Source organism: Drancourtella sp. An57, from assembly GCF_002161525.1.
Taxonomy (GTDB): domain Bacteria; phylum Bacillota; class Clostridia; order Lachnospirales; family Lachnospiraceae; genus Sellimonas; species Sellimonas catena.
The window spans coordinates 1-57,671 of sequence record NZ_NFHY01000019.1 but is presented as its reverse complement, the minus strand read 5'-3'; the positions used below and the strand labels follow the sequence as shown (position 1 = coordinate 57,671).

General features: G+C 43.6%; 57 protein-coding genes (1 of these 57 running past the window's edge). 37 read left to right on the top strand and 20 right to left on the bottom strand.

All coding sequences use genetic code 11. From position 1 onward, the window contains the following. The 28 genes from B5G11_RS13945 to B5G11_RS13810 form a co-directional block, all read left to right on the top strand. Positions 1 to 332, top strand: the final stretch of a protein-coding gene (locus B5G11_RS13945; protein ID WP_087254875.1) for an OadG family transporter subunit. 430 nt of this gene lie to the left of the window's left edge; 332 of the gene's 762 nt are visible here — the last part of the coding sequence; its start codon lies beyond the left edge, outside the window; its stop codon occupies positions 330 to 332. A gap of 12 nt (positions 333 to 344) precedes the next feature. Further along, positions 345 to 713, top strand: coding sequence for a biotin/lipoyl-containing protein (locus B5G11_RS13940; RefSeq protein WP_087167287.1), 369 nt, complete (start codon positions 345 to 347; stop codon positions 711 to 713). 27 nt (positions 714 to 740) lie between these two features. Next, positions 741 to 1,892, top strand: coding sequence for a sodium ion-translocating decarboxylase subunit beta (locus B5G11_RS13935; protein ID WP_087254871.1), 1,152 nt, complete (start codon positions 741 to 743; stop codon positions 1,890 to 1,892). A 19-nt stretch (positions 1,893 to 1,911) separates the two neighbouring features. Continuing rightward, a complete protein-coding gene (locus tag B5G11_RS13930; protein WP_087167285.1) occupies positions 1,912 to 3,324 on the top strand; it encodes an oxaloacetate decarboxylase subunit alpha in 1,413 nt (470 codons plus the stop codon). A 197-nt stretch (positions 3,325 to 3,521) separates the two neighbouring features. Beyond that, on the top strand, positions 3,522 to 4,475 hold the full coding sequence (locus B5G11_RS13925; RefSeq protein ID WP_087254868.1) for a MurR/RpiR family transcriptional regulator: 954 nt from the start codon (positions 3,522 to 3,524) through the stop codon (positions 4,473 to 4,475). After that, a complete protein-coding gene (locus tag B5G11_RS13920; protein ID WP_087254865.1) occupies positions 4,460 to 5,695 on the top strand; it encodes an NAD(P)/FAD-dependent oxidoreductase in 1,236 nt (411 codons plus the stop codon). The genes B5G11_RS13925 and B5G11_RS13920 overlap by 16 nt, the downstream gene beginning before the upstream one ends. A gap of 46 nt (positions 5,696 to 5,741) precedes the next feature. Next, positions 5,742 to 6,407 (top strand): (d)CMP kinase, encoded by a 666-nt coding sequence (gene cmk / locus B5G11_RS13915; RefSeq protein WP_087167282.1) that lies wholly within the window; start codon positions 5,742 to 5,744, stop codon positions 6,405 to 6,407. A 159-nt stretch (positions 6,408 to 6,566) separates the two neighbouring features. Beyond that, complete coding sequence (locus tag B5G11_RS13910; protein ID WP_087167281.1) at positions 6,567 to 7,301, top strand: CpsB/CapC family capsule biosynthesis tyrosine phosphatase; 735 nt, start codon at positions 6,567 to 6,569, stop codon at positions 7,299 to 7,301. 30 nt (positions 7,302 to 7,331) lie between these two features. Beyond that, complete coding sequence (locus tag B5G11_RS13905; RefSeq protein ID WP_087254862.1) at positions 7,332 to 8,108, top strand: Wzz/FepE/Etk N-terminal domain-containing protein; 777 nt, start codon at positions 7,332 to 7,334, stop codon at positions 8,106 to 8,108. 18 nt (positions 8,109 to 8,126) lie between these two features. Then, the gene (locus tag B5G11_RS13900; RefSeq protein ID WP_087254859.1) at positions 8,127 to 8,819 is read left to right on the top strand and encodes a polysaccharide biosynthesis tyrosine autokinase; all 693 of its coding nucleotides are present in this window, start codon (positions 8,127 to 8,129) and stop codon (positions 8,817 to 8,819) included. Positions 8,820 to 8,839: 20 nt separating this feature from the next. After that, entirely contained in the window at positions 8,840 to 9,586 is a 747-nt protein-coding gene (locus B5G11_RS13895; protein ID WP_087254857.1) for an immunoglobulin-like domain-containing protein, read from the top strand. 18 nt (positions 9,587 to 9,604) lie between these two features. Next, entirely contained in the window at positions 9,605 to 11,098 is a 1,494-nt protein-coding gene (locus B5G11_RS13890) for an LCP family protein (RefSeq protein ID WP_087254853.1), read from the top strand. A gap of 37 nt (positions 11,099 to 11,135) precedes the next feature. Continuing rightward, positions 11,136 to 13,028 carry a nucleoside-diphosphate sugar epimerase/dehydratase gene (locus B5G11_RS13885; protein ID WP_087254849.1) on the top strand — a complete coding sequence of 631 codons (1,893 nt, stop codon included), beginning with the start codon at positions 11,136 to 11,138 and terminating at the stop codon, positions 13,026 to 13,028. A gap of 265 nt (positions 13,029 to 13,293) precedes the next feature. Further along, positions 13,294 to 13,806 (top strand): antiterminator LoaP, encoded by a 513-nt coding sequence (loaP, locus tag B5G11_RS13880; protein ID WP_087254846.1) that lies wholly within the window; start codon positions 13,294 to 13,296, stop codon positions 13,804 to 13,806. Positions 13,807 to 13,871: 65 nt separating this feature from the next. Next, positions 13,872 to 15,131 (top strand): aminotransferase class I/II-fold pyridoxal phosphate-dependent enzyme, encoded by a 1,260-nt coding sequence (locus B5G11_RS13875; RefSeq protein ID WP_242959068.1) that lies wholly within the window; start codon positions 13,872 to 13,874, stop codon positions 15,129 to 15,131. A gap of 9 nt (positions 15,132 to 15,140) precedes the next feature. Then, the gene (locus B5G11_RS13870; protein ID WP_087254843.1) at positions 15,141 to 15,773 is read left to right on the top strand and encodes a sugar transferase; all 633 of its coding nucleotides are present in this window, start codon (positions 15,141 to 15,143) and stop codon (positions 15,771 to 15,773) included. Continuing rightward, positions 15,773 to 16,291 carry a GNAT family protein gene (locus B5G11_RS13865; protein ID WP_087254840.1) on the top strand — a complete coding sequence of 173 codons (519 nt, stop codon included), beginning with the start codon at positions 15,773 to 15,775 and terminating at the stop codon, positions 16,289 to 16,291. The genes B5G11_RS13870 and B5G11_RS13865 overlap by 1 nt, the downstream gene beginning before the upstream one ends. Next, positions 16,272 to 17,204, top strand: coding sequence for a pyridoxal-phosphate dependent enzyme (locus B5G11_RS13860; protein ID WP_087167272.1), 933 nt, complete (start codon positions 16,272 to 16,274; stop codon positions 17,202 to 17,204). Before B5G11_RS13865 ends, B5G11_RS13860 begins: the two co-directional genes overlap by 20 nt. Next, entirely contained in the window at positions 17,197 to 18,180 is a 984-nt protein-coding gene (locus B5G11_RS13855) for an ATP-grasp domain-containing protein (protein ID WP_087254837.1), read from the top strand. The genes B5G11_RS13860 and B5G11_RS13855 overlap by 8 nt, the downstream gene beginning before the upstream one ends. Before the next feature lie 355 nt (positions 18,181 to 18,535). Further along, positions 18,536 to 19,261 carry a sugar-transfer associated ATP-grasp domain-containing protein gene (locus B5G11_RS13850; RefSeq protein ID WP_204229629.1) on the top strand — a complete coding sequence of 242 codons (726 nt, stop codon included), beginning with the start codon at positions 18,536 to 18,538 and terminating at the stop codon, positions 19,259 to 19,261. A gap of 22 nt (positions 19,262 to 19,283) precedes the next feature. Then, entirely contained in the window at positions 19,284 to 20,387 is a 1,104-nt protein-coding gene (locus tag B5G11_RS13845) for an NAD/NADP octopine/nopaline dehydrogenase family protein (protein WP_087254831.1), read from the top strand. 4 nt (positions 20,388 to 20,391) lie between these two features. After that, positions 20,392 to 20,955 (top strand): acyltransferase, encoded by a 564-nt coding sequence (locus B5G11_RS13840; protein WP_087254828.1) that lies wholly within the window; start codon positions 20,392 to 20,394, stop codon positions 20,953 to 20,955. A 185-nt stretch (positions 20,956 to 21,140) separates the two neighbouring features. Then, positions 21,141 to 22,754: an IS21 family transposase gene (gene istA, locus B5G11_RS13835; protein WP_087254825.1), complete on the top strand. Its 1,614-nt coding sequence runs from the start codon at positions 21,141 to 21,143 to the stop codon at positions 22,752 to 22,754. After that, positions 22,744 to 23,481 (top strand): ATP-binding protein, encoded by a 738-nt coding sequence (locus B5G11_RS13830; RefSeq protein ID WP_087254822.1) that lies wholly within the window; start codon positions 22,744 to 22,746, stop codon positions 23,479 to 23,481. Before istA ends, B5G11_RS13830 begins: the two co-directional genes overlap by 11 nt. 179 nt (positions 23,482 to 23,660) lie before the next feature. After that, a complete protein-coding gene (locus tag B5G11_RS13825; protein ID WP_087254817.1) occupies positions 23,661 to 24,845 on the top strand; it encodes a sugar-transfer associated ATP-grasp domain-containing protein in 1,185 nt (394 codons plus the stop codon). A 22-nt stretch (positions 24,846 to 24,867) separates the two neighbouring features. Then, entirely contained in the window at positions 24,868 to 26,145 is a 1,278-nt protein-coding gene (locus B5G11_RS13820; RefSeq protein WP_087254814.1) for an O-antigen ligase family protein, read from the top strand. Beyond that, positions 26,138 to 27,340, top strand: coding sequence for a CapA family protein (locus B5G11_RS13815; protein WP_087254812.1), 1,203 nt, complete (start codon positions 26,138 to 26,140; stop codon positions 27,338 to 27,340). Before B5G11_RS13820 ends, B5G11_RS13815 begins: the two co-directional genes overlap by 8 nt. Positions 27,341 to 27,354: 14 nt before the next feature. Further along, positions 27,355 to 28,782: an oligosaccharide flippase family protein gene (locus tag B5G11_RS13810; RefSeq protein ID WP_087254810.1), complete on the top strand. Its 1,428-nt coding sequence runs from the start codon at positions 27,355 to 27,357 to the stop codon at positions 28,780 to 28,782. 137 nt (positions 28,783 to 28,919) lie between these two features. On the opposite strand, the gene B5G11_RS13805 is transcribed toward B5G11_RS13810, so the two are convergent. Genes B5G11_RS13805 through B5G11_RS13790 form a run of 4 tightly spaced genes read right to left on the bottom strand, consistent with a single transcriptional unit; the run spans position 28,920 to position 31,043 of the window. Further along, complete coding sequence (locus tag B5G11_RS13805; RefSeq protein ID WP_087254807.1) at positions 28,920 to 29,129, bottom strand: DUF3791 domain-containing protein; 210 nt, start codon at positions 29,127 to 29,129, stop codon at positions 28,920 to 28,922. After that, positions 29,126 to 29,599 carry a DUF3990 domain-containing protein gene (locus B5G11_RS13800; RefSeq protein WP_087169557.1) on the bottom strand — a complete coding sequence of 158 codons (474 nt, stop codon included), beginning with the start codon at positions 29,597 to 29,599 and terminating at the stop codon, positions 29,126 to 29,128. Before B5G11_RS13800 ends, B5G11_RS13805 begins: the two co-directional genes overlap by 4 nt. Next, positions 29,596 to 29,835 (bottom strand): DUF3791 domain-containing protein, encoded by a 240-nt coding sequence (locus B5G11_RS13795; protein ID WP_087254804.1) that lies wholly within the window; start codon positions 29,833 to 29,835, stop codon positions 29,596 to 29,598. The genes B5G11_RS13800 and B5G11_RS13795 overlap by 4 nt, the downstream gene beginning before the upstream one ends. A gap of 59 nt (positions 29,836 to 29,894) precedes the next feature. Then, entirely contained in the window at positions 29,895 to 31,043 is a 1,149-nt protein-coding gene (locus B5G11_RS13790) for an Rpn family recombination-promoting nuclease/putative transposase (RefSeq protein ID WP_087254801.1), read from the bottom strand. Between the two features lie 378 nt (positions 31,044 to 31,421). On the opposite strand from B5G11_RS13790, the gene B5G11_RS13785 reads away from it, so the two are divergent. From B5G11_RS13785 to B5G11_RS13775, 4 genes are all read left to right on the top strand, one after another. Then, positions 31,422 to 33,092 carry an SWIM zinc finger family protein gene (locus B5G11_RS13785; RefSeq protein WP_158099294.1) on the top strand — a complete coding sequence of 557 codons (1,671 nt, stop codon included), beginning with the start codon at positions 31,422 to 31,424 and terminating at the stop codon, positions 33,090 to 33,092. Positions 33,093 to 33,123: 31 nt separating this feature from the next. After that, complete coding sequence (locus B5G11_RS16905; RefSeq protein WP_255396460.1) at positions 33,124 to 33,255, top strand: hypothetical protein; 132 nt, start codon at positions 33,124 to 33,126, stop codon at positions 33,253 to 33,255. A 732-nt stretch (positions 33,256 to 33,987) separates the two neighbouring features. Beyond that, positions 33,988 to 34,734, top strand: coding sequence for a type IV toxin-antitoxin system AbiEi family antitoxin (locus tag B5G11_RS13780; protein ID WP_242959067.1), 747 nt, complete (start codon positions 33,988 to 33,990; stop codon positions 34,732 to 34,734). Continuing rightward, on the top strand, positions 34,721 to 35,662 hold the full coding sequence (locus B5G11_RS13775) for a nucleotidyl transferase AbiEii/AbiGii toxin family protein (protein WP_087254794.1): 942 nt from the start codon (positions 34,721 to 34,723) through the stop codon (positions 35,660 to 35,662). Before B5G11_RS13780 ends, B5G11_RS13775 begins: the two co-directional genes overlap by 14 nt. Positions 35,663 to 35,802: 140 nt before the next feature. Here B5G11_RS13775 and B5G11_RS13770 read toward each other — a convergent pair whose 3' ends face one another. After that, complete coding sequence (locus tag B5G11_RS13770; RefSeq protein ID WP_087254790.1) at positions 35,803 to 37,929, bottom strand: CocE/NonD family hydrolase; 2,127 nt, start codon at positions 37,927 to 37,929, stop codon at positions 35,803 to 35,805. Between the two features lie 263 nt (positions 37,930 to 38,192). Here B5G11_RS13770 and B5G11_RS13765 point away from each other — a divergent pair, with 263 nt between their 5' ends. Continuing rightward, the gene (locus B5G11_RS13765; RefSeq protein ID WP_087254787.1) at positions 38,193 to 38,780 is read left to right on the top strand and encodes a VanZ family protein; all 588 of its coding nucleotides are present in this window, start codon (positions 38,193 to 38,195) and stop codon (positions 38,778 to 38,780) included. A 22-nt stretch (positions 38,781 to 38,802) separates the two neighbouring features. Here B5G11_RS13765 and B5G11_RS13760 read toward each other — a convergent pair whose 3' ends face one another. From B5G11_RS13760 to B5G11_RS13735, 6 genes are all read right to left on the bottom strand, one after another. Then, a complete protein-coding gene (locus tag B5G11_RS13760) occupies positions 38,803 to 39,294 on the bottom strand; it encodes a QueT transporter family protein (RefSeq protein WP_087254784.1) in 492 nt (163 codons plus the stop codon). Between the two features lie 152 nt (positions 39,295 to 39,446). Continuing rightward, on the bottom strand, positions 39,447 to 40,055 hold the full coding sequence (gene rfbC / locus B5G11_RS13755; protein WP_087169548.1) for a dTDP-4-dehydrorhamnose 3,5-epimerase: 609 nt from the start codon (positions 40,053 to 40,055) through the stop codon (positions 39,447 to 39,449). Between the two features lie 33 nt (positions 40,056 to 40,088). Further along, the gene (gene rfbD, locus B5G11_RS13750) at positions 40,089 to 41,060 is read right to left on the bottom strand and encodes a dTDP-4-dehydrorhamnose reductase (protein WP_087169547.1); all 972 of its coding nucleotides are present in this window, start codon (positions 41,058 to 41,060) and stop codon (positions 40,089 to 40,091) included. 36 nt (positions 41,061 to 41,096) lie between these two features. Then, a complete protein-coding gene (rfbB, locus tag B5G11_RS13745) occupies positions 41,097 to 42,116 on the bottom strand; it encodes a dTDP-glucose 4,6-dehydratase (RefSeq protein WP_087254781.1) in 1,020 nt (339 codons plus the stop codon). Positions 42,117 to 42,140: 24 nt separating this feature from the next. After that, a complete protein-coding gene (gene rfbA / locus B5G11_RS13740) occupies positions 42,141 to 43,037 on the bottom strand; it encodes a glucose-1-phosphate thymidylyltransferase RfbA (protein WP_087254778.1) in 897 nt (298 codons plus the stop codon). A gap of 120 nt (positions 43,038 to 43,157) precedes the next feature. Continuing rightward, positions 43,158 to 44,342, bottom strand: a complete 1,185-nt coding sequence (locus B5G11_RS13735; protein WP_087254775.1) for a methyltransferase domain-containing protein — start codon at positions 44,340 to 44,342, stop codon at positions 43,158 to 43,160. A gap of 164 nt (positions 44,343 to 44,506) precedes the next feature. Between B5G11_RS13735 and B5G11_RS13730 the strand changes: the two genes are divergently transcribed. Genes B5G11_RS13730 through B5G11_RS13720 form a run of 3 tightly spaced genes read left to right on the top strand, consistent with a single transcriptional unit; the run spans position 44,507 to position 48,494 of the window. Then, positions 44,507 to 44,857: an Hpt domain-containing protein gene (locus tag B5G11_RS13730; RefSeq protein ID WP_158099293.1), complete on the top strand. Its 351-nt coding sequence runs from the start codon at positions 44,507 to 44,509 to the stop codon at positions 44,855 to 44,857. Positions 44,858 to 44,892: 35 nt separating this feature from the next. Further along, the gene (locus tag B5G11_RS13725; protein ID WP_087254769.1) at positions 44,893 to 45,996 is read left to right on the top strand and encodes an HD domain-containing phosphohydrolase; all 1,104 of its coding nucleotides are present in this window, start codon (positions 44,893 to 44,895) and stop codon (positions 45,994 to 45,996) included. Continuing rightward, positions 45,993 to 48,494 (top strand): ATP-binding protein, encoded by a 2,502-nt coding sequence (locus B5G11_RS13720; protein ID WP_087254766.1) that lies wholly within the window; start codon positions 45,993 to 45,995, stop codon positions 48,492 to 48,494. Before B5G11_RS13725 ends, B5G11_RS13720 begins: the two co-directional genes overlap by 4 nt. Positions 48,495 to 48,548: 54 nt before the next feature. Here B5G11_RS13720 and B5G11_RS13715 read toward each other — a convergent pair whose 3' ends face one another. The 9 genes from B5G11_RS13715 to B5G11_RS13675 all read right to left on the bottom strand — a co-directional run bounded on the left by B5G11_RS13715 (position 48,549) and on the right by B5G11_RS13675 (position 54,952). Then, complete coding sequence (locus tag B5G11_RS13715; RefSeq protein ID WP_087254763.1) at positions 48,549 to 49,604, bottom strand: PilT/PilU family type 4a pilus ATPase; 1,056 nt, start codon at positions 49,602 to 49,604, stop codon at positions 48,549 to 48,551. Between the two features lie 3 nt (positions 49,605 to 49,607). Beyond that, positions 49,608 to 50,105 (bottom strand): hypothetical protein, encoded by a 498-nt coding sequence (locus B5G11_RS13710; RefSeq protein ID WP_087254760.1) that lies wholly within the window; start codon positions 50,103 to 50,105, stop codon positions 49,608 to 49,610. Then, positions 50,095 to 50,550, bottom strand: coding sequence for a hypothetical protein (locus B5G11_RS13705; RefSeq protein ID WP_087254757.1), 456 nt, complete (start codon positions 50,548 to 50,550; stop codon positions 50,095 to 50,097). The genes B5G11_RS13710 and B5G11_RS13705 overlap by 11 nt, the downstream gene beginning before the upstream one ends. 18 nt (positions 50,551 to 50,568) lie before the next feature. After that, positions 50,569 to 51,075, bottom strand: coding sequence for a DUF4860 domain-containing protein (locus B5G11_RS13700; protein ID WP_158099292.1), 507 nt, complete (start codon positions 51,073 to 51,075; stop codon positions 50,569 to 50,571). After that, the gene (locus tag B5G11_RS13695; RefSeq protein ID WP_087254751.1) at positions 51,068 to 51,418 is read right to left on the bottom strand and encodes a hypothetical protein; all 351 of its coding nucleotides are present in this window, start codon (positions 51,416 to 51,418) and stop codon (positions 51,068 to 51,070) included. Before B5G11_RS13695 ends, B5G11_RS13700 begins: the two co-directional genes overlap by 8 nt. 19 nt (positions 51,419 to 51,437) lie before the next feature. After that, positions 51,438 to 52,475 (bottom strand): type II secretion system F family protein, encoded by a 1,038-nt coding sequence (locus B5G11_RS13690; RefSeq protein WP_087254748.1) that lies wholly within the window; start codon positions 52,473 to 52,475, stop codon positions 51,438 to 51,440. Positions 52,476 to 52,503: 28 nt separating this feature from the next. After that, complete coding sequence (locus B5G11_RS13685) at positions 52,504 to 53,451, bottom strand: transglutaminase-like domain-containing protein (protein ID WP_087254745.1); 948 nt, start codon at positions 53,449 to 53,451, stop codon at positions 52,504 to 52,506. Positions 53,452 to 53,466: 15 nt separating this feature from the next. Then, the gene (locus tag B5G11_RS13680; protein ID WP_087254742.1) at positions 53,467 to 54,042 is read right to left on the bottom strand and encodes an RNA polymerase sigma factor; all 576 of its coding nucleotides are present in this window, start codon (positions 54,040 to 54,042) and stop codon (positions 53,467 to 53,469) included. A 139-nt stretch (positions 54,043 to 54,181) separates the two neighbouring features. Further along, complete coding sequence (locus B5G11_RS13675; RefSeq protein ID WP_087254739.1) at positions 54,182 to 54,952, bottom strand: hypothetical protein; 771 nt, start codon at positions 54,950 to 54,952, stop codon at positions 54,182 to 54,184. Positions 54,953 to 55,534: 582 nt separating this feature from the next. Between B5G11_RS13675 and B5G11_RS13670 the strand changes: the two genes are divergently transcribed. Continuing rightward, a complete protein-coding gene (locus B5G11_RS13670; RefSeq protein WP_087254736.1) occupies positions 55,535 to 57,574 on the top strand; it encodes an Ig-like domain-containing protein in 2,040 nt (679 codons plus the stop codon). Positions 57,575 to 57,671: the final 97 nt, after the last annotated feature.

Below are 57,671 nucleotides of genomic sequence, written 5' to 3'. Positions count from 1 at the left end.
CCAAATATTCAACCGGGGAAATCCTTCAGAAGGCCGGTTTGAATACCGTCCTTGGAATGGGAACCGTGTTTGTCGTACTGATTTTCATTTCCTTTATCATTTCCCTGTTCGGCCTGATCGGGAAAACACAGCAGAAAAAGACAGAGCCGAAACAGACAGAAGCAGCACCTGCTGCTGTTGAAGAAGAGACTGTCCAGGAAGAGGATCTGACGGATGATCTGGAGCTGGTTGCAGTCATCAGTGCGGCAATCGCGGCAAGTGAGGGGACTTCTACAGACGGATTTGTAGTACGTTCCATTAAAAAAAGAAGAAAGAACAGTCAGTGGAAATAGGAGGAAGCAATCATGAAAAGTTATACAATTACAGTAAATGGAAACGTATATGACGTTACAGTAGAAGAGAAGAATGAAGCAGGAGCGGCATCTGCGCCGGCAGCGGCACCAAAGGCAGCACCGAAAGCACCAAAGGCACCGGCTCCGAAAAAAACGCAGGGTGCAGGCAGCATCCGTGTGGAAGCAGGGGCGGCCGGAAAAGTATTCAAAATCGAAGCTTCTGTAGGTCAGAAAGTCAAAAGAGGAGAGCCGGTTGTCATCATTGAGGCGATGAAGATGGAGATCCCTGTTGTTGCTCCGGAAGACGGAACAGTGGCAAGTATCGAACTTGCAGTAGGAGATGCATGTGAAGCGGGAACCTTGCTTGCAACATTAAATTAATGACAACTGACAATTGGAGGTTAGAACATGAGCTATATAGTTGAGACGTTAGGGCGTCTTGTAGAGCAGACGGCATTTCTGAACCTGACGGTTGGCAACCTGATCATGATTGCAGTTGCATGCTTGTTTCTGTATCTTGCGATCAACAGAGGGTTTGAACCGCTTCTTCTCGTTCCGATTGCTTTTGGGATGCTCCTTGTAAATATCTATCCGGACATTATGCTGTCTTTTGAAGATTCGGATAATGGAACCGGTGGACTTTTGTATTATTTCTATAAACTGGACGAGTGGTCTATTCTGCCGTCACTGATTTTCATGGGTGTCGGAGCAATGACAGACTTCCGCCCGCTGATTGCGAACCCGAAAAGCTTCCTTCTGGGAGCAGCTGCACAGTTTGGTATTTTTGCAGCATACCTCGGGGCAATGGCAATGGGATTTTCTGACAAAGCAGCGGCAGCAATCGCCATCATCGGCGGAGCGGACGGACCGACATCGATTTTCCTCTGCGGAAAGCTTCAGCAGACCGCACTTCTTGGACCGATTGCGGTAGCGGCTTATTCCTACATGGCACTGGTACCGATTATCCAGCCGCCGATCATGAAGCTTCTGACAACAGAAAAAGAACGTAAGATCAAGATGGAACAGCTCCGGCCGGTATCCAAGCTGGAAGCGATCCTCTTCCCGATCATCGTTACCATTGTTGTCTGCCTGATTCTTCCGACGACAGCACCGCTTGTCGGAATGCTGATGCTTGGAAACCTCTTCCGTGAATCCGGAGTGGTACGCCAGCTGACAGAAACCGCGTCCAACGCGTTGATGTATATCGTTGTCATCCTGCTTGGTACTTCCGTAGGAGCAACGACAAGCGCGGAAGCGTTTTTGAATCTGGATACGATCAAGATCGTCATCCTGGGACTGATCGCATTCGCGTTCGGTACCGCGGCGGGTGTTCTTCTTGGTAAAGTCATGTGCTATGTAACCGGAGGCAAGGTCAATCCGCTGATCGGGTCCGCAGGAGTATCTGCAGTGCCGATGGCAGCCAGAGTATCACAGAAAGTCGGTGCTGAGGCAGATCCGACAAACTTCCTTCTGATGCATGCAATGGGGCCAAACGTAGCCGGGGTTATCGGAACGGCAGTCGTGGCAGGAACATTTATGGCGATATTCGGAGTGAAATAAGTTCGAGGAGGAGATTGAAATGGCAGAGAAAAAACCAATTAAAATAACAGAGACGATTCTGCGTGATGCACATCAGTCCCTGATCGCAACAAGAATGACGACCGAGCAGATGATGCCGATCGTAGAAAAACTTGACAAAGTCGGATATCATTCCGTGGAATGCTGGGGAGGAGCAACCTTTGACGCTTCTTTACGTTTTCTGAAAGAAGATCCATGGGACAGGCTCCGTAAATTCCGTGACGGTTTTAAAAACACAAAGCTGCAGATGCTGTTCCGCGGACAGAACATCCTCGGATACCGTCCTTACGGCGATGATGTAGTAGAGTACTTTGTGCAAAAATCCGTTGCAAACGGAATTGATATCATCCGCATTTTCGACTGTCTGAACGACCTTCGGAATCTTCAGACCGCAGTCAGGGCGGCAAATAAAGAAAAAGCCCATGCACAGGTGGCCCTCTCCTACACAATCGGAGACGCCTACACTCTGGAATACTGGGTACAGAAAGCAAAAGAAATCGAGGAGATGGGTGCGGATTCCATCTGCATCAAAGATATGGCAGGCCTTCTGCTTCCTTATAAAGCAACCGAACTTGTAACCGCTTTAAAAGAAGCAACGAACCTTCCGATCCAGCTCCACACCCACTATACATCCGGAGTCGCATCCATGACCTACTTAAAAGCAGTGGAAGCAGGTGTAGATGTGATCGATACGGCAATGTCACCATTTGCGCTCGGAACATCCCAGCCGGCAACCGAAGTCATGGTAGAAACATTCAAAGGAACACCGTACGACACCGGATTTGACCAGCAGCTGTTGTCCGAGATCGCAGATTACTTCCGCCCGATCCGTGATGAAGCACTGGAAAGCGGACTCTTAAATCCGAAGAATCTGGGAGTTAATATCAAAACACTCCTCTATCAGGTACCGGGAGGCATGCTCTCCAACCTGACCTCCCAGTTGAAAGAACAGGGAGCGGAGGACAAATATTATGAAGTGCTTGAAGAAGTACCAAGAGTCAGAAAGGACCTCGGGGAACCGCCGCTTGTCACACCATCCTCCCAGATCGTAGGAACACAGGCTGTCTTCAACGTTTTGATGGGAGAACGCTACAAAATGGCAACCAAAGAAACAAAAGATATCCTGAAAGGCAAATACGGCGCAACTGTCTGCCCGTTCAACGAAGACGTCAAGAAAAAATGCCTCGGCGACGAAATCGATGACTGCATCACCTGCCGCCCGGCAGATCTTATCCCGGACGAACTGGAAACACTCGAAAACGAGATGAAACAGTGGAAACAGCAGGACGAAGATGTACTGACCTATGCCCTCTTCCCGCAGGTTGCAATCGACTTTTTCAAATACCGTCAGGCACAGCAGACAAAAGTAGACGAGACAATTGCAGACACAAAAAACGGAAGTTATCCTGTTTAAACGTACAACTTCTAAATAAAAAGCAATACAGATTTTTCTATTGGGGACGTGTTCCGATGAATCGGAACACGTCCCCAAAATTTAATAAATGCTTAAATCTTTGTCCTCTTTCTTGTCGACTCTTGTGAAATGCTTGTAATTAAGGTGAAAAAGGAGTATACTTAATTAGCTATTATGGACTTTTGGAGGAGTTAGTCATGACCGGCAAAAATGAGTTGCTTGAAAGAATTGAGGAGCGATATGACGGGATGAGCAAGAGCCAGAAGAAACTGGCGGACTATATACGGTCTTCTTATGAGAAGGCTGTTTTCATGACTGCGGCCAGACTGGGTGATGTGGTCGGTGTCAGTGAGTCTACAGTTGTACGTTTTGCGTCCGGTCTTGGGTACAAGGGCTATCCGCAGTTTCAGAAAGCACTTGAGGAGCTTGTGAGCAACCGTCTGAATTTTATTCAGAGGATGGAGGTTACTTACGGACGGATCAGCCAGTCTGAGATTCTGATGAGTGTGCTCCAGTCGGATATAGAGAAGATTAAGCTGACGATGGAGCATATTGATCAGAATGCCTTTGAGACGGCGGTCGATACGATTTTAAATGCCAGGAAAATCTACATTGTGGGCATACGAAGCTGTGCCACACTTGCAAATTTTCTTGGCTTTTATCTGAATCTGATCCGGGACAATGTGGTCAGCGTGGACACGAACAGTTCCAGTGAGATTTTTGAGCAGATTATCCGGATTACGGAGGAGGATGTGATCATCGGTATCAGCTTCCCGAGATACTCCATGAGAACGTTAAAGGCTCTGGAATTTGCAAACAACCGGGGGGCAAAGATCATCACACTGACGGACAGCGTTCACTCACCGATGAATCTTTATTCGTCCTGCAGTCTGATCGCGCGCAGCGATATGGCTTCGATTGTGGATTCGCTTGTGGCGCCGCTGAGTGTGATTAATGCGCTGGTGGTTGCACTCTGCATGAAAAAGCAGGACGAGGTTGTGGACACGCTGGGGACACTGGAACAGATTTGGGATGAGTATCAGGTTTACTCAAGCGATGAACTGCATCCGGTCAGTGATAAAATACCACTTCATTTTCCGGACCAGAAGAAAGTGAATGATCAGAGGAGAACGGAATGGGAAAAACAGTAGTAATCGGAGGAGGCGCGGCAGGAATGATGGCCGCCATCTTCGCAGCAAGAAATGGAAACCAGGTAGAATTATTTGAGAAAAATGAAAAACTGGGTAAAAAGATCTATATTACCGGAAAGGGAAGGTGCAATCTGACGAATTCCTGTGATATGGAAGAGCTTCTGGATTCTGTGGTTACAAATAAAAAGTTCCTTTACAGCAGTTTTTACGGATTTACAAACGAAGAGACCATGGAGTTTTTCAGCGAAATCGGACTGAAGATGAAAACAGAGCGGGGAAACAGGGTGTTTCCGGAGTCCGATCATTCTTCTGATGTCATCCGTGTACTGGGAGATGAATTGAAACGCCAGGGAGTTCAGGTACACTTAAACACGAAAGTACAGCAGATCGGAACAAAAGACGGGGCGTTTGCCTGCCTGTACCTTGCGGACGGGACGGAAGTACAGGCAGATACATGTATTATCGCCACAGGAGGAAACTCCTACCAGACGACAGGGTCAACAGGAGACGGTTACCGGTTTGCAAAAACCCTTGGACATACCGTAACCAGCATCCGTCCGGCGCTGGTGCCGATGGAGACGAAGGAATCTTTTGTGAAAGATCTTCAGGGCCTTTCTCTTAAGAATACGGCAATTACCATCTTGGACGGGGCGAAAGTCCTTTACGAAGATTTTGGTGAAATGCTTTTTACGCACTATGGAGTGAGCGGGCCGATGATATTAAGCGCCAGCTCTTTTGTCGGAAAAATTCTGGAGGAAAGACCGCTGAGACTCCGGATTGATTTGAAGCCGGCGCTTTCCTTTGAACAGCTGGATGCGAGACTTCTGCGGGATTTCGAGGAGAATAAGAACAAGCAGTTTAAAAACGCACTTGCCAGGCTTCTCCCGGCCAAGATGATTCCGGTGGCTGTTGAGCAGAGCCGGATTCATCCGGAAAAGAAGATCCACGAAATCACCAGAGAAGAGAGGCTTGCTTTCGCGGCATTGCTAAAAGGTCTGGAGCTGACCATTACCGGGCTTCGGGATTTCAATGAAGCCATTATTACACAGGGAGGCGTCAATGTCAGGGAGATCAACCCGGCGACGATGGAATCCAGACTGGTAAAACATGTCCATTTTGCGGGAGAGGTTCTGGATCTGGATGCTGTGACAGGCGGATTCAATCTTCAGATTGCATGGTCTACCGGAAATGCGGCGGGTTCCTGTGCTTCTGAGGAATAAGGCACAGTCAGACTGAGAATAAATACAGTATCGGAGGATGAAAATAATGGGTTATCAGATAGCGATTGACGGACCGGCCGGCGCCGGGAAAAGCACCATAGCAAAACTTCTGGCAGAAAGAAAAGGCTTTATTTATGTAGACACCGGGGCAATGTACCGGGGGCTAGCCTGGTATTTTCTGACAAAAGGAATCCGGCCGGACGATGAAGAGGCGGTCACAAAAGCATGTGAAGAGGTGAAAATTGACATTGCCTATGAAAATGGAAAGCAGCAGATTTATGTAAATGATAAAAATATTACAGACCATCTCCGGGAGGAAGCAGTCGGAAATATGGCATCAAAAAGCTCGGCCGTTCCGGCGGTACGCGCCAGACTGCTGGAACTGCAGCGGGATCTGGCAAGGAGAGAAGATGTTGTAATGGACGGCAGAGATATCGGAACAAGTGTTTTGCCGGATGCAGATGTCAAGATATTCCTGACGGCAAGTGTTGACACGAGAGCCGGACGAAGGTACAATGAATTGTTGGGAAAAGGGGAATCCTGCGATTATGCTCAGATCGCAGCAGATATAGAAGAACGTGACAGAAGAGATATGACCAGAGAGATTTCCCCGCTGTGCCGCGCAGAAGACGCAGAGCTGATTGACAGCTCAGAGATGACGATTGAAGAAGTTGTAGAAAAAATAGAATCTTTCTGCCGCGAATCAAGATAAAAAGGAATGAGAACTGACCGGAGAGGAGGAATTACTGTAATAAATTGTAATAACGACGTAAAAAAATAGAAAGGATTGTAACTATTGCTTGAAAATTGCGGAGTGGATAACGTATAATAGTTGACAAAGCAATAGTATGGAAAGATTGGAGTAGGATAGATGAACCAGTTTGTAGATATTCATTGTCACATTCTGCCGGGGGTGGATGATGGATCCCAGTCTCCGGAAGAAACAAAGGCCATGCTGGAGAAAGCATGGGATGAGGGGATACAGATCATGGTGGCGACCCCTCACTATCACAAGCAGAGAGGGAAAAATGATATCGATCTGATCAAGAAACAGTTGCTCCTGACTCGAAAGCTTGCAAAGGAAGTTCACCCGAAGATGCAGATCTGTCTTGGGATGGAGATTTATTACGGGGAGGATGTCCCGGAGCTTTTAAAGACCGGGAAAGCAGTGAGCATCAGAAAATCCAGATATATCCTGGTGGAGTTTTCGCCGGGAGACGATTTCCAGTATATCCTGAATGCTGTGAGAAAGCTTCAAATGAGCGGCCACACCGTTATTATTGCGCACATTGAGCGTTACAACTGCCTGAGAGAAGATATCTCAAACGTAGAATATCTCAGGGAGATGGGGGCGTATCTCCAGGTGAACGCGGGAAGCATTACAGGAAGTTACGGCAGAAGCGTAAAGAAGTTTCTGCGGGAGGTATTAAAAGCGCATCTTGTCCAGCTGGTAGGGACAGATGCACATGGTCCGGAGAAGCGGTCACCGAAGATGCAGGAGGCATACAAAGAAGTTGTCAAACGTTGCGGTGAAGAGTATGCGGACCAGATCTTCGGGCAAAATGCCAAGAAAGTTCTTCGCAATGAAGAGATTGACGAGTACTAAATGAGAATGAATTAGGAAGGTATAGTGTTTATGGAAGGGACAAACCAGAATGTGAAAGAAAATGATGAGATTACAATAGATCTCACCGAATTGTTTATGACGTTATGGAGCAAGGCACATATTATTATTCTGTCAGGAATCCTGCTGGGGCTTCTGGCATTTGTTGGAACCAAACTTTTTATTACGCCAATGTATACTTCAACAACCCGGTTCTATGTGCTGACCAGAACAACGGACACCGGAAACGTGACATACAATGATCTGCAGACAGGATCACAGCTGACGAAAGACTATGCGGAACTGGTAAAGAGCCGTCCGGTTCTGGAAGAAGTTATTTCTGTTCTGAATCTTGATATGGATACAGAAGAGCTGGCGGATAAGATCACGGTTACCACACCGACAGATACCCGTGTCATGTCCATTAATGTAAGAGACGCCGAACCGAAACAGGCAAGAGATATTGCAGATGCGGTACGCCAGGCGGTAGGAATTCAGATTCAGGATATCATGGATGTTGACTCTGTCAAGACGGTAGAGGAAGCGAACCTGCCGGACAGCCCGAGCAGCCCGAGCGTGATGCGTAATACGCTGATCGTCGCAATTCTCGGAATTCTGATTTCTGCCGGTATTATCATTCTGGTATTTATGCTGGACGATACAGTAAAGACACCGGAAGATGTAGAGACATATCTTGGACTGAATGTTCTTGCGTCCATTCCGGTTTATGACGGGGCAAATGCAAAGAATAAAAAACGTGTAAAAGGGCTCTCGGCCCGGAATTTCCAGAAAAAAACTGCGAAAAAGTAAGGTTTGGGAGGTCTGAAGATGAAAGAAATATCATTAAATTTAAAGAGTATGCAGGATTACAGAATTAATGAATCCTACAAACAGCTTCGTACAAATATTGAATTCTCCGGAGAGGAAAATAAGATCATTGCAATTACAAGCTGTGCTCCAAGTGAAGGAAAGAGTACGGTATCATTATCAACGGCATACTCTCTTGCAGAGGCGGGAAAAAAAGTTCTTTTTATTGACGCGGATCTTAGAAAGTCTGTTCTTGCCGGAAGATATAAGGTGACAGGAGAAATGAAAGGTCTGACCCATTTTCTTTCCGGTCAGGGAGATCTTTCTGAAATTCTCTGCAAAACAAACGAAAAAGGCCTGTTTGTCATTTTTGCAGGTCCGGTTCCGCCAAATCCGGCAGAACTCCTTGGAAGCAAAAAGTTTGCCGCACTGTTAAAAGAGGCAAGAAATATTTATGACTATATTATTATCGACACACCTCCGCTTGGAAGTGTTATCGACAGCGCAATCGTGTCCGCAGCATGTGACGCGGCGATTCTTGTTATTTCAGCCAATACGGTCAGCTACAAGTTCGCGCGTTCCGTAAAGGATCAGCTTATCAAGACAGGATGTAATATTCTGGGAGTTGTTCTCAACAAGGTATCCATGAAGCAGAATAAATATTACGGTAAGTATTACGGGAAATATTACGGACATTACGGAAGTGACAATTAATCGATTAGGAGAACGTTAAGATGAGACAAAGGCTATTAACCCTGTGTCTGATAGCAGGCTGTGCGGTGCTGGTAGCCGGTGCGGCCGTTATCACTGCTTCACAGGATAAAACAGCACCGGTCATCACGATCGAAGATAAAGAGAAAGAAATCACCTACAAAGACGGAGACAATTATGAAGAACTCCTCGCTGACGTAACTGCCGAAGACAACCGGGACGGAGATGTGACGGATCAGATTTTTATTGACAAAATTACGGTAGTAAGCGATGGAACCCGCGCAATTGTACAGTATGCGGTAATCGATGAGAGCAATAATGTCGGAACCGAAACACGGATGGTCAATTATGAGGGAACCGGGCAGGCAGAACAAAATGTCAGCCAGCCTGAAGCAGAGGAACCGTCCCAGGAAGAGGAAGCGCAGACAGAGGAAGATACTTCAGAGGATGAACAGGCAGCACAGGAACAGGCTTCCGCTGAGGAAACACAGGAGGAAAATACCGGAGAACTGACACCGGACGGGGCAAATCCGGCAATCCGTCTCACGGAGACGTCCAGATCAATCCGTGCAGGAGAATCATTCGATGTCCTTTCCGTGATTGACCAGGTGGTGGATGACCAGGACGATGCGGCGACATTATCCAGAAGAATTCACGCGGACGGAGAGTACAATACATCCGTTCCGGGTACATATACAATTCGCTACTATGTGATGGATACGAACAATAATACATCAAATATTGAAGAGTTTACATTGACTGTACAGTAGGTAAAAGGAGTGATAAAAATGCCGCAGAGAAGAGAGCAGAGGGAACGCAGGAGACATCAGGGCCGCCGCGGTTCCCGGCATTACGACGAGAAAAAAGGGAGAAATACTCTCGGAAAAGTGATTGCAGTAATTCAGCTTCTGATTTCTGTGATTTTTGTCGGTATCTTATTTAACAGTGGAATGATTCCGATGAAGTATCTGGCAGCAGGGGCTGTTGTGCTTCTGCTGTTGTTCGCCCTCACATTTGGAATGCAGTATATCAGGAACAAAATTCATATTGTGGGGATTGTACTGAGTATTCTGATCAGTGCCGCACTTGCTTTCGGAACCTATTACTTTATGAATATGCATCAGGCAATCAGTAATATCGGAGGAGCTGAGTATAAAACCGACAATATGATCGTTGTGGTCAAAAAGGAAGACAGCGCGGAGTCGATTCTGGATGCGCAGAATTATATTTTCGGAGTTCAGACGGCCGCTGATCAGACAAACAACGAAAAGATGATTACCAAGCTTTCCACACTGATCGGACAGGAGCCGAATGTGTCGGAGTTCAATACTGTTCAGGAGGAAGCACAGGCCCTTCTGGATGGTAGAATTGAGGCGGCTATCTATAATGAGGCATTCAACAGCCTGATTACAGACGAGATTGAAGGATATGAAGATCAGGTTCGTATTCTGTATCAGTATGGAATTGATACCAAACTGGAAAAAGTAGACCAGAGCGTGACAGAACCGTTTAATGTCTATATCAGCGGAATCGACGTATACGGTCCGATTTCCACAAACAGTCGAAGCGATGTGAATATCATCGCAACAGTGAATCCGGAAACACGCCAGGTGCTTCTGACAACAACGCCGCGTGACTACTACGTGACACTTCCGGGAGTTTCCGGAAACCAGCGGGACAAACTGACTCATGCCGGAATTTATGGAGTGGATGTTTCCATGGCAACACTGGAACAGCTTTATAATACCGACATCAATTACTACGCGAGAGTGAACTTTACCTCACTGATTGAAATTGTCGATACACTTGGCGGAGTCGACGTCAATTCCGAGTATGCTTTTGAAGCGGGAGGATATTCTTTCCAGCAGGGTGTGAACCATTTAAACGGGAAACAGGCACTTGCCTTTTCAAGGGAGCGTCACAGCTTTGCTTCCGGTGATAACCAGCGGGGAAAGAATCAGGAAGCCGTGATCACAGCAATTATCAACAAGATGCTGACACCATCCATGCTTACGAAAGCTATGGATATTGTAAAAGAGCTTGACGACTGTGTAGAAACGAATGTATCTATGGACCAGCTCTCAAAACTGATCCAGATGCAGCTCAATTCAGGCGGCAGCTGGAGTATCCTGACCGACAATGCGATCGGAACAGGAGACAGCAATACTTGTTATTCATCCGGAAGCCAGATGCTGTATGTCATGAATCCGAATGAGGTTTCTGTAAACAGCATTTCAAGCAAGATCAACCGGATTTTAGGTGGGGAAAAAATTACACAGTAGAGGGCTGTGGAAATAAAAGAATGAGGAGTAAAGTGTTATGAAGAAATGGATGGCAGATAAGCTGTTTCTGTATCATTGGGTACGTATCTCAATCTTACTGTTTATCTATGATGTAATTGTAATGAATGTGTCTTACGGACTGGCATTATGGCTGAGATTTGACTTCCGCTTCTCGGACATTCCGCCGGAATATCTTTTTACCTGGATCAGGTATATTCCGATTCATACCGTATGTACACTGATTCTGATGTTTGCATTTAAACTGTACCGGAGCATGTGGCGGTTTGCAAGTTTTGACGAACTGTCGAGAACCACAATTGTATGCGCGATTTCCATGGCACTTCATATTGTGGGGACTACCGTGATTTTTCAGAGAATGCCGATTTCATATTATGTAATGGGGGGAATTCTTCAGTATTTTCTGATTACAGGTATCCGTTTCTCTTACCGGATTTACCGGATGTTTGTCACAAGGACTTCAGCAGCGGCTGTAGAATCCAGAGATGTGAAAAATACGATGATCATCGGTGCCGGAGAGGCCGGCAGGGCAATCATCAGTGAATTTAATAAAAGCGGAGACAAGATGCACACAAGAATCCGCTGTATTATTGACGATAACAAAAACAAAAAGAACCGTTATATCGACGGAATTCCGATTGTCGGAACAAGAGAAGATATTCCTGAGATGGTAAAGAAATATCAGATTCAGAAAATTATCTTTGCAATTCCTGCGATTTCGGCTTCCGAAAAGAAAAATATTCTCGAGATCTGCAAGGAGACGGGATGTGAAATGCAGATCGTTCCGGCTGTCTATCAGCTGGTTAACGGCGAAGTAAAAGTAAGTTCGATCCGTCCGGTAGAGATCGAAGAGCTTCTCGGACGGGAAAGCATCCGGATGGACCTTGCAGAGATTTCCGGATATGTAAAAGACAAAGTCGTACTTGTCACAGGAGGCGGCGGTTCCATCGGAAGCGAGCTCTGCCGGCAGATTGCGGCATACGGTGCAAAACAGCTGATTATATTTGACATTTACGAAAATAATGCCTATGATATTGAACAGGAGCTGAGAAGGAAATATCCGTCATTAAATCTGGTCGCATTGATCGGATCTGTGCGGGATACCGGATGTCTGGAAAAGGTATTCTCCACGTATCATCCACAGCTCGTTTTCCATGCGGCAGCACACAAACATGTACCGCTGATGGAGACAAGCCCGAATGAGGCAATCAAAAATAATGTATTCGGCACCTACAATACTGCAAAACTCGCCAACGAGTACGGTGTAGAAAGATTTGTCCTGATTTCGACGGACAAGGCGGTCAATCCGACCAATATCATGGGTGCCAGCAAGAGAATGTGCGAGATGGTCATTCAGATGATGTCACGCCATTCCAAAGGAACCACCTTTGCGGCAGTACGTTTCGGAAACGTACTGGGAAGCAACGGAAGCGTAATTCCACTGTTTAAAAAGCAGATCGCAGAGGGCGGACCGGTTACCGTCACACATCCGGATATCATCCGGTACTTCATGACGATTCCGGAGGCAGTATCCCTTGTGCTGACTGCAGGTTCCTACGCAGAAGGCGGCGAGATCTTCGTTCTCGATATGGGAGAACCGGTCAAGATCCTCGACCTTGCCACCAACCTGATTAAACTTTCCGGACTGAAACCGGGAGTGGATATCGAAATTAAATTTACTGGCTTAAGACCTGGAGAAAAGCTTTACGAAGAGCTTTTAATGGCAGAGGAAGGTCTGCACAAAACAGATAACAATCTGATTTTCATTGGAGAACCGATCGATATGGATGATGATAAATTCCTGATGGAGCTTGCAGAATTGAAAGATGCATGCTACAAGGAAGTATCGGATGTCAAAGAACGGGTATCCAGAATCGTACCTACTTATCAGTATAAGAAAAAAGAAAAATAACAAAGTCGTTTTGGACTTGAAAATATCTTAACCAAATCAAATCGTCGCTTTGTCGCGTTTGAATGGGAAAGTGGTCATTATGGAATATCGTGATTCACCCGGAAAAGCATCCGGGTGAAATGGCGAAGCATACCCTTTTTACTTTCATGATTTGGAAGTGAAAAGAGTATGCTTTTTTCATGCAGAATATTTCATAAAAGCGACTTCCCTCACATTTTAATGAAATGAAATACGACAAGGCCTCATTTGAAGAAAGAGGACTTCTATGTGGTATGTAGTACAGGTACGCACAGGTACCGAGGAAGAGATCATCACACAATGTGAAAAAACGATCGATCACGGGATTTTAAAGCGCTGCTTTATCCCTTACTATGAATCAATGAAGAAGTACAAAGGAGAATGGCATCTGGAGCAGAAAATTCTGTTTCCAGGATACGTTTTCATGATTACAGACGAAATGGAACAACTGTATCTTGGCCTGAAAAATGTGATCGGCCTTACAAAGCTGATCGGGACAGGACGGGAAATCATTCCGCTAAAACAGGAGGAAGTAGACTTCCTGACCGAATTTGGAAAAGAAAAACAGGTTGTTGAGATGTCCACCGGGATCATTGAAAACGGCCGGATCCGGATCACCGACGGCCCATTGAAAGGACGCGAAGCCATGATCCGCAAAATCGACCGGCATAAGCGAAAAGCAAGCCTTGAGATCCCGATGTTCGGGAGAATCCTGGAGACCCAGGCAGGCCTGGAAATCATAGAGAAAATTGAAACATAAAAGGAAAAACAGTCTGGAAAAACTTCCGGGCTTTTTTTAGTGGAAAAAAAGAGGAGTGAGGGAAGATGAGTAAGAAGATGGAACCATTTTCATCAAAGGTATGGCTTTCCAGTCCGACCATGCACGGCCCGGAACTGGAGTATGTAAAAGAAGCATATGAAACCAACTGGATGTCAACCGTTGGGGAAAATATTAATGAGACAGAACGGCTTGCCTGCGAAAAAATCGGCTGTAAGTATGCGGTGGCATTATCAGCCGGAACAGCAGCACTTCATATGGCGGTGAAGCTGGCAGGGGTAAAGCCGGGAGACAAGGTGTTCTGCTCAGACATGACATTTGATGCCACGGTGAATCCGGTTGTTTATGAAGGCGGCATTCCGGTATTTATTGATACCGAGTATGACACCTGGAATATGGATCCGGTGGCTTTGGAAAAAGCATTTGAACTCTATCCGGAAGTAAAAGTTGTTGTTGTAGCACATCTTTATGGTACACCGGGAAAAATTGATGAAATCCGGGAAATCTGTGACCGACATGGCGCGGTCATCATTGAAGATGCGGCAGAATCTCTCGGAGCAACTTATAAAGGTGTCCAGACAGGAACCTTTGGAACCTATAACTGCATTTCCTTTAACGGAAACAAGATTATCACAGGATCATCTGGAGGAATGCTTCTGACAGATGAGGAAGAAGCAGCAAAGAAAGTACGGAAATGGTCCACGCAGTCCAGAGAAAACGCACCATGGTACCAGCATGAGGAACTGGGATACAACTACCGGATGAGTAACGTGATTGCAGGAGTGGTCAGAGGACAGTTCCCATATCTGGAAGAACATATCGCACAGAAGAAAGCAATTTATGAGAGATATAAAGAAGGATTCAAAGACCTTCCGGTGAAAATGAATCCATATGATGAAGAAAACAGTGAGCCGAACTTCTGGCTGAGCTGTATGATAATCGATCCGGAAGCTATGTGCAGGCAGGTACGGGGAGAACAGGAAGCACTGTATATCAGCGAGCCTGGAAAGAGCTGCCCGACAGAGATTCTGGAAACACTGGCATCCTACAATGCAGAAGGACGTCCAATCTGGAAACCGATGCACATGCAGCCAATTTACCGGATGAATGGATTTGTCACAAGAGAAGGAAATGGACGGGCAAAGACCAATGCATATATCGCAGGAGGAGCCGTAGGACAGGACGGAAGACCGCTGGATGTGGGAATGGATATTTTCCATAGAGGCCTGTGTCTGCCGAGTGATAATAAGATGACGGCGGAAGAACAGGAGAAAGTGATCGAGATTGTGAAGGGATGTTTTGAGTAGGTGTCTGGTATGAGAAGAAGAAAAGGATTTTATGAGGCGTGCATAAAGAGATCACTGGATTTTGTATGTGCGTTAGGTGGGATTATTGTGTTAAGCCCGGTATTGTTGATCACAGCAGGACTTGTAAAGCTGAAACTTGGCAGCCCGGTGATTTTCAAACAGGAGAGACCGGGGCTCTATGGAAAACCATTTTTGCTTTACAAGTTTCGTACGATGACGGATCAAAAAGACGAAGAGGGAAATCTCCTTTCTGATGATATCAGGCTGACAAAATTTGGAAAATGGCTGAGAAGCACAAGCCTGGATGAGCTTCCAGAATTATTCAATATTCTGAAGGGAGATATGAGTATTGTAGGATGTCGGCCTCTTCTGATGGAATATCTTCCATACTATACTGAGAAAGAGTTCCATCGACATGATGTCAGGCCGGGATTGACTGGACTTGCACAGGTCAATGGAAGAAATGCAATTAGCTGGGAGAAACGGTTTGCATATGATCTTTACTATGTGGATCACTGTACATTTCAGATGGATATGAAAATTCTGAAAAAAACAGTGGAAAAAGTTTTGAAAAAATCAGATATTCTTGTTGGAAGTGAAATACCTGCGGGAAGACTTGATGATGCAAGGAGAGAGAAATAATGCAGATTGTTATTAGAAAAATGAAGTGGGAGGATATTCCGCTTAAGCTAAAGTGGATCAACGATGAGCAGAATAATCAGTTTCTGCACTACGATCTTCCGCTGGAGCAGAAAAAAACAGAAGAATGGTTTGAAAAGATTAAAGACCGTACAGACAGATTTGATGGAATCATCGAAGTGGATGGAGAGCCTGTCGGATTAATCGGAATTCTTGGAATAAAAGGGAAACAGGGTGAATATTACATCACCATGGGTGAGCCGGCCTATAAAGGAAAGGGAATTGCTACAGAAGCAACACGGCAGCTTCTACATTATGCATTTACAAAATTGGGACTGGATCAGGTGTATCTGTATACAGAATGCGAAAACCTACCGGCACAAAGACTTTTCGAAAAATCAGGATTTCAGAAAAAGGGTATAGAATACGGAAAGGTTCAAAACAGAGGTAGGAATGTAGATCGTTTTTATTATGAAATCTCAAGAGAGGAGTTTGAAATCAATGGATATTTCGAACTATAAAACTCCCGTTTATCTTCTGGAGGAGAATGATAACAGAGTTTATGTAAAACGCGACGATCTTCTTCCTTTTTCTTTTGGAGGAAATAAAGCAAGAAAAGCAGCATTATTTCTACAGGATATCAGGAAACAGAAAGCAGATTATATCGTGACCTATGGAAGCGGCAGTTCCAACCATGGGAGGATTATAGCGAATATGGCTGCTTCAGAAGGGTTTCCCTGTCTGATCATCAGTCCGGAAGAAGCTTCCGAACGTACATATAACAGAAAAATGATGGAGTTTTTTGGGGCTGAGATTATCGAATGTCCGGTTACGGAGGTACACGATACGATCGAAGCAAATCTGAAGAGACTTCAGGAAGAAGGGAAACATCCTTATTTTATTATGGGTGGAGGTCATGGAAATATTGGGACAGAAGCCTATGTACGGTGTTACGAAGAGATTAAAGAATACGAAAAGCAGGAACAGATTCAGTTTGATTATATTTTTCATGCGTCCGGAACAGGAACAACACAGGCAGGACTTATTTGCGGCCAGATTTTGAATCAGGATGACAGAAAGATTATAGGAATCAGTATCGCAAGAAAAAATCCTTATGGAAGAACTGTTGTTATGGACAGTGTAAAAGAATATCTAAATGGAATTTCAAAAGAAGAGATTGAAAAGAACACCATTTTCCTGGACCAGTATACAAATTCGGGGTATGGGAAAGAAAATAAAGAGATTGAAGATACCATTGAAGAGAATCTAAGAAAATATGGAATTCCTATGGATACTACCTATACGGGGAAAGCGTTCTGGGGAATGAAAAAATATATCAGCGAACAGAAGATTACCGGTAAAAATATTTTGTTTTTACACACAGGTGGAACACCATTATTCTTTGAATATTTAAAGGGGAAACAAGATGAGTAATATATTAGTATTGAGTGTGGGTACAAGAAATAAAATCATTCAGTATTTCAAAAAGGAGTTACAGGGAAAAGGGAAAGTAATTGCAACGGATATGAGCAGACTGGCACCGGCGTTATACGAAGCCGATGCCTTTTATATTGTTCCAAGAATGACGGAACCAGGATACATTGAGAAGATTTTAGAGATATGCAGAACAGAAAAAATTCAGGGAGTACTGTCCCTGATTGATCCGGAACTTTCACTGTTAGCGGAGAATAAAGATCGATTTGCAGCAATCGGTACATGTGTTATCGGATCCGACTATGAAGTTTGCGAACGTTCTCTAAATAAATGGGAAATGTACCAATGGCTTGAAGAGCATCACTATCGCTGTGCAAAAAGCTATGTGAATAAGGAAGAGTTTTTTAAAGATATAGAGAAGGGAGAAGCAAAGTATCCAGTATTTGTTAAACCTGTCTGTGGGAGCGCATCTATTGCAATCAGTAAAGTTTATGACCGGGAAACGATTGAGCTGCTTTTCCAGCATAATGCGGGGCTGATGATTCAGGAGTATCTGGAAGGACAGGAAATTGGAGCAGACTGCTATATCGATATGATCAGTGGGAAACTGGTTTCTATTTTTACAAAAAAGAAACTGGTTATGAGAGCTGGAGAAACGGACAAGGCAGAGTCCTTTATTGATCCAAAACTGAATGAACTGCTCAGCTCGTTTGCAGAAGAAATGGGATATCGGGGACAGATTGATATTGATGTATTTGAAAAAGATGAGAATTATTACATTTCAGAAGTGAATCCGAGATTTGGAGGTGGATATCCACATGCGTATGAGTGTGGGGTCAATCATATGAAACTGATCGTAAATAATCTGGAAGGAAAAGAAAATGAAAAACAAGAGCCAGGTTATGATGAAGGAGTTTATATGATGAAATATAACGAAATATCCATATTAAACGGGGGAAGAGAAAATGAGAAGTAACTTCAGAAAAAAATGGGACGATCTGAATTTGATGATGGAGTCAAAATATCGGGAATACTCTTACAGAAAAAAGGCACGGGTACGATTGAAAAGGATGAATAATGGATTTCAGTGCGACGAAGAGTATGAACAGATCGTGGTTCCTTATTGGCAGCGGTACGGATTAAAGCCAAAGAAAATGTGGTATCAGATTTTTGCTGACCGTGATAAAAAAGTAGATCCACGGTACATACCGGATGACCTCTGGTATGGAACAATCGTACCATATTTCAGTAATACGCAGTTCCGCCGCTTCGGAGAAGATAAATGCCTTCATAACATTTGGTTTCCTGATTTAAAGAAACCGGAAACGATTATGAAAAATATTGCCGGTGTTTTTTACGATGAAAATCATGAAATTATTTCAAGAGAAGAAGCAGTGAAGAAATGCTTTTCTTATCAGAAGGAATTTTTAATTAAGCCTTCAATTGACAGTGGGGAAGGACGCTTGATTTCTTTTTTTACTCCGGGTGAGTATCAGAAAGAAGATCTTCTGCGTGCATTAAAAAAGATGGGGGCAAATTATATCGTGCAGGGGGCAGTAAAGCAGCATGAAACTCTTGCAAAATTAAATCCGTCATCTTTGAATACGATCAGGATTGTATCTTTTTTGTTTGAAGGAGAAGTTTATATCCTGTCCTCTATTTTGAGAATGGGCGCAAGTAATGCACGAGTTGATAATATTGGAGCCGGTGGATATGCCTGCCCAATTCATGAAGATGGTTCATTGAATGAATTAGGCGTTAATCGAAAAGCAGAATGGCGTTCTAAAAATCAGAATGGAATTTATTTTAAAGATATCGTGGTTCCATCCTATAAAGAAATTGTCAAAATTGTGAAAAAAGAACATAAAAAGCTTGCGCATTTTAAACTGATCGGATGGGACTTCTCAGTAGATACAGAAGGAGATCCGGTTTTTATTGAATACAATGTATGCCCGGGTTCGAACCAGATTACTTGTGGTCCGACATTTGGAGATTTGACAGAAAGAGTTCTGGAAGAAGTTTTTATAAAGAAAACTTTAAAAGACGCACAAAACTAAAGAAAGAAAAGGAGAACATAAAATGAGAGTAGCAGTAGTAGGAGCTGGAAATGGGGGCTGCGCAGTAGCAGCAGATATGGCATTTAGAGGAGTAAATGTAACATTGGTCAAAACTTCTAATGCAATGCATGACGATAATTTTGAATATCTTCAGAAAAACGATGGGAAAATGACGCTCCTGGATTTTGGAGAAAACGGTAGTATGAATCCACAGGATTTGGAAATTGTGAGAAAAGAAGGTCATATTTCCAATGTAACAAGAGATTTGGCTGTACTGACAGAAATGGATGTAATCATTGTGTACATTCAAACAAATTATCATGAAGAATTGATTCAGAGAATGGCACCATTTATTAGAGACGGTCAAATCCTGCTTATTAATCCTGGATATTTTTCGACAGCGTATGTACTGAAATATTGTGGAGATAAAGATATTTCAGTAGTAGAAGCACAAAGCTCTTTTATTGACGGACGTATCATGGAGCCAGGTATTTTTAAAGTTGGATTCAGAAATGTAAGAAATCCATTAGGGGTGTATCCGGCAAGAAATCTTTCTAGTGTTAAGGAAAAACTGGATCAATTAGGATTCCCATTCCATTATATGAACAGTGTGGTTGGGGCAGCACTTCATAATCCAAATATGATTGTTCATACTATCGGATCACTTTTAAGTATTCCTATGATTGATGCAATGGGAGATGAATTCTGTATGTATCATCGGGCATTCACGGAGCATGCATGGAATGTATTGGAAAAATTGGACTCTGAAAAGATGGATATTCTCGAAAAGATGGGATTCGAACGTCTGTCTTATGTGGAAGCATGTAAGTTCAGAAACTCTTTAGATGATGAAAAAGATGCGAAAGAAGTCTTTTTCTCCTATGCAGCAATGCCGACAAGAGCAAAGGGACCGGTAACGGTAAATTCACGTTATGTTACGGAGGATGTCCCGCAGGGATTGGTGATGTTAGAGTCACTTGGGAAAGCGCTGGATATTAAAACACCAGTTGCAACAGCACTGATTGAAATTGCAAATGCGGCATTAGGACAGGACTTCCGGAAAAATGGAAGAACACCAGAAAGATTGGGAGAAGAAAATATTAAAAAGATCTTAGAGGATAAATAGGGCGATGTTTATTAATAAAAGATATTTATTAATGCTTAAAATGTTTTTGATACGTTCACCTATGAAAAGAGCAAGATATTTAAAAGAGCATAATGTTTTCAGAAAATGCGGCGATAGAGTCATGATTACCTCAAGGAAAATTCCGTTATATTCTGAATTAATTAGTATTGGAAATAATGTTTGGGTTGCATCAGGTGTAGAATTTGTTACACATGATGTTACGCATTACATGCTGAATGGGTTGGAAAATCAAGAAAAATATCAAGAAAAAATAGGATGTATTGAAATAGGTGATAATGTTTTTATTGGGACAGGAGTCAAAATTTTGTATGATGTAAAAATAGGTAATAATGTAATTATTGCAGCTGGTGCAGTTGTAACAAAGGATATACCTGATAACTCTGTGGTAGGAGGTATACCGGCTAAAGTAATTGAAGATTTTGATTCATATAAAAAAAGTCGAAGAAAATTTCATGTAGACTATCCAGCAGACAATATGAAACAAACTATTTCAAAATCATGCGCAGATGAAATGTGGTTAAAGTTTAAAAAGTCACATAGTTCGTGAAGATAAGGCTAACTCAACCAAAGCATGTGCAGATTGCCAGCCTAAACGGCCACCTGTGCCATATTTGGCGGCCAGCCTGTGACTTAAATGGCGGTCAGCCAAGGACACATTAAGCGGCCAAAATTTCCAGTTATAATATAAGCATCTCCTGTTCAAGGGGAAATATCATAACTGGAGGTTCAATTATGGACTACAAAAGAGTATTGAGACTTCACTTTGTGAACCATCTCAGCGGTCGCGAGATTGCCGAAAGCTGCGGTGACTGCAGCAAAACAACCGTCAACGAGTTCCTGAAGCGTTTCAGAGAGAATCCGGAACTCTCATACCCTTTACCGGCAGATGTCACGAATGAATACATTGAGAGTATTCTCTATAAAAAGCCTGGTGTATCAGCGAACCAGCTTCTCTATCGGGATTTTAACAAGGAAGCTGTTTACAAGGCTCTGGCCCGCAAAGGAGAGACCCTGAAGCATCTGTGGCAGAAATACAATGCCGTAGGTGTCGTAGATGGAAAGAAGCCAATGAGCTATCGCCAGTACTGCAGGCGTTACAGCGAATGGGCTGATTCCAAACAGCTGACCTTCCACATCCAGCGTTATCCCGGTGTCAATCTCGAGCTGGACTATGCGGGGAAGCAGCTCTATCTGCATAACCGCCGGAACCCGGATGAGACCACAAAGGTCACGATCTTTATCGCTGCCCTCACCTACAGTGATTATTTTTACGCTGAGGGAATGACCGAATGCGATATCCGGAACTGGATCCGGGTCAACAATAATGCTCTGTCCTATTTTGGCGGCGTGACGCCGACGATCACCCCGGATAATTGCAAAGTAGCAGTTGCCCGGAACAAAGACTGGATCAGCCCTGTCCTGAATAAAGATTTCCAGGCATGGGCAGAACATAACAATACGGTTTTAACCCCTGCCAAAGTGAAATCCCCCCGCTGGAAACCAGTTGTGGAAGGCCACGTAAAGATCATTACCATGCACATCCTCATGGATATGGAAGACATGGTCTTTTATTCCCTGGATGATTTAAACCGTGTCCTGATGGAAAAGGTGGATGCCGAGAACCGGAAGCCTTTTGAGGGGCTCACCTATTCCCGGTACGATCTCTTTACAACAGAAGAGAAGGAGACTCTCCTGCCTCTTCCGCCCAGCCGTTTTGAATATCTTGAACGAAAGACTGTTAAAGTAGCACAAGATTTCTCCTTCACCTTCGACAAAGTCCATTATAGCATGCCCCGGAAATATCTACGACAGGAACTTGAGATCCGGGCAGGGGAAAAAGAAATCTATGTCTATAACAAACACGGCGACTTCATCCGGACGCATAAGCGGAGCTACACACCGAAAGACTGGGTGATCATCCCCTCGGATATGCCTGCCGAATACAAAGACTATGGCTATTGGACGGTGCCCTATTTTCAGCAGAAAGCATCTGCTATCGGACCCAGCACCCGTGCTTTGATCGATGCAGTCATTCGAAAATACGCTTATCCGGTGCAGTCATTCCGAAGCTGCTTTGGTATTCTGCGATATGCGGAGAAGTACTCCCCGGAAGCCCTGGAACGTTGCTGTAAAGACGCCGTTTTAGCTGGGAGATGCAACTATTCCTATATCTGTAACACAATCTCAACTTACTATAAGGAGCCAGCACAGAGTACGGTACCACAGAGCAAAACCAAGGAAGAGGCTGCAGCAGCCGTGTCCGGCACTTACAAAGATGACGACAGCAAGTATTCCCTTAAGAACCTGCTGAAGCGTCAGGAAACGGAGGCCGGCCATGAAGAGTGAAACCAACGATATCTATGAGATGTTGGACACACTATCCCTGCCGGTAGCCGCCCAGCGTTTCGCAGAACTGTCTAAAAGCCCTGAATTCGGCAGCTATACCGCTTTGCAGTTTATCCGTGAGGTTCTGGAACCTCAGTACATAGAAACACTCAACAACAGGTTTGAAACAAATCTGCGGCTCAGCAGCCTGATCAATAAAGGTGCTTTGGCCGAGAATCTGAAAACCGGCAACGGACGCATCTACAATGATGCCACCGTTGATCAGATCCTGAAATTTCATTTCGCTGAGAGCCGGCAGAACGTCGGGATCTATGGAGTCACCGGTGCCGGCAAGTCTTATTTCCTGTCTGCCTGTTGTGTGGAAGCATGCAGACGTAATTACCGTTGTAAGTTCGTAGACTATAGTGACCTGCTGGACGAACTGATTGTCCTCAACCGCCAGGAAGACCTGAACAAGTATCGTAAGAGGATCAGATACTATGCACGGATCCAGCTGCTGTTCATTGATGATTTTGCCATAAGCAGGTATTCAGAAGAAGGGATCAAGATTCTGTATCATCTCATAAAACTTCGGGATGACCTTGGCACCTCCACACTCTTCAGCTGTCAGTATTCTCCAGATGAGTGGGGAAATCAGCTGAGTGACGAGAAGGAGTGTTACGGTAAGCTTGACGGAATCCGGCGAAGGCTGACGACAGGATTTACCGTACTGATTGAGAAGGCATAGCCTTCTGTGACAACAACGATCAATACTGATCAGCAGGGCGGAGCCCCTCTTGCCCTGCCGATCTCTAAAGCCGACCGCTTAATATGGCCCTGACTGGCCGGGAAATGCGGCCCTGCTGGCCGCAGAAAGTGGCTGTTTGCAGCATGGTATAAAAATATTATGTGAAAGGAAATGTTAGGATGATAAATTTGAAAATAATCAATAAAGCGAAAAGTCACCCTGCAATAAAGTTAATAAGAAAGAAAAAATGGAAGAATTATGCCAATAAATTTCTCTTATCTGCTAATGAACTGAAAAAAATAGAACAAAATGAGAAAAACAAAAAGGAGATATTGCAAAATCATATGAAGAATATACCCGATGAAGCTGAGAAAATAAAAAAGGAAATCAAGCTGGCTCTTGATACATTGGGGATTCAAGATAATTATAATAAAATTGCACAAGATATTCTTCTTTGGAACTTTGCATATGGTTTTTCGGTTAATGAGTATTTATGCTATGATTTTATGAATAAATCTGATAAAGAAAGACATATGTATATCTCAGATCGTGAAATTGTTAACTTTGGGTATGAAGTAAATGATTTAGACAAAATGAATTTGTTTTCTGACAAAATGTTAACTTATAAAATGTATAAAAGGTATTTTGGAAGAGAAGTTATTTGTATTAATGACGCAAAAGATTACCCAGTGTTCCAAAAGTTTATAAAAACGCATCCACAATTTGTTAAGAAAGAAGCAAGGGAATCTTGCGGAAGAAGTGTTGAGTTGGTTGATATTACTAGAGAAGTAGGTAGTGAATTTGATCTTTTTAAATTTTTTATATCAAAAGGAAAAACCATACTAGAGGAACCGATTACTCAAAATTATAAAATGTCTATTTTGAATAAATCTAGTGTAAATACGATAAGATGTATAACTTTAGCAGGAAGAAAAGGAATAAAGGTAGCATTCTGTTTTGCTAAAATTGGTAGAGAAGGAGAATTTGTGGATAATGGAGCTGCCGGAGGAATTCTTGTAGGAATCGATGTCAATTCAGGAGCTTTTGCTACGGATGGTATTGATGAATTAGGAAGAAGATATGAAGTACATCCAGATTCTGGTATAAAGCTTAAAGGATTTTGTCTACCAGAGTGGGAAAAAATGAAAATAATGTGTAGTAAACTCGCTGCAAAGATACCGGAAGTGAAATTTATTGGATGGGATATGGCATATTCTGAGAATGGATGGGTAGTAGTTGAAGGAAACGGACTGAGTGAAGCGATTGGAATGCAAAGTACATTTGCAAAGGGAATCAGAAGTGATATAGAAAAATACTTAACTACTTATAATATTTCTGAAAATCAAGTTTTTCGATATATGTAATAAGTTTAAGAGGGGAATAATTATGCTACGAGTAAAACTAGGAAATCATGATCTAATAAAAAAGAGATCCGTTGGAGCATGGATATTATTATTGTGGCTCTTAAATGACATTATATTAAGCATATCTCGATTTTTACTAACACGGATAAATATTTATGGATTCATTAGAAACTCTATATTATTACTTCTAACAATGATTCCAATTGCTTTTTTCTCGATTTACATGAAGCAAATAGGACAAAGAAAATATCGATTTTTTTGGGGAATATATTTTGTTATTATTTTAGCCTATTTTTTTACATATTTGATTAATCCAGATATAGCGTATTTTTATGAACGTGAGGATTATGGATTACAAAGAGTGTTTCGACCGGACGGAGCTATTTATGCACTCCTTTTTTTTAGTTTATGCGATAATACAAAGGAACTTTATGATATAGTAAAAAAATATGCATATATCGATTTTGGTTATTTATTAGTATTCCAATTTTTGCCAGCATATATGGGCGGAGGATGGGCCGATATTGGTTCGAATGGAACTATGGTTGTAAGGCAGTATAGCCTTTCTTTTGGATACGCAATGTTACTTCCTGTAATTGTTTTTTTATATTTATATATCAAACATAAAAAAATATATTATTTGATATTCAGTTTTGTAGGAGGTGTTTTGATATTTACTAATGGATCAAGAGGAGCACTTCTTATGTTGGCATTATTCATCGGCTTAATGATGATAAGTAATATAGTTGAGAGCCCTAAAGCATCATATAAAATTCTAAAAATAGGAAGTATCATAGTTTTAATATTAATCCTCTTTGTGTTTGGGGAGACGCTATTAAGGAGTTTTGTAAATTTTGCTCAAGATCTGGGAATTCAATCTAGGACACTCGACTTATTGTTAAGTGGGGACATTTCAAGTGATACAGGAAGAGATGTAATATGGGCAGCTGTAATTGATGCTATAAAAAACGGTGGGATTTTTGGACATGGGGTATTCGGAGAACGTCCATATGTATTTCCAATACATTATGCAGCATATTCGCATAATATTGTACTTGAATTAGTTTGTAGTTTTGGAATTATTGGTGTTGGAGTGTGCATATTTTTGATAGTTGGAACATTACGGATGATTTTTTTCTGCAAAGACACACAAATGAGAGAAATATTTATTATATTTTTTTCAGTTGCATCTCAGTTATTTCTTTCACTTTCATTTTGGTATGTATGGGAATTTTGGGCGGCAATTGCAATAGCGCATAGATATTTTCAAACAGAAAGGAAACGAAAATTGAATGGATAATATAAAAATAACATACCTTGGCGATTTGACATGCGATAAACCGTTATTGCGTGCGTCTGAAAAGAATGGGTATGATTTTACGCCAGTATTTAGTAAAGTAAAAAAAAAATTTAAAAACTCCGATTTAGTAGTAGCTAATTTTGAAACAGTTTGTGCTGGATTAGAAAGCCAAAATACGAAAGCACTAATGAGATATAATACCCCGGATTCTTTTGTTGAAGCTATTGCTGATGCAAATATAAAACTGGTATCTACGGCTAATAATCATTGTCTTGATCAAGGAATAGGGGGATTAAAGAGAACTATAGATATTCTCGACAAGTTTCAAGTTAAGCATACAGGGACATATAGAAATCAAGAAGAGCGTAATCAAATATGTACTGTGCAGGTGAAAGAAAAAAAGATCAGTTTTCTATCATATACATATAGTACAAATGAAACAAATACGGGGATAGTACTTGATGAGACAAATGATTTTCACGTTGGATTATTAAAAAAACAAGCTACGGTTTCTTCTGATAATAGTCATGTAAAAAATTTATTACTCAAAATTATTGGGGACAAGCAGCGACGTATAATAAAAAAGGTAATATTTAAAACGATGCTTGCCATTGGTGTACCATATATGCATGCATATGTGGATCAAATCCGTGAAGGAGATAGGGAGAATATTTATTTAGAAAGTGTGAAAAAAGATATTGCTGAGGCAAAGAAGATTTCAGATTTTGTAGTACTTTTGGTTCATGCAGGAGGACAGTTTAATCCTGAACCAGGGACATATTGTGAATTCTTGATGGATACTTTAACTAGATTCGGAGCGGATGCGGTAATAGAGAATCATCCTCATGTTGTACAGGAAATTAAAGAAACCAATAAAAAGTTAACTGCCTATTCATTAGGAAGCTTTAACTTATCTCCTAGTGCCGACTACATAATACATGAGCCATTGCCAGAATACTCTATAGCATTGCATCAATATATATTAAATGATACGGTAAAATATACATTTTCAATTTTAAAAAATATAGAAGATAAAGATGGAAATATTGTAGTCTGGTCAATAGAGGATTTGTATGAAAAATGTAGTGAGAAGGAAAGAAAAATTTTATGGAAAGAAAGTAGTACAATATTTGAAAGAGTTACAGGTGAAACAACTAAAAAATTTTCGATAAGAGAAGAATATGACGTAATATAGAAGGTTTTGAAATAATGGTTAATACAAATAATGATAAAAAAACAGTTACTACAGGCGTAGTTTTAAAATCAGGAATATGGTATACAGTAAGTAATTTTGCCTTTCGAGCGATTGCTTTTATAACAACTCCTATTTTTTCCAGAGTGCTATCTCAGTCAGAATATGGCGAGTATAATAATATTAACAGCTGGGTTTCAATATTAGTTGTATTAGCAGCCTGTGATTTACACTCGTCAATTATTAGAGCAAAACTTGATTTTGAGGAAGATTTGGAAAGCTACTCTTTTTCTGTATTGACATTATCCTCTATTATTACAGCACTTTTCTATTTAGTGTTTGTATTAAATGGCAGTTTATTGGAACAGTGGCTGGGAATTGATAAAAAGTACTTTCATATTATATTTTTATATATTCTATTTAATGAAGCATTTTATACATTTATTACATTGGAGAGAGCCCACTATCGATATAAATCTTTTTCTCTTTTAACGGGGATTTCAATTGTTGTAACAAGTTTGTTTTCCGTGTTTCTTGTTTTAGTTTTAGATAATAAATTAGATGCACGAGTATACGGACAATATATTCCCGTTATTGTTATTGGTATTTTTATGTATTTACTTATTATGCATAGAGGGAAACATGTGCGTCTCCAATATTATAAATACGCTATTGTATTGAGCCTGCCACTAGTTCCTCATCAATTATCTTTAATTCTTCTAAGTTCCTCAGATAGAATTATGATTACAAAACTTTCAGGAGCAGAATATACAGCATTATACAGCATAGCTTATATCATAACTAATATTATCGCTATTTTATTAGATTCAATGAATAAGGCTTGGGCACCATGGCTTTTAGATTCTCTAAAAGCAAAACAGTTCAAAACAATAAAGAAAACGACAACAATTTATTTTATGCTCTTTGTCGTTCTAATAATTGGGGCACTCTTTTTTGCACCGGAAGCGATTATGATACTTGGAGGAAAGAACTATATAGAGGCGGTATATGTATTGCCACCATTAATTGTAGGATGTCTGTTTCAGTTTACATATACCATGTATGTACAGTTGGAATTTTATGAGAAAAAAATGAAAACAGTTGCGATAGGAACGGCCATAGCAGCGGTAATTAACATCGTATTAAATTATTTATTGATTCCAATATTTGGATACGTAGCAGCTGGATATACAACCCTGATAGGATATGGTGTTTTATTTATAATTCATTATATTACAATATGTAGATATGGATACAAAAATATATTTGACCGTAAGATTATTTTTTCAGTTTTATTAATTGCTATTGCAGTAACACCTTTAGTTGAAATCCTATATTCACATAATTCTATAAGGTATGTTTTGGGTGGATTATATCTTCTGTTAATTGCAGGAGGGGCAATTAAGTATGGAAAAAACATTATTAGTTTGCTAAAGAAAAAATAAATTTATTACAAGATCCTGTAACATTTCACATATCCTGCAATACGTGAAATGTACGGGATCTTTTTTGGGCGTCTTTCTGCCGCTCCAAAACTTCTTGGTAATATGGTGATAGTGTCAAGATTGCCACCAATACCATGTCATTTTTCTTTATACTCAGAAACAAGTTCTTCTGCCAGATACTCGTCACTCATACAGTGCAGATCAGATACACCTTCGCTGATTAAGCGGTAAATCTTTGAGTGGTAAAAAAAGCATAGCGCATCATCCAAAGAAAGTTGTTCTTTTTCAGCAAAACACTCGATAATTCGAGTGTATTTTTTTTGCAGTAAAATAGGATTCGCCGTCAAATTTGTTCACTCCCTTCAAAGTACAAATAAGATTCCAGAGCTTTCTGTGTCCGGAAACAAAGCTGCAAGTTAGGTTTTTCGAAACGTAATCTCCGTATCGCTTCTTCTTTATCAATCAGATGATCGAAGAAAAGCTCAATGGTATTGAAGACTTTATCATTTGCAACACCGCCAATAACAATATCATAATCAGTGGCATCCTTTCCGCTTCTGCAAGTAAGGATGAAATCGAGCCATTTTTCGGAGTACGAATCAAATTTCAGAATTTTTAGTTCTTGATATGCCTTTTCATCGAATTCATATCGAGAAACGATTCCGTTTTTTCCACGTCGTTTGAATTTCTCACACCATTTTACGGCCTGTTCGTAAATAGGAGTCAGATAAAAACCGCATCCAAAATCAACATTCTTTCTGGAATGCTCTAAATCCGGAGATTTAATTTCCAGATAGGAACCGTGATATAAAATCATACTTTAATACCCCTTTCTCGCATTAAGCTGATAATATCATCAACAATGTAGTCTTTGCTCTGTGTATGCAGTATTTCATATTCTGGTATGATGTAGCCGGACAGGATATTGCTTTCTTCGGTTAGCATTTTATATATTTCTTCAGCGTTTTTTTCAAGCCTGATTGCAATGTTTTCAATACAAAAAACAGCAAATTCCAGCTGGTTTGTATTCGTAATCTTCACCTCTTCTAACATGGCGCTACCCTCCATGATTCATATTAAAAATGGGAACTATCATCGTCTGATCCCGATGTCTATTTTCCCTTCAAAAACTTCTCGACAAATTCATCCACTGATTCCACCTTGGCGGCACCCTTATTCCAGATTTTCAGGGTATCCAGATCCTTTTCAGATAGAATCTTTTCCCTAATCTCAGAAGAGACCGGTCCCAGATCTTCCAGCACATCTAAAATGGACTCCGATCTTCCAGCCAGTAATCCAGCCGCCCGTCCTTCGGCTAATCCAGTAGCATGTCCCTCCGCAAGGCCCTCCGCAAGGCCTTCGGCCATTCCAAGCTCACGTGCTTTCTTTCGTTCAGCCTGTACGTCATATGCTTCAAAATTTTCAAACAACATCGTAAAATCCCTCCGCTCAATCTGATCCGTGAACTCACCGATTTCGTCCTGCGGAACATTCAGGCGATGCAGAAACGCCGCAATAATTTTGGAAATCAGCTTTAAGAGTGATTCTGGAGAATTCCGGCTTATGTTGTCCAGATATTCTTCCGGAATTTCTTTCAGCTTATGAAATTCGGCAGAGCTGCGCAGTTTATCAATCAGCATGATCAAAGACAGTTCGTCCTGCTTGTCAATGAGCTCTTGATTTGAGAACTCGGAAAGAGGAACGACAATGTACTGAAAGCTTGGAATATGTATTCCAAGGAGATCGGAGAGAGCGGTCCGATCCTTAAAATCAAGAGAAGCCGTCCAGCGTTCTGTTCCATCATAAAATACAATGGGCAGTACAGGCGGATATCGGAACGCTTTGGTGGATGTGATGCCCTCATGGATCTTTTCCATTTCAGACGCATAATCCGTCAAAATGTAGACGATATAGCGCAGAATGCGAAAAGACATATCAAAATCTACTTTCGTTTGATGTTCAATCAGGGCAATCACATACAGTGTATCGATATCCGAATTGCCTTTCAGATGAATTTTTTTGACGGAATCAGAGTCACGCGCCTCCTGCAAGAGGGGAAGAAATTGCTCTGTGATATCTTCAATATCTTCCGGCTGTACATCTTTCAGCAATTCAATATCCGTGTAACCTCTTAGAAACTGGGCGCAGAGAACAGGATCTCTGAAAATCAGTTTTGCGCCACTGTCCTTGATCTTGGTGTTTTTTACTGCGTCACGTGAAGTCGTTTTTTTAGTAGTCTTTGTTCTGTCTGTTTTTTGCATAAAAGCACTCCTTTCGAATAGAAAGAGACCTGAAAAACAGACAGGAATCTTAAGAATATTGTAGCAATGGACTGTGGGAAATTCAACATTTTCCAGACAGTTCTTCAGAATCTCCTATAATAAATAAACAATGAAATCGGTTGGCCGAACGGCCGGATTATTCCATCTAGGCAGAAGAGAAAACTTCCACGAATAAATGTGAGGATAGTATAGGACATCTGAAAGAAAAATGCAAGAGAAACCCGGCATTTTATGAAATAATTCCTTGACAATTTTTTTCAAATACTTTTGACATACCCTGCAATGTGTTACACTTACAGAAGACAGATGTATGTTAGATACCGATATCAGGCAAGTGGAGAAACGAGGAGAATGTATATGAATTGGGAAAGTCTGTTCAGAGCCCGGATTTTAGAGAGAGGCTATGATTATTATTTGTGCAATGCAGTAAAAAATATGGAGGTAACAGAAGACAGTATTACCGCGGATGTGCTTGGTACAGAAAATTATCAGGTGGAGATCACTCTGGAAGAGGGGGAAATACTGGATATGTACTGTTCCTGTCCATATGCGGAAGATGGAAAGAACTGCAAACATATGGCGGCTGTTTTATACGAGTGGACGGAAGGTGACGATCAGGGAATATATCCGGACAGAGAAGAACTGACGACGAAAAAGTCCGGGGCAAAAGAAGAAATACGAAAATTGATTCAGGAGACAGAGCCGGAGATTGTGGAAGAATTTTTAGCGGATCTGTTGATGCAGGATGAACAGCTGATGTTGCGGTTTAAAAGGACTGCGGGGAAAAATCTGTCGGAAGAGGATATAGAACGGTATTTTCATCAGGTGGATGAGATTACCTGGCGGTATCAGGGAAGAGATGGATTCATTAATTACTATGAAGCCGACGGATTTATCCTGGAATTGCAACAGATTCTGATGAATGATGTCAGAACTATGATCAATCAGAAGAATTATAAGTGTGCATTTCGGCTGATGAATTATATATTTGAAACGATCGGTGAGGTGGATATGGATGATTCTGACGGCGGGACGGGAATGCTGGCAGATGAGATCTATAATGATTGGAGGGAACTTCTGGATTACGTCGATGAAAAAGAAAAACATGAAATGTTTGACTGGTTTTCCGTTCATTTAAATGGATCTGTTATTGACTATCTGGAAGAATATATCTATCAAATTGTTTTGAATGAATTTCCGGAGAAAGAATACCAGCCTCTGAAGCTGAAATTCATAGAAAAGAAAATCAAAAATGCCGCTTCCAAAGAGAAGTCGTGGAGCAGAGATTATGAATTAGGACGGTGGGTGGTTCCTTATCTGGATTTGTTGAAAAAGCAAAAGGACGGAGAAGAAAAGAGAGAATCATTCTTCTGGCAGTACTGGGATAATTCTTCTGTGAGACGTTACTATATCGATCAGTGCATGAAGAAGAGAGACTATGAGAAGGCACTTGAGGCGCTGGATGATAGTATTTATTTCGATCAGAGCTATCGGGGACTGGTCATTGAGTATGAACAGATGAAAAAGAATATTTATCAAATTCAGGACAGAAATCAGGAGTATGAAGCGCAGCTTTGGAAGCTGGAAACAGAAGTTATTCCGGGAAGCCTGGAAACATTTAAAGAGTTAAAGAAGTTGTATTCCAAAGAGGAATGGATTTCAAGAAGGGAAGAAATATTTCAAAAACTTCCGCCTCGATCTAATATAGAAAAACTGTATAAGGAAGAAAAACTCTATGACCGGCTTTTGAATTGCGTGGTGAACAGTCACGGGATGTTTGTGCTGCAGGAATACGGGGAAATTCTTCAGAAAGAATATCCGGAGGAGATTCTGCAGAAGTATCGCACAGAAGTAGAGAAAATGGCAGTACACACGAGTGACCGGAAAACATATCAATATCTTGTAAGTCTGCTCCGTACTATGAAAAAAATAAAAGGCGGCTCTAAGCTGGTGGAGGAGATTGTCCGGGATTGGAGACAGCGTTACAGAAACAGACGGGCAATGCTGGATGAACTGAACCGGCTTTAGATATATGTGATTGGCAGGAGGAAAAGCGAAAATGAAAGTGAAATTGGATGAAGTGATAGAGGCTCTTGAGTTTTCCGGTATGGATAACGGATATGACTATAGTACAGCAACAGAAGAAATTTTACTGATCTATGATGGCATGGTGAATGGAGAGTATTGTTAATGCTCTCCTCGGCTGTCATGATCTCGCTCTGTCATGCAAGCAGAGCAGCATAATGCTAAACTATGAAGTCAAAAACAACTGAGCGCAGAGGACAGGATCTCTGAAAATCAGTTTTGCCCGCTGTCCTTGATCCTGGTGTTTTTAACTGCGTCACGTGAAGTCGTATTTTTAGTAGTCTCTGTTCTGTCTGTTTTTTATTAATAGCACTCCTTTCGAATGGAAGGAGACCTGAAAAACAGACAGGAATCTTAAGAATATTGTAGCAATGGGCCGGGAGAAATTCAACATTCTCCAGACAGTTCTTCACTTTATTGAAGTTTCTATGTTGTTTATAAGAAATGCTTTTGACATATCGTGTAAAGTGCTACACCTACAGAAAACAGAGGTGCAACAAAATGAGACAAGCTGAAAAGGGGGATGGATTAATCTGGATTTTGGAAAAAGAATATAAGTAGAAGAATTAGGCCTATTGTGGGATGCACTGCCTCGATAGACCTGTTTTTTATTGGTATGAAACTGATTTTGAATGAGAATACTATGTTTAAGACAACAAAAAAGTTTGAATTTAATTCATAATAGCTCTTTGATAAACCAAAATGACAAAAATATAAACTTGACAAATAACAGGCACGGGAGTATCATCAGTTTAAAAGAATAACAAAATGGCTTATGGAAAAGCTAAACTGATGAGAAAATGAACGGAGATGGAACATGAACCTATATTTCGAATTGTTGAAAAAACCAGTCTTTAATATGGAGGATGTAAATGAATTTTACAATAATATGGATAGTGCACGTTCTGCGATTAAACGATTGATGAAAGATGGTATGGTGGCCAAGATTCGTAATAATATGTACACCTGCATTAGCGGAGAGACCGGTGCGCCGGTTGCAAATCGTTTTCAGATAGCTAGCCATATCACACCGACATCCTATGTGTCCCACCATACAGCTATGGAGTATTATGGAATTACAGATCAGGTCTATTATGATGTATATGTATCTTCCGAGACTAGCTTCCGTGATTTTACATTTGATGGCTATACCTACTGTTTTGTAGCGTCAAAAAATTCAGAAGGAATCGAGAAGTCTCCTTATAGCGGAGGCGTTGCAGTAACTAATTTGGAGCGTACCATTGTTGACAGCATCAAAGATATGGATAAGATTTCTGGTATTGAAGAAGTGGTGCAGAATATAGAGAGTGTACACAGAATGCAGGAAAAAAGATTGCTCAAGTATATGGAGCTTTACCAAAATCAATTTTTGTATCAGAAGATGGGATATTTATTATGGCAGCACAAGGAACAAATGGGACTGTCTGATCTGTTCTTTGAAAAATGCAAGAAACAAATTGGAAAAAGTAAGCGTTATCTTACACGCGACCAGGAGGGAGGTTGTTATGATGATACATGGAAATTGGTTGTTCCGTATGATTTACAAAATATGAAGAATGGGGTGGTGATGGATGCCGATATATAATAAAGTAGAAATTGGACGTGTTGCACAACAGCAGGGATTCGTGAGAGATACCTTTGAAAAAGTTTTACGCCTGAAGGAAATTTTGCGGTATCTGAATGAAGAAGAATATCTAAAAGAACATTTGCTTTTAAAAGGCGGAACAGCCATCAATTTGACAGTGTTCAATCTTCCACGTTTGTCTGTGGATATTGATTTGGATTACACACCAAACGATACGAAAGTGGACATGTTAGAGGCCAGGGAGAAGATTACTACTCTTATTAAGGACTATATGGAGGCAGAAGGGTATCAGCTTTCCCAAGGTTCCCGCCTTACGCACAGTTTGGATGCTTTCTATTACCAATATCAAAATGCCGGTGGCAACAGAGATATGATAAAGATAGAGTTGAATTACTCTTTACGTGCTCATATTTTGGAACCAGTACATAGAAAAATTCTTCCGGAAGTGTTTGATGATGACTTGATGATTCGCATGGTAGCTCCTATGGAGATTTTTGCAGCGAAAGGAAATGCTCTGATTAGTAGAGCCGCAGCAAGAGACTTGTACGATTGGGGAAATCTGATAGCTAAAAATTTGTTTGTTGATGAAAGAGACATATTCCGTAAGTGCTTTGCATTCTATGCAACAATTTCAGCAGAGACAGTGAATCGTGATTTTGATACATCAGCCATTGATTCCTTGAAGTTTGGTAAGATACGAAGAGATTTGTTCCCGGTACTGAGCAGGAAAGATAATTTTATGCTTGATGAAAGAAAGCAGAAGGCAAAAGATTATATTACAGATCTGATGCAGCTGACAGATCAAGAGCAGGAATACATGGACCGATTTATTGCCAAAGAGTATGTTCCGGAATTGTTATTTGATGATGAAGAAATCGTGGAAAGAATTAAGGAACATCCGATGGCACTTTGGAAATGCCAACAATAACATATTGGCATATCGAAAATAGACAGCAAAAGTCAACTGTACCAGTGTAAACATACAGCCTCCAACAATCAAGAGCAGTGCTCTTTCCGACTATTGGAGGCTGTGCATTATCTCTTCATCTAATTTTTCCGTATGCTCAATTAGTTCAGAGTGACTGTGCGGTCTTTTGTTTCTGCTGTAACCGGAACTACTGCATTGACAGAAGTATTATCGATCTCAACTGAATATGTTTTGTGGATCATGCAGTTAATCGGATCTTCTGTAGCGATTACCAATGCAAGCTTGTGTCCAGGCTGTACGGTATATCTTGTTGCGAAGAGATATACATGGTAGTCGTGATATTCGCCTTTTTTCAGCTCAATGCTGTTGGCTGCGGTTTCCGGTTCATAACCTGCTTCCGGATTGCAAAGATCTGCGAAGGCACGTGTGATGACACGGTATTTCTTATGTACAGTCGAGAATTCGGCTTCGTTAAATGCCGGAAGATCGCCGCCGTTGATAATTCCGCCTTCTTTTACAGTTTCTACCGGGATAATGTTTCTTTCCGGATCTACAGTCTGAATACTGTCGAATTCTTCATCGCAGACATCACAGAGAAGAACGGCAATTTCCACGTCATCCATTCTGCCGGAAACTTTGGAAGAACCAAGTTTCATCGTAAGTGTATCGGCGTCGTTTGGATTTTCCGGATGGAAGTCTGCATCGGCGTCTCCGTCTTTTAAAGAAGCGCGCAGATTCAGGCGGACCGTGCCCTGGATCGTGACAGCCTCCTCGAACGGATCTGTCACATAGCGCTGACCCATATTGGTGGATTTTACTCCCATCACATCGTCGAAGTTTTCAGCGCTGATTCCTGCAGCTTTCCAGTCTGTATCGATGACAGATGTGCCGGTTCCGGCGCTTTCCAGTTTCATGCTGTAATCGGTATCCCAGGAATCGGATGTTTCCCATTTTTTCTGATCGTAGTTTGTCTGTACGAGAACTTCCGGCCTTGACTCGGCGCCGTTTTCCACGCCGTACAGATAATGGGAAATCCATTCATTTACAATGTCATCATAGAATTTTCCGTCAATCAGGATTCCGTAGTTTTTGTTCGGCATGGTAGGTGTGATGTGAGGACCCTGATGAAGGATTGTCTTAAAGGTCTGTCCGGATTTCTGGAAGGCTTTTACCATCATGTCAAACTGTTTGGTGGAGACGTTTTCATCGTTTAATCCCTGGACAATCAGTGCGCTGCACTTGATCCTGTCAGCATGCAGACGGTAGTTTCCGCTTCCCCAGAATTCCTCATCATAATCAAATCCGCACTTCAGCTGCTGCAGACTCAGCTCATGGTGGAATGCTGCAATGTCATCTTTTTGTTTTTCAGACAGTGTTTCATCATGATAACGGCTTGAGCAGTAGTAGGCAAGGAAGCTGTTTAACATCTCTTTTGGCCAGTAACGCTGTGCGCCCTGCATGTTCTGCTGGCTGTACCAGTCGGAAATTCCGGCAACAGGAACGATGGTTTTCAGTCCTTCTACGCCTGTTGTAGCCACTGCGAACGGCATGGTTCCGGCGTAGGATCTTCCTGTCATGGCAACGTTTCCGTTGGACCAGTCGGCTTTTGTAATGATAGTGCCGGTGCGGTCTGCGTAGGCAACACGGTCGCCGTGCAGCCATTCTACCACGGCTTTAAATGCGTCCCGTTCGTAATCAGATCCTACATAGTTAAATCCATCGGAGCCAAGCGCTCCGAGTCCCGCACTTGTGATCACCGCAAAGCCGCGGACAAGATAATAATTGAAGTTGTCAAGGTTTTCGTAAACCATACTGTCCGTGCTTCCCTTGTCCTTGTAATACCAGTCGGAGGGGTCTGATTTCAATGCAAGATCCATGGCGCTGATTTCACCTGTAGGAACACGCGGAGCAACTTCCTTTTTCAGATCGTTGAAATCGAATTTGCGGTATTCTTTTTCTGCAACCTTTTTCATATGATCGTAACCGTCTTCCTGAACACCGGCACAGTACGGGCGTGCCTCAAACAAAGAAGCGGCTTTGTAATTGCCTTCTACTGCGCTGCGCGGAACCTGCACAAGTGTTTTAATAAGATCCCGGTTTCCGTCTCCATCCATATCATAGTCGGATTCTACATAGACGCAGTATCTGACGATATCAGATGTTGCAGGATCATAATTTTCCCCGGTTTTTCCATCCGTAAACGGGAAAACAGGCTGTGCCAGTCCGTTTTCAAATACCGGCACTTTACTGTAAGAATTACTTTTCATGATTGTCCTCCTCTTTTGCAGCAACATACCAAACTATGTTGTTATTTTTTCTCTACTAAATAGTATAATTTTTCTGTGAAACTTAGTCAATATTATGTTATGTGATAAATGCGAAAGAAGGGGCAACATTTCCTTCACAAACATTTAAGGAAATCTTATTTCTTTTGTCCTTGATTCCTTCCGACGATCGGTATATCATTAGTAAATATCATATGGCGCTGATTTTATATTGAGAAGACAGTGCCGGGGAAGAGGGGATAAAAGTGTGGGAACTGTTTCAGAGTTTAGCTGAAAAAGCGGTATGGTTTTTAAAGCTGTACGTGATCGAGTACCGCTATCTGGTTGCATTTCTGGCATGCTTTGTATTTTTATATATTTTATTTATGCACTGGCTGAATATCCGGTTTTTCCGGATCCTGCGGGAGCCGGTAGCCATCATCTGTCTGGTGGTGGAGATCGTTGCGATTGCGTATTTTACGATTTTCTTCCGGGAACAGGGAGAGTCGCATACATATGAGCTGGAGCTGTTCTGGTCGTATAAGAAATGGATTCTCGAAGGAAGTGTGGCCTTCGGCCTGGAGATTTTAAATAATATCGTGCTGTTTTTCCCGTTTGGATTCATTTTGACGGATGCGCTGCGGAGATGTCCGTTCTGGGCGGTTCTGCTGTCCTCCCTGGCGGTGAGCGGCTGTATTGAGATGAGCCAGCTTGTTTTCAGGCTTGGACTCTTTGAGTTTGACGATATTTTCAACAACGTGCTGGGAGCCGTGGCAGGATGGTGTGTATTTCACATCCTGCGGAGCTTCAAGAGGAGAAGAAGGCCGGAAAGCTCTTCGGTTTACTCCGGATAACGACAGCTTTGCTGTCTGATGCCTAGTGATCCCAGCGGAATAGACTGTTCTGATAGCGGGAGAGTGCGCGGTAGAGGATCATGCCAAGGACGCCGCAGCTGACGATTTCTCCTGCCGCGATGGAGATCATTAAAACCGGGATCGGCAGATGGACGCCATATCCATAATATAGAATCAGCGGCACGATCACGGTATTGGACAGGACCGGCGCAATTGGAAGGAGCAGAGGATTACAGTTACGCATCCGGTAGACGAGGACTGCTCCGATCAGCGTGGCGAGGCTTCCGAAAATAATATCCGGCAGGATCGCGCCTGAGAGAATATTTCCGATCAGGCATCCGATAAAAAGGCCCGGCACCGCAGCCGGTGTGAAGGCCGGCAGGATAGTAAGTGCTTCCGAGATGCGGATCTGGACTTCGCCGAATCCGAAAGGGGCAAAGAGCCAGGTCAGTATGACATAAATCGCGGCGATCATGGCCGCGTGGGCAATCAGTCGTGTTTTCTTGTGCCTCATAAGATTCCTCCAGTATTGTGTTGCAGTATCAAATCTGTAGTATAGCATGACCGGTCTGAAAAGACAAGAAAAACCAGGTACACTATCGCAGGAGAGCAGTCCGCTCCCGGTCTGCGGCAGGTGCCTGGTTTTCTAAAAAGCTTCAAATGGATTTAGAACTGGAATGCGTCTTTGATGCCCGGCCAGTTCTGGTCTCTTTCATTAATATTCAGCGGTGTACCGTCGGAAAGAGTATATCCCGCGCAGGCTCCGCTTCCCGGATAAGTTCCGGTCACTTCCGGCCATTCAATGCCGATTTCCGGATCGTTCCATGCCAGTCCGCCGTCATCGCCCGGATGATAGAAGTCTGTGCATTTGTAGCAGAATTCGGCGCTGTCGGACAGGACGAGGTAGCCGTGTGCAAAGCCTTCCGGTACATAAAACTGTTTCTTGTTTTCTTCGGTCAGTTCGACTCCGTACCATTTTCCGTATGTTTGGGAGTCTTTTCTTAAATCCACAGCCACATCAAAGACGGAGCCTTTGATGACGCGGACAAGTTTTCCCTGAGGGAACTGTTTCTGGAAGTGCAGGCCGCGCAGAACGCCTTTTGTGGAGCTGGACTGGTTGTCCTGTACAAAATTCAGATGCAGGCCGGCTTCTTCCATATCATTCTGATTATAGGTTTCCATAAAATATCCGCGGTTATCGCCATGTACGGCCGGTGTGATGACACAGAGACCTTCGATTCCGCCGACATTTTTTTCTACTGTGATCTGTCCCATTTCAATCGATCTCCTTTCGCAACGTTTCTGTTATTAAAATTCCAGTTCGGTCAGATAGCGGTGAAGAGCATCTTTCCAGTCCGGCAGCGGTGTAAATCCGTTCTGAACCAGCTTGGATTTATCCAGGCGGCTGTTAAACGGTCTGCTTGCTTTGGATACGCCGTATTCCTCCGTGGTAACAGGAAGTACGGTGAGATGCTCTGCATCGTATTCCGGATGACCAAGTTCAGCTGCCTGGCGGAAGATTTCCACAGCAAAATCATACCAGCTGATATATCCGCCCTCGTTGGTTGCATGATAGTAGCCGTATTTGTCTGTTTCGATCATGTCTGCCAGAAGTTTCGCAAGATCGTAAGTGTAGGTCGGTGTTCCGATCTGATCGTTGACTACTGTAAGTTTGTCGTGTGTTTTGCCGACATTGAGCATGGTCTTGATAAAGTTCTTTCCGTTTTGTCCGAATACCCATGCAATGCGGACAATGAAATATTTTTCCAGCTGTCCGGATACTGCAAGTTCTCCTTCGAGCTTGGTCTTTCCGTAGATATTAAGCGGAGCATAATCTTTACAGTCCGCCTCCCACGGGGTTGTCCCCTGTCCGTCAAAGACATAGTCCGTGGACAGATAAACCATCTTACAGCCTTCCGGTCTGGAGGCATCGAGTTTCTTTACCGCTTTGACAATATTTTCCGTTCCGACGGTATTGACCTGACGCACTTTTTCTTCCATATCTTCCGCAAGGTCCACGGCAGTCCATGCCGCGCAGTGCACGACCACATCCGGAGATTCCTGAAGAAGGACGCGTTCTACCGCCGCTTCATCGGTGATATCCAAAGAGACATACGGTGCTTTTGTGACAGCGGTACCGTCCTGAGCTCCGCTGTACTCCGGGGCAAGGTCAGAACCGGTGCAGGTGTAATTTCCTGCCTGGTTACTGGTACGTTCTGTCAGTTCGTTGATGACATCATGGCCGAGCTGGCCGGCCACACCGGTTACAAATACTTTCATGATGACTGACTCCTTCCTGATGTTTCTGACGGCAGCCTAACGGTTTCCGTACATTTCCTCATAGTAGTTCTGGTATTCACCGGAAACAATCGTTTCCCACCAGTCCTGGTTGTCCAGATACCACTGGATTGTCTTCTGGATTCCATCCTCGAATTTTGTTTCCGGAAGCCATCCAAGTTCTTCGTGAATCTTTGTCGGATCGATCGCGTAGCGCATATCATGGCCCTTGCGGTCTGTCACATGTGTGATCAGGCTTTCTGGTTTGCCAAGTGCTTTACAGATGATTTTTACAATATCGATGTTTTTCATTTCATTGTGTCCGCCGACATTGTAAACTTCTCCGACACGTCCTTTGTGGATGATGAGATCAATGGCTTTGCAGTGATCCTCCACATAGAGCCAGTCGCGGACATTGATTCCTTCTCCGTAAACCGGAAGCGGCTTGTCATGCAGCGCGTTGATAATCATCAGCGGGATAAGCTTCTCCGGGAAATGGTACGGCCCGTAGTTGTTGGAGCAGCGGCTGATCGTCACCGGAAGTCCGTAAGTGCGGTAGTATGCAAGCACGAGAAGGTCGGCAGCTGCCTTGGAGGAGCTGTACGGGCTGCTTGTGTGAATCGGAGTTTCTTCCGTGAAGAACAGGTCCGGTCTGTCGAGCGGAAGGTCGCCGTAAACTTCGTCTGTGGATACCTGATGATATCTCTGGATACCGTATTTGCGGCAGGCGTCCATCAGGACGGAAGTACCGATGATATTTGTCTCAAGGAAAACCTGCGGATTTTCGATGGAACGGTCTACATGGCTTTCTGCAGCGAAGTTGACCACGATATCCGGATGCTCTTCCTCAAAGAGACGGTATACTGCTTCACGGTCTGTGATGCTTTCCTTCACAAAACGGAAATTTGGATTGTCCATGACCGGGGCAAGAGTGGAAAGATTACCCGCATAGGTCAGGCAGTCCAGACAGATGATCCGGTAGTCCGGGTATTTGTTTAACATGTGAAAAATAAAGTTGGAACCGATGAAACCGGCTCCTCCGGTTACGATAATATTCATTTTCTTTTCCTCCTGAAATCCATTCTAACGCAGTGCGTCAAGATATTTTCCATCCAGTACGTCTTTTAAATACTGGCCGTACTGATTTTTCTTTAATACTTCGTAGACTTTCAGCACATCCTCTTTGGAAATCCAGTTGTTCAGATATGCAATCTCCTCGAGGCAGGCAATTTTACGGTGCTGGTGTGTTTCCATGGTTTTCACAAAGTTGGTAGCATCTACGAGACTTTCGTGGGTTCCGGTATCCAGCCAGGTGAATCCCTGTCCCAGAAGCTCTACATTCAGAGCACCTTTTTCCAGATAGATACGGTTCAGATCTGTGATTTCCAGCTCTCCTCTGGCACTCGGCTTTAAGTTCTTCGCGTATTCGACAACATGATTGTCGTAGAAGTAAAGTCCTGTCACGCAGTAGTTGCTCTTCGGATGTTCCGGCTTTTCTTCAATAGAAACAGCCTTGCCCTCGGAGTCGAATTCAACGATACCGAAGCGCTCCGGATCATCTACATAGTAACCGAAAACAGTAGCGCCGTTTCCGGATTCTGCATTTTCTACGGCAGCTTTCAGACGTTTCTTCAGTCCGTGTCCTGCGAAAATATTGTCTCCGAGCACCATGGCAACGGAATCGTCACCGATGAAATCCGCTCCGATGATAAATGCCTGGGCAAGTCCGTCCGGGCTTGGCTGTACTGCGTAGGACAGCTGGATTCCGAACTGGCTTCCGTCCTTTAAAAGCTCCTCAAACCGCGGTGTGTCCTGCGGTGTGGAGATGATCAGGATATCCCGGATTCCTGCATTCATCAGAACAGACAACGGATAGTAGATCATCGGCTTGTCGTAAATCGGAAGCAGCTGTTTGGATGTGACCATGGTCAGTGGGTAGAGGCGGGTTCCGGAGCCGCCTGCAAGAATGATTCCTTTCATATGAACCTCCTTTGATCGTTACATGATTTTATCTTTTTTCAGTCTTATTCTTTCCTGTTGTTCCTATCATAACAGGTGCCCCTGGGGCACCTGCAAGCCTTTTTTGAAAAAAACTGAAATTTATTTGACACACAGGAAACAGCCGGCATCTTTCGTGACATGAAAAGAAGGGTCTGTCTGCTTTTTGACAAAGGCTGAAAATTCCTTATAACGTTCCAGAATGTACTGGTTCTGGTTGCCGTGGCAGGACAGAATATAGGAGATCAAAGGCTCCGGGTCCGGCACGGTCAGAAAGTCCTCGTATTGTTTCCAGGTGATCCGGGAAAAATAAGGGGAAAGAATGTCTCTTCCATTTTCTTTTCCGAACCGGTCGTACAGTTTGGTGGAAGAAAGGACGATCCGGTCGTCAAAGGAGGAAACAAGCTGAGAGATTTCCTTCATATGTTCCTGACCATAGGTACTGCACAAAAAGGTGCCGCCGGGTTTCAGCACCCTTGCGATTTCCGCGCATGCGGCGGAGATGTCATCGCAGTAAAAAAGAACATGGTTTGCGATGACCAGATCAAAACTTTCGTCCCCATAGGGAATTGTCTCACAGTCAAAGGTCCGGAAAGAAAAGCGGGAGGAGTCAGCTCCCAGTGTACGCCTTGCGTCACGAAGCATCCCGTTTGAGATATCGGATAAGACGACAACCAGATTATCCGGAAGGGTGTCCAGATTTTCTTTCCAGAATGTGCCGTCCCCGCATCCGACTTCCAGTACCCGGATACCGGCAGAAAACGGTGCCGTCTCACGGATCCAGGAGAACCAGCTCTGTCGGTTGTGCGCGTAACGTGTATGGAGGTGAATCCGGGCGGAAATATTGGAGGCATTCTGGTACTGATTTTTCATGCTGGTTTCCATACCGAGATCATGGATCAGACTCAGCATGTTGCTCCAGTTGACCGTTTTATGGTCTGAGATCAGCTGGGTTGTTTCCTGAATGGTGCGTGCTACGATCTGCAGCTGTTCGATGCGGTCCTCCACAAGCTTTTTCTGCAGATTCAAAGAATCCATCATAAAGTGTGTATCGGAAGCGTTGATCGTCATTTCCATAATATCAGACAGAGAAAATCCCAGAGCCTTTAAAAGCAGAATCTGCTGCAGGCGTGCCAGATCGTCGTCCGTATAGAATCTGGTTCTGGTAGCAGGATCGACATAGGATGGTTTCAATATATTATGTTCATCGTAATACCGGATGGTTTTTTTCGTAATGTGTGCAAGCTTCATCAGCTCACCGGTCGAGTAATAACCTTCTTTTTTCATGAGACGGGCTCCTTTCGTACCTTCATTATAAGGAAAAATGCAGGGCAGAGCAATCGTGAATTTCCAGAACGTCACTGCGGCAGAAAGAAGGAGGAAGAAGGCTTTCTTCCGGAGGAAAGATGTGTTACACTATAAAAGACTAAATGGAAAAGGACGAAAAAAAGATGGATATTCAAAAACTTTCAGAAGAGACAGGATGTAATTTACAGGCGGCGCTTGGCCGGCTGAATGGAATGGAGGCACTGTACGGGCGGCTCCTGAAAAAATTCATAGATGATTCTACTTTTCAGGAACTCAAAGAGGCGGTAAAGGCAGAGGATCTGAAAGCAATCGAGACAAAAGCGCACACACTCAAAGGAACCGCGGCCAATCTGGGACTGGATATTTTAAGTGAAAAGAGCCATGAGATAGTCTGTGCCGTGCGGGAAGGCCGGCCGGAAGAAACCAAAGCACTGTTTGCAGAGTGCGAAGCCAGATATGAGCGGATACTTGCGGCATTGCGCAGAATGGAATAGCGGATCAGAAATGAGAAGAGAGGACTGGTGAGGATATGAACATGCGGGAAGACGGGTTTGACGAGGAAAAGTCAGCGGTGCTCATTGTAGATGATAATGAGATCAACCGCATGATTTTGTGTGAGACATTCAAAGGACGGGATGAAATACTGGAGGCAGAAAACGGAGAAGAAGCGCTTGCGCTGATCCGACGGAATCCCGGAAGTATCTCGGCGGTTCTTCTGGATATTGTCATGCCGAAGATGGATGGACTGGCCCTGCTTGAAATTCTGAACCGCGAAGGACTGACGGAGACGATTCCGGTTTTTCTGATTACAGCGGACTCTTCGGAGCAGAACATGCAGCGGGGATATCAGCTGGGAGCGATGGACATTATTGAAAAGCCGATTGTTCCGTACTTTGTAAAAAAGCGCGTGGAAAGTGTTGTGGAACTGTTTCGCGCAAGAAAGCGGCTGAGCAATACGGTAGATCTCCAGCATCAGCAGCTTCTCGCTCAGGAGCTTGAGATTTACGAACTGAATAACGCGATCATCGAGACCCTTTCTACGGCTATCGAGTTCAGAAGCGGTGAATCCGGCGCCCACGTAAAGCGGATCAAGGAACTGACGGGTCTCTTTTTACGGGAGTTGTGCCGGATGAATCCGGAAAAATATCAGTTTGAAGAAGAAGAGATTGAAATGATTTCCGCTGCAGCGATCATGCATGATGTCGGGAAGATCGCGATCCCGGATCAGATTTTGAACAAACCGGGAAAACTGACAAAAGAAGAGTTTGAGGTAATGAAACAGCATACACTCAAAGGCTGTGAAATCTTACAGCAGATTCCAAAATATCATGCGAATCCGCTTTACCGGTACGCTTATGACATCTGCCGGCATCATCATGAGAGATGGGACGGCAGGGGATACCCGGATGGACTGAAAGGAGAAGAGACAGCTGTCTGGTCTCAGGTAGTGGCGATTGCGGATGTCTTTGACGCTTTAACCAACAAACGGGTATACAAGCCGGCATTCTCAGTGGAAAAGGCGGTTTCCATGATAGAAAACGGCGAGTGTGGAGCGTTTAATCCGGATCTGACAGCGTGCCTGAAAGAGATCGTCCGGGATATGGGAGAACTCCCTTCAGGAGGAACGTCATGAAAAAGAAAAAGAAAATATACTGGTCGCTGATTTTATGTATTATCATAGCGGCTGTGGTGTTTCCGTTCAGTGTTACGCAGATGAGGGATACGCTTTTGAAGAGTGGACAGTCGATGGGGGCAGAGGTCGCGTCCAAATACGGGGCGAGAGAGGAAATGTATACAGAGCAGTATGAATATCTGCTGAATCTGCTGGAGTACCAGCTAAGGCCCGGCAATACCATTGTGGATACAGAACAGTTTATGAAAAACTTCCTTAATATGGCAGATGAGACCATGAATCTGACAGGACTTGAAATCTACAGTTACATTGACGGAGAGATTGCAGCGGCAACACCATGGGAAGACGACGTATCCTACCATGTGGAAGAGACGGACTGGTATCAGGGAGCGCTCCGGACAGACGGGATTTATTATACCGATGTGTACGAGGATGTCAGACTCAAGACAGAGGTTGTGACACTTGCAAAACGGATTGAAGGAACAGAAAATGTTGTAGCGGCGGACTTGTATCCGGAGAACATGGCCGACAGTATTCTGGAAGATCTTCCGGATCAGAGCCATTATTTTCTTTCAGACGGGGAAGGAACACTGCTGAACTGGCATGTAACGAGAAAAGATCTTTCTAAGGAAGAAATTCAGAATCGATATCTTGGATTTTTCCATGATATTAAGGCCGGCAAGCATGCCTCCTATGATTCTTCGATTGAAGGGATGGATGGAAAGCAGCGGGGAGTTTACTATTTTGAGCTGGACAATGGCTGGTATTCCGTCATTACCATCCCCTTTAATCAGCTCCTGGAGCCGCTGAAGGAATCCTGGGGAATGTTTCTTCTTGTAATGATGTTTTTTATCATTCTTCTCATTGCGTTCCTTCTGCTGGAATACCGGGCGAATAAAAAAGCCAGACTTTACAATGATATTGTACGGGTGCTGGGGAATTCCTATTATGCGCTTTACATGATTGATCTGAACCAAAACCAGTACTTTATGTTGAAAGGGTCGGATTATGTCAGAGAGCGTCTGCCCCAGAAGGGCAGCTATGATGCGCTGCTGGATATTCTCAAAGAGATTGTGGAAGATGATACGTACCAGCAGTTCAGGGAGGCGTTTGCACGGGACAATATGTTTGAGCTCACCCGGCAAAGAGTCAGGGATTTCGGCGGAGACTTTAAAAGAATGTTCAATCAGGAGTACCGCTGGGTTCATGTGCAGATGCTGTATGATGAATCGCTGCAGCAGGATTCGGTTGTACTTTGCTTTAAGGATATCGATAATACGAAGAAGCAGGAGCTTTCCCGCATGGAATTCATGCAGGAATCTCTGAATTCCGTGGATCAGATGGCGAAGTCCAAAAATATCTTTTTCTCCAATATGTCTCATGACATGAGGACGCCGCTGAATGGTATTATCGGTCTGACCAATCTGGCTATGGAAAATCTGGAGGATCCAAAGCGTATAAAAGATGCGTTCCGTAAAATCCAAAGTCTCAGTAATCAACTGCTGACATTGATAAATGACATCCTGGAACTGTCCAAGATGGAGCAGGGGAAACTGGAAATCCGGAATCAGGACTTTAATATCAGGGAAAATATGGAAGAGCTGGTTTTTGTCTATCAGACACAGATTACGGACAAACAGAAGCAGTTCGATGTTCTGATTCATGTGGATGACGAATGGGTCAACAGTGACTGGAGCAGGATTCAGCAGATTCTGGACAATCTGCTTTCCAATGCGTTCAAGTTTACGGAGGAAAATGGAAAGATCCGGCTTCAGGTGACAGAGCAGAAAGACTACAACAGTAAATTTGGAAAATATCAGATTATTGTGGAGGATGACGGTGCAGGCATGAGCCGGGATTTCCTGAAAAAGATTTTCATCCCTTTTGAGCGGGAAACCAAATTCGGGGCAGCAAAGGTTGCGGGAACCGGCCTTGGCATGCCGATCGTGCATGACCTGGTCATCAAAATGCAGGGAACGATTGAGGTGACGAGCAGTCTGGGAAACGGAACGACATTTACAGTGATGCTCCCGCTGGAAATCTGTAACACAGATGTATCCGGCAACACGGAACAAAGCGGGGAGGACACACCAGACAGCGTGGAGGAACTGGACGGAAACGGTAGGAAGGTGCTGATTGCCGAGGACAATGAGATCAATATGGAAATCGGTGTTGAGATTCTCCGGATGTTCGGCTTCGAAGTGGAGCAGGCATGGAACGGAAAGGAAGCACTGGATCTGTTCCGGGAGAGCGAAGAAAACGAGTATGCTCTGATCGTTATGGATATGAAGATGCCTGTGATGGACGGATGTGAGGCTGCCAGACAGATCCGGCATCTGAATCGTCCGGACGCAAAGACGATCCCGATCATCGCCGCGACAGCCAACGCTTTTACGGAAGATATTGCACTGACGCAGAAAGCGGGCATGAACGCGCACATTTCCAAGCCGATCGACTTTGATGTGCTGAAAAAGACCATTGCAAAATTACTGAAATAAGGCAAAAATATAGGGGCGGAAGAGATGATCTTCCGTCCCTTTTTTTGAACAGGCTTACAGTTTACGTTTTAACATTTCCGGATTGGATGCGTGGGAAAGTGCTTCGGTCTCCGATATCTTCCCGGATTTGTAAAGTGCCAGAATGCTGTTATCCATGGAAAGCATATCTTTTCCGGCGGAAGAGTAGATCAGACCGTCAATCTGATGGATCTTGTTCTCCCGGATCATATTACGGATGGCAGGAGTGGTAGTCATCAGCTCAAAAGCAGGAACCAGTGTCTCGTCCTTTGCCGGAATGAGCTGCTGCGATACAACTGCCTGAAGCACCGAGGAAAGCTGCACCGAGATCTGACGCTGCTGGTTTGGCGGGAAGACATCGATGATCCGGTAGATGGTGTTGGCCGCACCCAGAGTATGCAGGGTGGAAAGGACAAGATGTCCGGTTTCGGCTGCTGTCATGGCAACGGAAATCGTCTCAAAGTCCCGCATTTCTCCAAGCAGGATGACGTCCGGGCTCTGCCGCAGGGAGGCCCGAAGAGCGGTAAGATAGCTTTCCGTATCGGAGCTGATCTCACGCTGACTTACGATGCTTTTCTTATGCCGGTGGAGAAATTCCAGCGGATCCTCCAGAGTGATGATATGCTTTTCCTGTGTCCGGTTGATTTCATCGATGATACAGGCAAGAGTGGTGGATTTTCCGCTTCCTGCCGGTCCGGTCACAAGTACCAGTCCTTTTTTCATATCGGACAGGCGGATGATGGACTCCGGAATTCCGAGAGCATCCGGGTTCGGAAGTTCAAAAGTGATGACCCGGATTACAGCGGACAGAGAACCACGCTGACGGTATGTACTGACACGATACCGGGACAGGCCCTGCACTGCAAAGGAAAAATCATCATCCCCGCAGGCGAGAAAACGGGAAATATCCCTGTGTCCGGCGAGATCATAAATTTCCCTCACAAAGGCTTCGCACTGATCAGGCATCATCCGTTCTTCATCCGCCTGAATCAGCTTGCCGTTCTTTTTATAGGAAAGCGGGCGCCCGGCCACGATAAAGAGGTCGGATGCTCCTTCCTGTGTCGTTTTTGTTAAAAATTCAAGTGCATTCATACGCTATTCCTCCGAAAACAACTCATCCATTGTATCACTGTTCAGAACCGGTACTGACGTATCGTTGTTCCATTCGTGTGTATTTTCCACTTTCCATGCTTCAATCTGGTAATAGTCCCCGTTTTCCTGCGGCTCGGCAGACAGTGTCAAAGAGACGAAAAGCTGCTGGTTTTCATTGATGGGAACATGATAGGAGAGGGCATTCTCCTCAGAAAATGTGATCCCGCTATTCCCCTCCAGATCGGACCGGACTTCGGAAAGAAAATCCGGGGAGCCTGCGTGGGAAGCAAGCGAATTTCTGACTGTAAGCAGAATATCATTAGCCTCATTTTCCGCCTCATAGTATTCGGTTGTCCTGTCCGCGCTTTTGGTGCTGAGATTCAGATCCGCCCTGGCGCTGACAACAGAAAGTACCGAAAAGGTCAAAAGACACAAAAGAACGAAGATCAGCACAATCGAGGTCGTCCCTGTACTCAAAAAATTCTTTCTTCTAGGATTCATCTTCCGGTGCCTCCTTTCCGTCCGACTGTGGAACGAAGCGGAGCTCCAGTTCGTAGAGCGGATCCGCTCCTGCGCGCTCCATGTAGATATGCGCATGAATCATGCCGGATTCTTCGGACGTTTCTGCATGCAGCGTAAAGACCGCATCCTTCTCCGGGCAGGAAGTTCCCTCTTCATCGTAGAAGACAAGGAAATCATCGCCGCTTTTTGCTGCGTCAGGGAAGTGTTCGCGGATCGAAGCATAAGATCTGTCAGTATATTTCAGTACAGAAGCCATGCTGGAAACCTGGGCAGACGCAAAGCTCAAGTCCTTTGCTTCCGTGCTGAGGGAATGGGCTTTCACAAACGCCCGCACACAGACGGCGCTTCCGATTGAAAAAAACAAGATCGCGATAATCAGCTCGATCAAAAACAGGCTGGATTTGCTGCTGTTTCGTGTACTCATGGAACTCTCCCTTCTTTATTATGATTCGATGCTGGAAGCGGAGCCGCTTCTCAGATGCAAAAGGCAGGACACCGGTGCAGAGCCGGAATCCGCTGCGTTCACCCGGATAAATCCGTCTTCTTCCTCCACGGAGAACGTATCCACTTCCAGAATCTGTTCTCCCTGCTCTTTGGAAAATCCGGTTCCTTCTTTCACGACCAGCTCGCAAAGCCAGCCGTCATAGGGGTAAATATAGGTCAGATAAGTTTCCCCTCCTGCATTGTCGCTTAGAACGAGGATGGTATTTCCGTCGTCATCATCTGTCAGATAGACGCCTCCGGTCGAATCATGCTGGCGGATTTTCTCGGCGGTGTAGGAAAGCGCGGTCTGCGTTGCATAATTTTCCTCCATATTTGCTGTGGTTTTGCGATAAACGTCAGAGCCGATGATCACTACAATCAGGGCCGAGGCGGCAAACAGACAGAATAAAGACAGCGTAAAAAACAGATCGACAATGTGGCCCTGGTTTTTTCGCTTATTACTCATTGAAATCCACCTCCGTTTCATTCAGCGCAAAGACATCGATGGACGGCATCAGGTTGGAGGCGGTCACCTCATAGGAAACCACATATTTATCATCGTCATAAGTAAGTCCATAGTGATCTTCCAGATATTCCAGACTTTCCGGATAAAATCCCTCCAGCGCATAACACTGGACAGAACTTCGGATGACAGCCTGCTTCAGACTCTCCAGCTCCTGTTCGGACGTTGTCTTTGAAATGGAAGAAAGTCCTCCAAGAAACCAGAAGAGAATCACGCAGAAGATCCCGATGGAAATGAGATATTTGACCCCCGTCATGCGCCGGGGCTGTTTCGTGAATCGATTCATAAATTCCTCCCAAGAACGATTAGCCGATATTGGACATGATTCCCATCAGAGGGAGCATGACCGACAACAGAATCAGACCGACAATAATGGAAAGAATGGCTACCAGAGTCGGCTCCAGCTTTGCCACCAGATCACTCATCCGGGAGTCAATTTCTTCGTCATACTGTACGGAAATCTGTTTCATTACATCATCCATGGCGCCGGTCTTGTATCCGATGGAAACCATGCGCGCATAGATGCCGGAAAACATATTGGTCTGTGACACTGCATCCGCAAAGGAAGTTCCCTCCAGAATCAGTGCCTGGATATTCCGGATCTTTTCCTGAATCACAGGGTGGTCCACAAGCCGGGAAACCATTTCCAGACTCTGATCCGTATCAAGCCCGCTTGAAAGGGAAAGATACATGCCGCTTGCAAAGCGGGAGCATGCGATCTTTTCCATCAGTTTCCGGGTCGGAAGAAAGGATCTTGCAAAGACACGGATCTGACGGCGGCCCTTTATGGTAAAGGCAAAATAGAGAAAGAGCCCGGCGATCACTGCCGCAACAAGGACAAATACGAGCGCATAACGGCTGACTGTTTTTCCAAGAGAAAGAATTGTACCGGAAATACCGCCAAGGCCGGTACCTAGCTGCTGGAATACTTCATTAAATACAGGCAGTACCTTTACAATCAGGACAAAGATGACAACAATCATCATACCCAGCATGACAAGAGGATAGGAGACCGCGCTTTTGATGTTTTTGGCCATCTCGTCCTCCCTGCGGTAATGCTCCGAAAGAGAAGCCATGACGTCATCGAGACGTCCGGACTGTTCCCCGATCTCCACCATGCTGCAAAGATACGGCGGAAACACTTCCGATGCGGTGAGGGCTTCGTAAAGGCTTCCGGTTTCTTCCATTGTCCGGATCATCCCGGAAAGAAGCTCCTGTCCTTCCCCTTTCGGGGTATCTTCCTGCATGATCGAAAGCCCTTCAAGCGATGAGATCCCGGAACGCAGGATCAGGGCAAACTGACTGCAGAACGTTGTTAATTCGGTATTGGATAAAGTTTTCATAATACTCCTTTCTGAACTGCGGCTGCAACTAATGCAGGTACTGAAGGTTATAATTGGAACCATCGCCGATATATTTCAGAATCTTTTCATTATTTTCATTGCTGGAGGCGAAGGTCGGATCCATCCTCGTCCACGCATCCCCAGTAAATTCAATTAGTTTATCGATCCACCCGATGTCTTCGATGTAGACGCTGATCCATGCATGATAGATTTTTCCGGAATATCCGATCTCAAGACGGGTCGGGATATTCTGGGAACGGAGCATGGCCGTGGTCAGCGCGGCATAGTCAAAACAGATCCCCTTTCCGGTGGAAAGCGTCTCGTCCACATCCGGCAGATAACCGGCAGGAACTGTCTCGGCCTTTTCCGTGTCGTAAGACACATGCTCGATGACGAAATGGTACACATCCGCCACGGCGTCCAGATCGGAGGAAGCGCTCTTTACCACTTCGGAGGCCTTCTGAACCGCCCGGGACTCCGAAGAGAAATTCACATACTGGTTCGGGTACAGATACGGCAGTAGCTCGTCCGCCAGTGTGACCTCAATCGTTTCCTTATATAAAGATGCATATTGATTGTCTACGATATTCTCATATCCGGCAATCGTATAAGTACCGCTCCCGGATGTGAGCGGCAACGTCACATACTGTCCGGGAGTTGTGATGAAATATTTATATGTGATTCCGTCCGGACCGGTGATCTGAATGTTTGCCTTCGATGCGGAACCGTCATAAAGAGCCATCAGATAGCCCTGGTCCGTGTGAGAGATATCCAGAGTCAGAGGCGGTCCGCCAAGAAGACCCGTCCCGGATGCTTCCGGTACATAAACGTGCGGCGTCGAGTCACGTGTCCCGGCCTTGCCATCCCCGGATCCACCGCCGGAAGAAGATTTCCCCCCGGAAGAGCATCCGGAAACAAGAAGGACGAGACAGAAAAGAAGCCCGCACAGAATCACAAGTCTGCGTTTCAGATTCATCAAAAAACTCCTATCTTAGTTTTGAAATGATTTCAGCCTTTCGGCCAGATGCCGTTTGGAAGCGCGCAGGTGCCGCTTGGCAGTACTGAGAGAACAGTCAAGAAACACGGCAATCTCTTCCAGCTTCAGGTCATGCTCGTACCGCAGGAGAAATGCCTGACGCTCTGCAAAAGGGAGCTCATCCAGAGCTTCCCGGTAATGAGCTAAAAACTCCCGGTCAGAGATGTCACGGAAGCAGTCCTCCTCAGAGGCGATACTAAGCACCCTCGGATCACTGGTAAAATCAGTCTGCTCGTTCTGACTGCTGCCTGCTTTCCGGGAAAAATCACAGCAGATATGATAGATAATCTGATTCATCCAGGAGTGGAACAGAGAATCCTCTTTCAAGGCATCTATATTTTTGTAAATGGAAGTGTAGATTTCCTGCACTGCATCCTGAGCCAGATAAGGGTCTTTCAGAAATGCGAAAGCATATTTGTAAACCCTCTGGTATGTATAGTTGTATAATTCTGCGAAAGCCTTCCCATCATGTTTCCGGATAAAACCGGAAAGATAAGAAAGATATTTCGTGTCAAATGATTCATGTGACATCGTTAAACCTCTTGTCGTTTATAAATTAAACCGGACTGTTTTTCTGTTATGTCTTTTAAGTATACCATTTGCGAAACAGGAAAACAAGGCAGGAGAAAGGAATCAATCCTTTTCCTGGCCTTGTTCTGAAAATAGAAATTTATCGACTTTCTTCAGTGCCGGATTCATCAGCCGGCTGCAGGAGGGAAACAAGACGGTTTCCGTTTTTGTCTGGTATCGTGATATACATATCCTCGGACGGATACGGAAAAACGACCAACCCGTCTGCAGCGTCAAAGGATTCCGGCTTTATCATGCCGGAAGAAGTCGTGGCATAGATACCGTCATAGTCAACGCCGGAATCACCAATATCTCGGACATGAATTTCAATAAGGCTGCCCGTGTGCATATGTGACACGATGACAGGCGCCTGATCGTCAATCGAATCAATTGACAGGCCCTGCTCTGACCGGATACCGGAAATGGAAACCACTTCCAGAAGAAGGTATCCGTTTTCACTGACCTCAATGGAATAGCCGTTGTTTCCAAGAGTGTCTACACTGATCGTTTTCTCGTTCAAAGAAGCGCTGACATCACGGACTGGAAAAAGTGCATCTACCTGAAATGTTACAGTAGCACTTGCCGCATTGGAAGACGGGGCTGCCTTCACACGGGAAATCGCAGGTTTCTGAAGAAACCCGGTTCCGCAAAAAGCAAACAGGCAGGCCGCCGCCAGTACGCAGGTGCCCCGCAAAACATAACGGCCGATAAAACGACGGTGATATGCACAGCCTGAATGACGGGTTAAAGATGGGTTTAATTCAAGCTCTGAAACGATATTCTGAAAAAGCTGGTCTGCGGCTTTTTTGTCGTGAAGAAAATCAGATGTTTCAGAATGCCTGTTAGTACGGTTGTTCTCTTCATGTTTCATGATTCCACAAGTCCTTTCTGCAATAAATGTTAGTAACCGGTTTGTGACAATATAAATGTGAATCTAATTATCTATGGCGAAAACAGAGCCGGTTTCGCCTACAACGGAAGTTTAATGATAAACTGACGTGATTTGCCAGGTCCTTTGACCAGAACAAAAAGAAGATCGTCCGGATAACTTCCGCAATTAACCTTTCTATATATTTTAGACGGTGAAAAAGTGCAAAACGGTTCACAAAATCGAAAAAAAACTTGAAAAAATTAAAAAAAGCAGCGGAAAAATAAAAAAAAAGGAAATGTTTTCCATTTTTTTTAGACCGTAGTACGAAAAACACCGTCAGTACCTGAGAAAAATGAAACGCAAAAATGGCGGAAAAACAGGCTGTTTTCCATATGCCGTCCATTCAGAAGAAAAAATTTGAAAAATATGAAAAAAAAATGAAGAAAATGTGACCCTTTTTTGAAGTTTGTTCCGTCTTTATATAGTGTAGGGGTAAATTTTTTCCCCTATATGTATGAACCATGATGCCGTGAGGCATGGAGGGAATACAAAAAAATTTAAAAGGAAAGGAGGGGAAAAGAGATGAGACGAGCAAAAAGGATTACAGCATTGGCAGTAGCGGCTGCAATGGTGTTTTCTAATGTCGCATATGCGGCACCGGGAACAGACACAACTACTACACAGGCAGGTGCCGAAAGTGCCGAATCTCTTAATTCCCAAAGCGATGCATCGGGAGGCATAGAGGGGCAGGCATCTGATCAGACGGGAAATGGCACAGATTCTTCAGCGCAGGCTGAACAGCAGACTGAAACGAAGAAAACTGACACGCAGAATACCACGACAGATGCAGGCAGTCAGACTGAGGCTCAGACGACACAGGAGGAGGCAGCAAAAGAAGAAACGACAAAAGACGAAACTTCTTCCCAAACTCCGAGCACGGATACACAGACCCAGGAGACTCCATCTACGGAGGCGGAAGCTCAGAAAGCTGAAGAAAAGCAGGAAGCTTCCCAGACCGAAGAAGAGAAGGTCCTCTACGATATCACCTTCGAGACGCCGGAAAAACACGGTAAGGTTACCGATATGGACGGCAACGAAGTGGCTGACGGCAAAACTTTAAAGACGGACGAAAATGGAAAAGTCCAGTTTAAGGTAAAAGCCGACGACGGATATCAGGTATCCGCAGTGTACCAGATGCCTGACGAGAAGACACCGCTCAGGCTGGTGAAAGACAGCTACTACGAACTTCAGGTAGATGAGAATACTACTGTCAAAGTCGTATATCAGAAGATAACGGAGAAAGAAGATGATAGCGAGGATGCCGAACAGGTAGAGCAGAAAGATGAAGCCGGTGATCAGACTGACAAGTCAGATCAGCAGACAACAGAAGAACAGCAAACCGATTCAATAGAAGGTGAATCGAATTTTGCAGAAATTGCTCCATTCAGCACAGATTACGTTAATGGTACCTATGTATGCTATGTAGGTGATCATGGTGGTGAAATAATTTTAAATGTTCAGTGTGAAGGTGGGTTTCATCACTGGCATGACTGGTCAAGTACCAATAAAGATACAGCAGATGTAAGTAATGGCAAAAACACAGCGATCGTAACTATCAATACAAAGAAAGCAGGAAATGCTACAATAAAATGTAGTCATAAAACTATCCTTACTATAGAGGTAAAAGAAAAGCCGATAGATGCCACTTCCCTTGAACTAAGTAAAAGTAGTCTGTCTCTTATGGTTGGAAAATCAGAGACAATAATAGCAACAACTACACCAGAGAACGCAACAGTGACGTGGACTTCAAATAATACTAATGTGGCCACAGTTGATAGTAGTGGAAAAGTTACTGGAAAAGGGATAGGGACTGCTACAGTTTATGCTAAATCAGGAACTATTTCAAAAAATGTAGAAGTTATTGTTACAAGAAATACATCAGGCGATACAGAACAAACAGGATATTTCTATATATGGAAACCTGGAACAGCAGAAGGTACCGATTATAGAGAGGCATGGTATTATGCTGGAACAGGAAAAGTAGAAGCTCCTCGAGCATCTGCAAGCGAAGTAAAATATTATGATGTTGATAATATGATTAAAACTTATCCAACATCTTATCCGGATATTACTTATAATGGGCATACTTACAGATATAGTACGAATGGAGAAGATTACACATATTCTATTCAATGGGCATATTTAGTAGATTCTGCTGGTGCAAATAATGGAGATCAGGAAATTACTAAGGATCCTTCGTGGCATGTTGATGGATATGCTTCATTGGTTACTCCAAACGAGATAACGGTTGATTATCAAGTGTGGAATCCGGGAGCTGATGGATATACAAGCTTTAGTGAAGAGTGGCCAAAAGTATATACTACAACACAAACATACAAATCGTTAGGTGAAAGCAAGCCAACCCCAGATGCAACAAAAAATGTAAATGGTGTTAATTATGTGTTCGATGGATGGTATACAGATAAAGGATGTACACAAAAGGCAGATTTTACCAGCAATGAGAAAGTTACTAAAAACATAACTTTTTATGGAAAATATGTTTTTGAAGGAGATTTCTCCGTTAACACTATAAATAAGACCTCAAACTTCGCACTTGAATAAGTGCCTATGCACCTTGAAAATTCAATAAGTTCTGGCAATAAAATAGCATGAAACCATCTGGTTTGATATAATTGAATTGACCAAAAAACAATTAAAA

Excerpts from the sequence above, each read along its gene's own strand:
- B5G11_RS13725 (WP_087254769.1), top strand. The coding sequence starts at position 44,893 with ATGAACATGCGGGAAGACGGGTTTGACGAGGAAAAGTCAGCGGTGCTC.
- B5G11_RS13680 (WP_087254742.1), bottom strand. The coding sequence starts at position 54,042 with ATGTCACATGAATCATTTGACACGAAATATCTTTCTTATCTTTCCGGT.
- B5G11_RS13830 (WP_087254822.1), top strand. The coding sequence starts at position 22,744 with ATGAAGAGTGAAACCAACGATATCTATGAGATGTTGGACACACTATCC.
- B5G11_RS13885 (WP_087254849.1), top strand. The coding sequence starts at position 11,136 with ATGAAGAAATGGATGGCAGATAAGCTGTTTCTGTATCATTGGGTACGT.
- B5G11_RS13910 (WP_087167281.1), top strand. The coding sequence starts at position 6,567 with ATGAACCAGTTTGTAGATATTCATTGTCACATTCTGCCGGGGGTGGAT.
- B5G11_RS13875 (WP_242959068.1), top strand. The coding sequence starts at position 13,872 with ATGAGTAAGAAGATGGAACCATTTTCATCAAAGGTATGGCTTTCCAGT.
- istA (WP_087254825.1), top strand. The coding sequence starts at position 21,141 with ATGGACTACAAAAGAGTATTGAGACTTCACTTTGTGAACCATCTCAGC.
- cmk (WP_087167282.1), top strand. The coding sequence starts at position 5,742 with ATGGGTTATCAGATAGCGATTGACGGACCGGCCGGCGCCGGGAAAAGC.
- B5G11_RS13785 (WP_158099294.1), top strand. The coding sequence starts at position 31,422 with ATGAATTGGGAAAGTCTGTTCAGAGCCCGGATTTTAGAGAGAGGCTAT.
- B5G11_RS13900 (WP_087254859.1), top strand. The coding sequence starts at position 8,127 with ATGAAAGAAATATCATTAAATTTAAAGAGTATGCAGGATTACAGAATT.
- loaP (WP_087254846.1), top strand. The coding sequence starts at position 13,294 with ATGTGGTATGTAGTACAGGTACGCACAGGTACCGAGGAAGAGATCATC.
- B5G11_RS13860 (WP_087167272.1), top strand. The coding sequence starts at position 16,272 with ATGGATATTTCGAACTATAAAACTCCCGTTTATCTTCTGGAGGAGAAT.
- B5G11_RS13760 (WP_087254784.1), bottom strand. The coding sequence starts at position 39,294 with ATGAGGCACAAGAAAACACGACTGATTGCCCACGCGGCCATGATCGCC.
- rfbD (WP_087169547.1), bottom strand. The coding sequence starts at position 41,060 with ATGAAAGTATTTGTAACCGGTGTGGCCGGCCAGCTCGGCCATGATGTC.
- B5G11_RS13905 (WP_087254862.1), top strand. The coding sequence starts at position 7,332 with ATGGAAGGGACAAACCAGAATGTGAAAGAAAATGATGAGATTACAATA.
- B5G11_RS13925 (WP_087254868.1), top strand. The coding sequence starts at position 3,522 with ATGACCGGCAAAAATGAGTTGCTTGAAAGAATTGAGGAGCGATATGAC.
- B5G11_RS13865 (WP_087254840.1), top strand. The coding sequence starts at position 15,773 with ATGCAGATTGTTATTAGAAAAATGAAGTGGGAGGATATTCCGCTTAAG.
- B5G11_RS13800 (WP_087169557.1), bottom strand. The coding sequence starts at position 29,599 with ATGATTTTATATCACGGTTCCTATCTGGAAATTAAATCTCCGGATTTA.
- B5G11_RS13700 (WP_158099292.1), bottom strand. The coding sequence starts at position 51,075 with ATGAGTAATAAGCGAAAAAACCAGGGCCACATTGTCGATCTGTTTTTT.
- B5G11_RS13845 (WP_087254831.1), top strand. The coding sequence starts at position 19,284 with ATGAGAGTAGCAGTAGTAGGAGCTGGAAATGGGGGCTGCGCAGTAGCA.
- rfbB (WP_087254781.1), bottom strand. The coding sequence starts at position 42,116 with ATGAATATTATCGTAACCGGAGGAGCCGGTTTCATCGGTTCCAACTTT.
- B5G11_RS13920 (WP_087254865.1), top strand. The coding sequence starts at position 4,460 with ATGGGAAAAACAGTAGTAATCGGAGGAGGCGCGGCAGGAATGATGGCC.
- B5G11_RS16905 (WP_255396460.1), top strand. The coding sequence starts at position 33,124 with ATGAAAGTGAAATTGGATGAAGTGATAGAGGCTCTTGAGTTTTCCGGT.
- B5G11_RS13720 (WP_087254766.1), top strand. The coding sequence starts at position 45,993 with ATGAAAAAGAAAAAGAAAATATACTGGTCGCTGATTTTATGTATTATC.
- B5G11_RS13820 (WP_087254814.1), top strand. The coding sequence starts at position 24,868 with ATGCTACGAGTAAAACTAGGAAATCATGATCTAATAAAAAAGAGATCC.
- B5G11_RS13670 (WP_087254736.1), top strand. The coding sequence starts at position 55,535 with ATGAGACGAGCAAAAAGGATTACAGCATTGGCAGTAGCGGCTGCAATG.
- B5G11_RS13735 (WP_087254775.1), bottom strand. The coding sequence starts at position 44,342 with ATGAAAAAAGAAGGTTATTACTCGACCGGTGAGCTGATGAAGCTTGCA.
- B5G11_RS13770 (WP_087254790.1), bottom strand. The coding sequence starts at position 37,929 with ATGAAAAGTAATTCTTACAGTAAAGTGCCGGTATTTGAAAACGGACTG.
- B5G11_RS13895 (WP_087254857.1), top strand. The coding sequence starts at position 8,840 with ATGAGACAAAGGCTATTAACCCTGTGTCTGATAGCAGGCTGTGCGGTG.
- B5G11_RS13825 (WP_087254817.1), top strand. The coding sequence starts at position 23,661 with ATGATAAATTTGAAAATAATCAATAAAGCGAAAAGTCACCCTGCAATA.
- rfbC (WP_087169548.1), bottom strand. The coding sequence starts at position 40,055 with ATGGGACAGATCACAGTAGAAAAAAATGTCGGCGGAATCGAAGGTCTC.
- B5G11_RS13730 (WP_158099293.1), top strand. The coding sequence starts at position 44,507 with ATGGATATTCAAAAACTTTCAGAAGAGACAGGATGTAATTTACAGGCG.
- B5G11_RS13935 (WP_087254871.1), top strand. The coding sequence starts at position 741 with ATGAGCTATATAGTTGAGACGTTAGGGCGTCTTGTAGAGCAGACGGCA.
- B5G11_RS13940 (WP_087167287.1), top strand. The coding sequence starts at position 345 with ATGAAAAGTTATACAATTACAGTAAATGGAAACGTATATGACGTTACA.
- B5G11_RS13890 (WP_087254853.1), top strand. The coding sequence starts at position 9,605 with ATGCCGCAGAGAAGAGAGCAGAGGGAACGCAGGAGACATCAGGGCCGC.
- B5G11_RS13795 (WP_087254804.1), bottom strand. The coding sequence starts at position 29,835 with ATGTTAGAAGAGGTGAAGATTACGAATACAAACCAGCTGGAATTTGCT.
- B5G11_RS13695 (WP_087254751.1), bottom strand. The coding sequence starts at position 51,418 with ATGAATCGATTCACGAAACAGCCCCGGCGCATGACGGGGGTCAAATAT.
- B5G11_RS13870 (WP_087254843.1), top strand. The coding sequence starts at position 15,141 with ATGAGAAGAAGAAAAGGATTTTATGAGGCGTGCATAAAGAGATCACTG.
- B5G11_RS13675 (WP_087254739.1), bottom strand. The coding sequence starts at position 54,952 with ATGAAACATGAAGAGAACAACCGTACTAACAGGCATTCTGAAACATCT.
- B5G11_RS13840 (WP_087254828.1), top strand. The coding sequence starts at position 20,392 with ATGTTTATTAATAAAAGATATTTATTAATGCTTAAAATGTTTTTGATA.
- B5G11_RS13790 (WP_087254801.1), bottom strand. The coding sequence starts at position 31,043 with ATGCAAAAAACAGACAGAACAAAGACTACTAAAAAAACGACTTCACGT.
- B5G11_RS13775 (WP_087254794.1), top strand. The coding sequence starts at position 34,721 with ATGCCGATATATAATAAAGTAGAAATTGGACGTGTTGCACAACAGCAG.
- rfbA (WP_087254778.1), bottom strand. The coding sequence starts at position 43,037 with ATGAAAGGAATCATTCTTGCAGGCGGCTCCGGAACCCGCCTCTACCCA.
- B5G11_RS13705 (WP_087254757.1), bottom strand. The coding sequence starts at position 50,550 with ATGAGTACACGAAACAGCAGCAAATCCAGCCTGTTTTTGATCGAGCTG.
- B5G11_RS13855 (WP_087254837.1), top strand. The coding sequence starts at position 17,197 with ATGAGTAATATATTAGTATTGAGTGTGGGTACAAGAAATAAAATCATT.
- B5G11_RS13710 (WP_087254760.1), bottom strand. The coding sequence starts at position 50,105 with ATGAATCCTAGAAGAAAGAATTTTTTGAGTACAGGGACGACCTCGATT.
- B5G11_RS13850 (WP_204229629.1), top strand. The coding sequence starts at position 18,536 with ATGAAAAATATTGCCGGTGTTTTTTACGATGAAAATCATGAAATTATT.
- B5G11_RS13690 (WP_087254748.1), bottom strand. The coding sequence starts at position 52,475 with ATGAAAACTTTATCCAATACCGAATTAACAACGTTCTGCAGTCAGTTT.
- B5G11_RS13815 (WP_087254812.1), top strand. The coding sequence starts at position 26,138 with ATGGATAATATAAAAATAACATACCTTGGCGATTTGACATGCGATAAA.
- B5G11_RS13685 (WP_087254745.1), bottom strand. The coding sequence starts at position 53,451 with ATGAATCTGAAACGCAGACTTGTGATTCTGTGCGGGCTTCTTTTCTGT.
- B5G11_RS13930 (WP_087167285.1), top strand. The coding sequence starts at position 1,912 with ATGGCAGAGAAAAAACCAATTAAAATAACAGAGACGATTCTGCGTGAT.
- B5G11_RS13810 (WP_087254810.1), top strand. The coding sequence starts at position 27,355 with ATGGTTAATACAAATAATGATAAAAAAACAGTTACTACAGGCGTAGTT.
- B5G11_RS13715 (WP_087254763.1), bottom strand. The coding sequence starts at position 49,604 with ATGAATGCACTTGAATTTTTAACAAAAACGACACAGGAAGGAGCATCC.